This window comes from Actinoplanes sp. TBRC 11911 (assembly GCF_012933445.1).
GTDB lineage: Bacteria > Actinomycetota > Actinomycetes > Mycobacteriales > Micromonosporaceae > Actinoplanes.
Genome location: NZ_JABBNC010000058.1, coordinates 1 through 41,799, shown reverse-complemented (window position 1 = coordinate 41,799; position 41,799 = coordinate 1). Strand labels below are relative to the sequence as shown.

The following is a 41,799-nucleotide window of genomic DNA, read 5'->3' as shown; positions in this document are numbered from 1 at the left end:
TTGGACGACCCGGCAATTGGGCGACACTCATCCATTCCAGATCCTGCCGGGCGACCAGGTAACGACTACTTAGTCCCCCTATCCCCTTCGGGTGACGCCTCGCAGGCGTGTAAATCGGGGCTGGTCTCTGGCTCGTTGTCTGGTTGGGTCGTCCGTTGACACCGGTAACGTCCTCGAGATCTTGAGCTCGTCAATTAGTCTGACGCCGGGGCCCCGATCTGAAGGGTCACGCACAGTCGCCTTGAGCACGCCGGTCAGAATTTCGGTTTCCGACCGAGGCCCCCGGGCAACCCGCCAACGGTGATCTTGTGGTGGGGAGGGGTCATGAACAAGCGGACACCGTCGTGGGTGGATCAGCCGCAGGAGGTTCCGGACACCGAGCATGAACGGCTGGTCGCCCGGGTCCGCGCCATCGACGTGGGGAAGCAGGCGGGCAAGGTGTGCACCCGAGTGCCGCATGCCGAGCAGCCGCACCGACGGGTGTGCAAGGTATGGGACGTGTCGAGGAAGGCGGCACCGCAACACTCAATCCCTTCGTACTGCGTACTCGTCGAGTGGAAGGTAAGCCGCCGCGCCGCGATACGCCGATGGTGCAGCCGGTCACGAGGCCATGATCGAGGTCCACGGCGGTCGGGCTGGTTATCTTCAGCGCCGCCTTCAGCGGCGTCTTCGAGATCCGAGGTGGTTGGCCTCCGGTCGCACTATCCGCCAGATCAGAGGAGGCCCCTGGCACGTGCCGTCATAAGCGCCTCGGTGCGGCTGGCCGCGTTCAGTTTTCCGTAGGTCGAGCGAAGGAGCCGGAACATCATCCGCTCCGAGTAGCCAGCCTGCTCGGCCAGCCGGGCGATGGTCACCCCGCGGGCGAGCTCGCGCAGCCAGTCCAGCTCGCGCGACGACGGCTGGCCGGCCGCTGGCGCGGCAGCAGCGGTGCCCGCGGACAGCGCGCGCACCACCTCGACCGGCAGGATGCTACGACCTTGCGTGGCCGAGTCGAAGGCATTCCGTAAAAGCCTGGGCGGCGCGTTCCGGGGCACCGCTCCGACCGCACCGGCGGACAGCGCCCGCAGATATCCGGCGACGCTCGGTTCGTCCAGCAGCGCCAGCACCTCGGTGCCCGCGCGTGCACGCCGGATCTCGGTGAGCAGCTCCCAGTCCTCCGGGGAGACCATCGTCAGCAGCACCAGCCGGCGTTCCTCGGAACGCAGCCAGGCGAGTAGGTCGTCCGGGGTATCGGCGTCGAAGCCGGCGTCGCCCAGGATGGCCAGCACGCCGCGGCGGTACACCGGCAGCGGATCGAAGACTGCGATCCGGATGAACATCGCTGGTTGATCCTCCGCGTCCGGCCGAATGGTGAACGCCGATCCTGTCCCATCGCGGCAGCCATGGCACATCACCATGACGTGGCATGTCGCCCAGTGTCAGCGGTCCGCCACGTGTATTTGCGTCATGGACCCGCGGCTCAGCGCCAACCTAGCGTCCGAAGTGGGTAGGCCTCGGAGGTGGCTATGGGCGACAACTCGGACGACTACGACGACGGCCCCGGCTATGTGTGCGATGCGGTCGGCGACCCGCCTTTCGATGTCGGCGACATCGTCGCGTTGGATCCCCTTTATCACGACGGGGACGACCCGGAACTCGACCTGGAGGGCGAGGTGGTGGACCTGAAGTCGTCCGGCCGGGGCTGGCAGGTTCTGGTCGCGTGGCAGGACGACGACCGGACCTGGGTGCCGGACACCCGGCTCGTTGACGCCGAGTAGCGGATCGAAGGGACGATTCGATGATCGACAAATCGAAGGATTTTGACTACTCAGGGGGCGTCTCACCGCACAAGCCTGTCTGGCGAATCGCGGGCCTCATCGTCCTGGCCGGACTGATTATCGCGCTGGTGGTGTGGCTTCTAACCTGAAGGTTCAGCCCTGAACCGTGCGCAGCAGCCGGTCCACTATCAAGGGGTCGGCCGACTCGCCGAATTGGCGCAGAAGGATCTCGTTGCGGCGCACCGAGCCAGGAGCCACGGCAGCGGCTCGGGCCCGGCCGAACGCCGCGATCGCCGGTTCGAGTTGGCTGCGGTCACCGCAGAGGGCGAGGCCTGCGAGCACCAGCCCGCGGATGTTGTGCTCGCCGTAGTCGCGGCGCGCCACCTGACCCACGCCGTTATGCAGCCGGGCCGCCTCCGCAAAGGCGGATCGGGCCGCATCGCGGCGGCCACCCTGTCGGAACGCCACGATGCCTCGCAGGAGGTACAGCTCGACAGCGTTCTGGCTGCTGCGGTGCAGCATCCCGGCACGGGCCGCGTCCGCGGCCTCATCCACCCGCCCGCCTCGGAGGTGAACCAGCGCGATCGTCCGGCTGGCGTCGCAAAGCAGAGCGGCGTTGCGTGCCACCAGGCCCGCCCGGTGCGCCTGTTCCGCTGGTTCGAGCGCGGCCTGCGCCTCGTCGGAATCCACCAGCAGCTCCGCACGCCGCAGCGCGCAGACACCCGCCAGCAGCTGAAGGTCCCGGCCGACTGCGAGCCGGCTCGCCCTTGCGTTGGCCTTTAGCGCCTCTTGGTGCCGTCCGAGCTGGCCCTGTGTCCAGCCGCGGGTCAGATGGAGCCGGACAACGATCTCGTCGGCGACCGGATGGCGTTCAGCGATCGCCAACCCGCGCCGATTGTGCCGAAGCGCCGCCGGGAAGTGGCCGAGGCGAGCCATTCCGAGGCCGAGATTCAGGTGGGCCCGAGCCGCTTCCTCGCGCATTCCTAGGACGTGGGCGCCCGCGACGGCCATCCGGAACAATCTGTTGGCTCGCGTTAGTCGGCCGCGGAGGCCTTCCACGGCGCCCAATTCGCGCCACAGGACGACTTTCCATTCAGGCACCGTACGGGCGAGGCGCAACGCGCCCCGCAGCTCCTTGACTGCCTCCATGTACTGCTCGCGCTCGGAGCGCGCGGCCCCGCTCATGCTGAGGTTGTCGATCCGGGAGCGCCGGTCGGGCAGGTGCTCCGCCACGTCCGCACGCAGCGGCAACAGCAACGCGCTCTGGCCCCAGCGCCGCAGATATCGTTGGTCGAGGTCGTTCATCAGCCGGGATGCGACCTCGTACTCGCCGGCCGCGACTCTCATCTCGATCTCGTTCAGATGTCCATCGAGGTCGGCGAGCTGGCGAACCATCTGTTCCGGCGTCCATGCCGCATGGTGATAGTCGGCAGCCTGTTGGCGCAGCGTGCGGAGATTGTCGGGTGCGTCCTTGCGCAACCGTGCGACGACGTGCGCGGCGTCCTGCGATGGCAGGTAGTAGCGTTCGCCGTCGCGACGCACCAGCTGTCGCCGCTCAAGGCCCCCCAGCAGCTCTTCTACTGAAGCACCGTCGGCGACGTCGGGCAGCAGGCGCGCAACCGCGCCGGCGAGCACGGGTCGGCCGTACACGGCCAGCGCCTCAACCACACGTACTTCCAGGTCGAACAGATCATTCAGCATTCGGTCGAAGAGCACGACGGCGACGTCAGCGCCGCGTGACTCCTGCTCCAGCCGATCGAGCAGCTGGTCCGGCTTGGTGAACCATTCAATGAGAAGAATGCCGTAGAACAGCTCAAGTGATCGGGGCCGGCCGCCGGTGACATCGCACAGTCGGCTCATGAAATTGTCGTCCGTAGCGGCCGGACCGAACAGGTTCTTGCTGTCCAACGTGCGCAGCAAGTCGCCGGCCGCCGGCATCGGCAATCCCTCGAGCGGCTCGACCTCGACTGCCCGCGGACGACCCACCTCCCGAAACAGTGCGCGAGGCGGGCACTGCGCAACAAACAGGACGCGGACTCCGTGGCCCTCGCGCACAGCGAGTTCGAAGCAGACCTCCCGAAGGTCCTGATCCTTCAGCTCCTGCTCGTCGTCGAGCAGTTCCTCGGCGCCGTCCACCACCACCAGGACGCCACGTTCACCCAGCGCGCCAAGCACGATCGTCAGCTTGTCCACTGACGGGACCGGCCGTTCGAGCTGGTTTCGTATGGTGCCGGCCTCGGGGTCCTCCAGCACCCGGGCCAGATCGAACAACAAGGTTGCTGTGGTTATCCGCCGGTATCCGGACGCGTCCAGCAGGACCACGGCACGATAGTCGCTCAGCGGCGCGTACCCGACAGACCGGCGCAAACGGTCGAGAAGGGCGGTCTTGCCCATCCCGTCCCGCCCGGTGAGCGCGATCAGACGAGTGTCGGGGCCCTCGAGCAGCTTGGTGAGCCGCCGCAGCTGGTCAGCACGGTCGTGAAACCGCACCGGGGGAATGCCGGGCAGTTCGTTGATCATGCGTACCCCGGCGGCAGTGACTATCGGATCGGCCGTCGGATCCGGAGCGGGTTCACGATCCAAGGCGAGGTCCTGCTTGATGCGCTCCCGGGTGCGGCGCTCGGCGGCAGCCGGATCGGCGATGCGCTCCCGTTCGCGCTCGATCGACGCGGCGAGTTCGCGATCGCGGAGCTCGAAGCGCTCGCGTTCCGTGCCGGTGGCGCCGACGGCGGCAGCGATTTCGCGCTCACGAACCTCCTCGATGACGCTCAGACTCTCTCTGGGCGTGCCGACGTCACGAAGGAACCGCTCGAGCTTCTGCCAGCCAGCCTCGTCTCCCTCGACCATGTCGATCAGCTTGGGCGGAAGGCCGAGGGTAAGCGGTAACGCCACCTCGGGCCGAGGCCGAATCACCGCGTACGGCAGGCGGCGTGACCGGGCACGTTCGACCTCCAACGCGCAATACTCGCTTTCCGAACTCGCTGCGGTCACCACGAACAGCGAGACAGCCGATGCGTCGATGGCACGCTGGATCGGCAGGGAGAACGTGCGATCGCTCGTGTCGATAAGATCGTCGGTCCAGACCCGCCAGCCAGGCGGCAGATCAGGAAGACGGCGGCGGAGCAGGTCCTTCATGTCGCCACCGTCCGCGTGGGCGTACGAGATGAAAATCTGCGGTAACTCGTGACCGCTCATTCGCCCTCCCCACCGCTGCGTCGTAACCGAGTCTGCGCAGTGGTTGATGACAGGGTCAAGGCGCCTCCCTGCCATCGACGAGTGCAGATTTCGGACAGTCCCCGTCCCGTCACGAGCCAACATCTCTGACGTTGTCGAGGCCGTCTACGGCATCGCCGTCGATGCCCGGGTCAGCCTGATATGCCCTCGCCTCGGCCGAGCCGCGGGTGGTGAGGATCTCCACCACGAGATGGGTCACCGCCGGCGGCACCGCGCGCCCGACGGACTACCCGCTCGTACGCCGGTGGCCTCCCATCACGCCGGGAGTGATCGGGCCGGACGCCGACGCGCGCCGCGGTGGCTCGTTCGCCGAACGCGACCACGACGTGCGTTCAGAGATCGCCGTGCGAACCGCTGTCCCAGTCGCCCGGTGTCGCGTCGTCGGTAATAGTGCTGGAACCGCTGTCTTCCTCGTCATCGCGCTTGCGACGGCTGTTCTTGACCCACGAGACCAGCCCGAGCACGACGATCGCGAGGAGCATCGCGCCGAGTGCGATAGCGCCCACCATCTGAGTAGTGGCAACCATGGCGGCAGCTTATGGTCGGTGCTACGGCCGCACACAGTCTTTGATCGGGTGCCCCCTCTCGGGAGGGGTCGTGTGTTGCTGGCCGTAATGGCCCTGCCTGTCGCGTTGACACGGGTCCGGTTTTCGCAGAATCACGACGCATGTGCCACCGCCTGGATCGCGGCATGTGAGTAAGGTGCCCTCGTTCAAACCGGATAGAGATCCCGCTGGCCTCCCTCACCTCGCGAAGTAGATTTCGGCGCAGTAGCAAAATCCATCAACCCAGTAGTCGTGTATGCCCCCGCTCCGATAGTCTCAACGCGGCCCTTCGTGCGGTAATTAGTCGACATCTGGAGCTGGTCGTGGCGGACGGTGACGAGTTGCGGGACCTCTGGGACGGGTTCGAAATCTACGGAGACGTGAACTCCGACGAGATCGGCTCGGTGCTGCGCGAGGGAATCATCGCACTGGACACTAATATCTTACTTCACCTGTATCGTTGTGGCGCTAACGCCAGAAGTCAGATTTTTGACGTCCTCGAAGAAGTAAAAGTGAATCTTTTCATGCCCGCCCAGGTGCAGGCGGAATTCTGGCGGAAACGCGATGGCGTGATTCGTGAGGTTATTACAACAAGTTCGCTGGCAGGACTTCGTGAAGCCCAAAAGAAGGCACTTGCCGAAATCAGATCTTGGCGCCGCCGGGCCATGTCAACCGTTGAAGCAGACGAGCTGACAAGGGATTTAGAGCAGCTTTTCCGGCGGATTTTCACCAGCGTTAGCGCTGACGACGGCAGCCGAGGAATTAATCTAAAGGCGGCCCTGAGTAGCGCACACGACGACGCTATCCTGCAGCGCCTTCTGGCGCTTTTTAAGTCGCGAGTGGGCCAGCCTTACGATCCCGCAGCATTCGAAACCCACAAGAGGCGGGGTTTGGAGCGCTTCGAGAAGCGGATCCCTCCCGGCTACATGGACAGCTGGAAGCACGGTCAGGTCGAGGAGGGGCTTGGCGACTACCTGATATGGGAGCAGGTAATTGACTACGCTTCAGTAGCGGGACGAGACGTGTTATTCGTAACCGATGACGAGAAGGAGGATTGGTGGCGTCTCGATATCAGCGGCGAACCGATCGCGGCTAGAGTGGAACTAATCCAGGAAATGCAAGCTCGTGCTGGTGTGAAGTTGCACATGCTGCGGCGACAAGAATTTCTAGAGATTGCTGGCGCCTTGCTAGACGTAACGGTTGATGAAAGCACAATCGATGACGTCGATCCGCCTAGTCTGACCATCGACGCATCAGACGGAGTTTCTCTAGCCTGGACGCCCGGGCGCCTGAAGGCTTTACTGTCACGTCTTGCCGAGGTCGGGGCGTCCGAGCAGGAGGCTGTTATTCGATTCGCAGCGGGGCCGGGGAATGGCTTCATTCTCCGCAGTAAGGTTTATGAGCTCACCGGCCGTCCAGAGAGCATGCTTCTTGTAGGATTCACGAAGCCTGTTGTGAATGCCACCAATTACCTTCAGGAAATAGGCGAAATTCCTGCAGGGATCGACACTGCGCTAGAGTCGAGGTACCAGCGGCCCGGCAAAGCAGAAGGTTTCGCGGTCCCGGAGTCGGTCGTGGAGTCACTTAAGGACCTCGGCGAAGAGTCGTCCGGCTCGTAGCAAATGAAAATATGATATCTCGTCTAGGAGAATCCGGCACACTCACATTGGCTACTTGTTTCATTGCTCTAGGGCTGCGGGCCCGGCCAGGCTTCGGTCCAGGCGTCCGGGCTGTCGCTCTCACATCGGCTGCCCACTTTGGTGTGGCTCTCATTTGGCCTGCGCAGTCCCGGGCGTCGCTAGGGCAGGGAGAGGTTCAAGGGGGTTTGCGTAGCGCGGCGCTGCTGCTTCCCGCGCACGCGGGGTGATCGAGCAGAACGCCCGGCCGGAGCGCTCCCCGCGCACGTGGGGTGATCGGGGAGGCTGCTGGGCTGGAGGTGACCGGGCCGGGATGGCCAGGCACTCCAGCTGTGGGTGAGCCCGCCCAAGCGTGAGTTGCTGGGGGTTTGATCCGGAGCGCAACCGGCGCGGTTTCGTCGCCTGACCCGGCACCCAGCTTGGCCTGCTTGAGTGGACCGCCCGGCGTAACCCGCGCGCGGTAGCCAGACCACTTCGCGGAAGGTGACCGCCGAGCGCAGCCAGGCACGCAGCAGCGAGTGAGCCATCGCCTAGCCGCAGCATGACTCCATGCAAGATTGGGGGCCGGGGGTGACCAAGCACTGCATAGAAGCGGTCCACCAGCAGTGATTGGTCACCCCCGGCCCCCAATCGTCCGAGCGTGAGAAAGTCCAGCCGATCAGCGTGACGTGGACGTAAAGAGACGCCAGCGACGGTTGGCGTCAGCGCCGACGTCGAAGGCGGAGGCCCAAGGGCGATCAGCCGGCGGACAGGTTCAGCTCGAAGCTGTAGCGCGAGGCTCTATAAACGTGACTGCCGTACTCCAGGGCCCGGCCGCCTGCCTCCCACGCTGTGCGCGTCATGGTCAGCAGCGACGCGCCTCGCTTCTCGTCCAGGATGCGGGCCTCGGAGGACGTGGCCGAGCGGGCGCCGATCACCTGCGTCGCGATCCGGGGGACGTGGCCCGCCCGCCGCAACAACTCGTACAGGCCGTGCTCGGCCAGATCTTCTTTGGACAGCGGCAACACGTCGAGCGGGATTGCGTTGTGCATCAGGGCCAGCGGCTCACCCCCGGCGAACCGTAGGCGCTCGATCCACGTCACCTCGGTGCCGGCCGGGATCTCCAGGGCTGCCGCGATCGCGTCCGACGCGGGCATCTGGCGGATGTCCAAGACCTCCGTGCGGGGTGCGCGGTCGCCGGCCACTAGGTCGTCGTACAGGGAAGAAAGCTCTACCGGCCGCCTCACCTTGGGATGCACGACCTGTGTCCCCACGCCCCGCTTGCGGACCAGCATGCCGCGCTCGACCAGATACTGGATGGCCCGCCGCGTCGTCGGCCGGGAAACCCCCAGGCGCGACGCCAAATCCACCTCGTTCTCGATGCGGGCGCCCACGCCGATCTCGCCGCTCTCGATCAGCTCCTGCAGGCGAGTGGCCACCTGGTAGTAGAGCGGCACCGGGCTGGTCCGGTCGACCTCGACCGGGCGTACCGGGCTGCGCGGCGTGGACGACGTCACGACACCCCCTCGTTCTTCAGTTTGTCATGACAAAGTATTGACGCGAGCGCCACCACAGTATTACATCGAAGCCAGCAAACATAGCGTCGCCGGGTGACTACCAGGGGCGATGATCGATAACTACCGCGCCGTTATCCAGCACGGCATACGGCACGTCGCGGCGTGCCCTCTTTCTGATCATCTGCCGGGAGCAGGACGCTCCGGAGGTGCGCGACGTATGCCCGCATTTGAGGTCCTGACGATGGGACGCATCGGCGTCGACCTGTACCCCGAGCAGGTCGGTGTGTCGCTGCGGGAGGTCAAGACCTTCGCCAAGTTTCTGGGTGGGAGCGCGTCCAATGTGGCGGTCGCGGCGGCGCGGCACGGGCGGCGCAGCGCGGTGATCACCCGAACCGGGGACGATCCGTTCGGCGCGTTCCTGCATGATGCACTGCGCGGGTTCGGAGTCGATGACCGGTTTGTCACGCCGGTGCAAGGGCTGCCGACGCCGGTGACCTTCTGCGAGATCTTTCCGCCCGACGACTTCCCGCTCTATTTCTATCGCTATCCGAAGGCGCCGGACCTGGAGATCAAACCCGACGAACTCGATCTTGCGGCGATCAGAGACGCCGACATTTTCTGGATCACCGGTACGGGGCTTTCTCAGGAGCCGAGCAGGGAAGCGACGCTAAATGCTCTGAAATTTCGCAATAAGTCGGGCATCACCGTTTTTGACCTGGACTATCGACCCATGTTCTGGGAGAGCAGGGAAGAGGCCAGAAGGTGGTACGCCGAGGCCCTCCCGTACGCCACGGTGGCCGTCGGCAATCTCGACGAAGCGGAAACCGCGGTGGGCCGCCGCAAGCCCGCCGACGCCGCGCAAGCCCTGCACGACGCGGGCGTCGACCTGGCCGTCATCAAGCAGGGCCCGGCCGGCGTTCTGGCGTCGCAGCAGAAACAACAGGTCGAGGTCCCGCCGGTCCCCGTCCAGGTCGTCAACGGCTTGGGCGCCGGGGACGCGTTCGGCGGTGCCCTCTGCCACGCCCTGCTGTCCGGATGGGAACTCGAGGCGGCGATGCGCTTCGCCAACGCAGCCGGAGCCATCGTCGCCTCGCGCCTGTCCTGCGCCGATGCCATGCCTACCGAAAGCGAAGTGCACGCCCTGCTGAAAACCGGGAACGGGGAGACCACCGATGCCTGACCTGGACGCCCTGCTCGACGCGCGGACCCGCCGCCCGGCCGCGATCGCCGCCGCCGCCGCGGCCCGCCGCAGGCCGGCCACCCTCTTCGGACCGCACGGCAAACTCATGATCATCGCGGCCGACCATCCGGCGCGCGGCGCCTTGCGGGCCGGCACCGACCCGTTCGCCATGGCCAACCGGGTCGACCTGCTCGACCGGATCCAGAGCGCCCTGGAACGCCCCGGCGTCAACGGCGTGCTCGGCACCCCCGACATCCTCGAAGACCTTCTCTTACTGGGCGCGCTCGACGACAAAGTCGTGATCGGCTCGATGAACCGCGGCGGCCTCGCCGGCACCTCCTTCGAGATGGACGACCGGTTCACCGCCTACGACGCCGCCAGCATCGCCAGTGCCGGCTTCGAGGGCGGCAAGATGCTGCTGCGCATCGACCCCGACGACCCGGGCACGGTCAAAACGCTGGAAGCGTGCGGCGCCGCGATCGGCGCCCTCGCCGCCCATCACCGAATGGCCATGGTCGAGCCGTTCATCTCGCACCGCGTCGACGGGCGGGTGCGCAACGAGCTCACCGCCGACGCGATGATCCGCGCCTGTACGGTCGCGGCCGGTCTGGGGCCGACATCCGCGTACAGCTGGCTGAAGGTTCCGGTCGTCGCCGACATGGAACGGGTCATGTCCGCGACCACGCTCCCGGCGCTGATCCTCGGTGGGGACGCCGAGGCGGCGTACGGGGAATGGAGCAAGGCCTTGAGCCTGCCCACCGTGCAGGGTCTGGTGATCGGCCGTTCGTTGCTCTATCCGTCGGGCGGGACCGTGCGGGACGCGGTGGACCGGGCGGTGGGACTGCTATGAGAGCCCGGGTCAATCCGCTGATGCGCCGGGGGAGCACCGCCGTCAAGCCGTTCGAGATGGTGGTGACCCCGGAGAACGCGGGCTGGCACTACAGCAGCCTGCGCGTGCTGGATCTGGCGATCGGGGCGCGCGCGAGGTTCTACACCGGACCGGACGAGATGCTGGTGCTGCCGCTGTCCGGCAGCTGCGACGTGACCTGCGACGACGAGCGGATGACGCTGACCGGGCGGCGATCGGTGTTCTCCCGGGTCACCGATTTCGCGTACGTGCCGCGCGACTCCACGGTCACCGTGCGGGCGCCCAACGGCGGACGGTTCGCGCTGCCGGCCGCGCGCGCGTCGCGTCAGCTGCCGTTCCGGTACGGGCCGGCCGAGGACGTCGCGGTCGAGTTGCGCGGCGCCGGGCAGGCCAGCCGGCAGGTCAACAACTTCTGCACGCCGGAGGCGTTCGAGGCGGACCGGCTGATCGCGTGCGAGGTGCTGACGCCGGCCGGCAACTGGTCGTCGTACCCGCCGCACAAGCACGACGAGGTCGGCGACGGCGAGTCGAGCCTGGAGGAGATCTACTACTTCGAGGTGGCGCCCTCGCCGGCCGGGACCGCCGGGCACGCTTTCCAGCGCGTGTACGGGCATCCGGACCGGCCCATCGACGTGTGTGCCGAGGTGCGTTCCGGGGACGTCGTGCTCATCCCGTACGGCTGGCACGGGCCGTCGATGGCCGCGCCCGGCTACGACCTCTACTACCTCAACGTGATGGCCGGCCCCGGCGACCGGGAATGGCTGGTGCGCGACGACCCGGCGCACGGCTGGGTACGGACGAGTTGGGTGGACACACCGATCGACGAACGGCTGCCGCTGAGCACCGTCAAGGAAAGGACGCGTTCGTGAGACTCACCGTCGCTCAAGCTGTCGTGCGGTTCCTGGCCAACCAGTGGACCGAGCGCGACGGCGAGGAGCAGCGTTCGATCGCCGGTTGCTTCGGCATCTTCGGGCACGGCAACGTGGCCGGGGTCGGGCAAGCATTGCTGCAGGCCCAGCGTACCGGCGAGGCAGACCTTCCGTATCACCTCGCCCGCAACGAGCAGGCCATGGTGCATGCGGCGGTCGGCTACGCGCGGATGAAGAACCGGCTGTCCGCGATGGCGTGCACGGCGAGCATCGGGCCCGGGTCGACCAACATGCTCACCGGCGCGGCGCTGGCGACCGTGAACCGGATCCCGGTGCTGCTGCTGCCGTCGGACGTCTTCGCGACCCGGGTCGCCGCGCCGGTGCTGCAGGAGCTGGAAAGCCCGCAAGGCTACGACGTGAGCGTCAACGATGCGTTCCGGCCGCTGTCGCGGTTTTTTGACCGGGTCTGGCGGCCCGAGCAGCTGCCGGCCGCGTTGCTGGGGGCGATGCGGGTGCTGACCGATCCGGCGGACACCGGCGCGGTCACGATCTGCCTGCCGCAGGACGTGCAGGCCGAGGCGTACGACTTCCCGGATGAGCTGTTCCGGAAACGGGTCTGGCACGTCACGCGGCCGGTCGCCGAGCCCGATTTCGTCCAACGTGCCGCCGATATCATGAAAAATGCGCGCAGACCGCTGCTGATCGCGGGCGGCGGAGTCATCTACTCGGAAGCGTCGGCCGAACTGGACGGGTTCGCGCGCGCCACCGGCATTCCGGTCGCCGACACGCAGGCCGGCAAGGGCGCGCTGAGCTGGGATCACCCGAACTCGGTGGGCGGCGTCGGCTCCACCGGGACGCCGGTCGCGAACCGGCTGGCCCGCGAGGCGGATGTCGTGATCGGCGTCGGCACCCGATACAGCGATTTCACCACCGCTTCCCGTACGGCGTTCCAGAACCCGGACGTGCGATTCGTCAACATCAATGTGGCGAGATTCGACGCCGCCAAGGAGTCCGCGTATCCGATCGTGGCCGACGCCCGCAGCGGACTCGCCCTGTTGCAGGTCGCGCTCGGCGGGAGCCGCTGGCCGACGGACTACACCACGGATGTCGCGGCGTGGCAGGCGCGCGTGGACGAGGCGTACGGGATGGGTCATGGCCCGCTGCCCGCCCAGGCCGAGGTGATCGGGGTGGTGAACGAGGCCGCCGGTGAGCGGGACGTCGTCGTGCAGGCGGCCGGCAGCATGCCCGGGGACCTGCAGCTGCTGTGGCGCTCGCGCGATCCGAAGCAGTACCACGTCGAGTACGGCTACTCCTGCATGGGCTTCGAGATCGCCGGGGCGCTGGGGATCAAGATGGCCGACCCGGGCCGCGAGGTGTTCGCGCTGGTCGGCGACGGGTCGTACCTGATGATGTCGCAGGAGATCGTCACCTCGGTGGCCGAGGGCGTGAAGCTGATCGTCGTGCTGGTGCAGAACCAGGGATTCGCGTCGATCGGGGCGCTGTCCGAGTCGCTCGGCTCGCAGCGTTTCGGCACCAGCTACCGGTTCCGGTCGGACGATCAGGACTACGACGGGGCGTACCTGCCGGTGGATCTCGCGGCGAACGCGGAGAGCCTGGGCGCCTCGGTGATCCGCTGCCGGACCATCGCCGACCTGCGGGACGGGCTGAAAAGGGCCCGGGAGGCCGAGCGGACCACGGTCGTGCACATCGAGACCGATCCGCTCTCCCCGGTGCCGTCGTCCGAGTCATGGTGGGACGTGCCTGTATCCGAAATATCCGAATTGTCGACAACGCGGGCGGCTCGCGAGGCGTACGAGCAAGCCAAGCGTGACCAGCGGCTCTACCTCTAAAGGACAGCGAATGGCAACCATCGAACACTGGATCGGCGGACAGTACAGATCCGGCAGCTCCAACCGGCGCGGCCCGGTCTACAACCCGGCGACCGGCGAGCAGCAGCACGAGGTGGTGCTGGGCTCCATCGCCGACGTGGACGACGCCGTCGCCGCGGCCAAGACCGCCTTCGAGGAGTGGAGCCAGGCCTCCCTGAGCCGGCGTACGAAGGTCATGTTCGCCTTCCGGGAGCTGGTCAACGCGCGGACCAAGGAGCTTGCGGAGATCATCTCGGACGAGCACGGCAAGGTCATCTCGGACGCCGCCGGCGAGGTGCAGCGCGGCCTCGAGGTCGTCGAGTTCGCCTGCGGCATCCCGCAGCTGCTCAAGGGCGACTACTCCGACCAGGCCTCGACCGGCGTCGACGTGTTCAGCTTCCGCGAGCCGCTCGGCGTGTGCGCCGGCATCACCCCGTTCAACTTCCCGGCCATGGTGCCGATGTGGATGCATCCGGTGGCGATCGCCTGCGGCAACACCTTCGTGCTCAAGCCCAGCGAGCGGGACCCGTCCGCGTCGAACTACGTCGCCGGGCTGTGGCGTGAGGCCGGCCTGCCGGACGGAGTTTTCAACGTGGTGCACGGCGACAAGGAAGCGGTGGACGCTCTGCTGGCCCACCCCGACGTCGCGGCGGTCTCGTTCGTGGGCTCGACCCCTATCGCACGATATATCCATGACATGGCGTCTAAAACCGGCAAACGCGTGCAGGCGCTCGGCGGGGCGAAGAACCACGCGATCGTACTGCCCGACGCCGACCTCGACTTCGCCGCCGGGCATCTGACCGCTGCCGCGTTCGGGTCGGCCGGCGAGCGGTGCATGGCGATCTCCGCGGCCGTCGCGGTCGGTTCGGCCGGCGACGCGCTGATGGATCTGGTGTCCCGCAAGGCGTCCGACGTGGTGGTCGGGCCCGGGCGCGACCCGCGCAGTGAGATGGGCCCGGTGGTCACGGCCGCCGCCAAGCAGCGGATCGAGTCGCTGATCGGCACCGGCGAACAGCAGGGCGCGAAGGTACTGGTGGACGGGCGCGGGCTGCGCGTCCCGGGCCACGAGAACGGTTTCTGGGTCGGACCCACGGTGATCGACCAGGTGCAACCCGCCATGGACGTCTACACCGAGGAGATCTTCGGACCGGTTCTCTCCGTGGTGCGGGCCGACGACGTCGACTCCGCGATCAACCTCATCAACAGCAACCCGTACGGCAACGGCACGGCCATCTTCACCAGCAGCGGGGAGGCGGCCCGCACGTTCCAGCGCGGGGTGCACGTCGGCATGATCGGCATCAATGTCCCGATCCCGGTGCCGATGGCCTACTACTCGTTCGGCGGCTGGAAGGACTCACTCTTCGGCGACCGGCACATCCACGGTCCCGAGGGCGTCTCGTTCTACACCCGAGCCAAGGTCGTCACTTCGCGATGGCCGCATGTCACGTCGCCGGCGGATGCGTCACTGCATTTCCCGACGGCATCCTGATGCCCTTTTCTCCCCCTTGGAGGCTCATATGTGGAAAAGGATCACTGCGGTTGGCCTGGCGCTAGGGCTGGCCGTGACCGCGGGTGCGTGCAGTAGCTCCGGCGGCAAGAAGGCCGAGGAAGACAGCGCCGCGGTGACCGCGGGCAAGGCGAACACCCCCGCGATCACCATCGCCATGGTCACCCACGCGGCGCCCGGCGACACGTTCTGGGACATCATCCGCAAGGGTGCCGAGTCCGCGGCGGCGAAGGACAACGTCACGCTCAAGTACTCGTCCGACCCGACCTCGGCCAACCAGGCGAACCTGATCCAGAGCGCCATCGACAGCAAGGTGGACGGCATCGCGGTCACGCTGCCCGACCCACCGGCGCTGATCCCGGTGGTGAAGAAGGCGATCGCGGCCGGCATCCCGGTGATCGCGTTCAACGCCGGTATCACCTCGTTCGAGCAGTCCGGGGCGCTGGCGTACTTCGGCTCCGACGAGAGCGTCGCCGGTGAGGCGGCCGGCGCGCGGGCCAAGCAGGACGGCGCCAAGCACGTGCTCTGCGTCGTTCAGGAACAGGGTCAGGTGCAGCTCGAGGCCCGGTGCGACGGCGTCCAGAAGGGCTTCGGCGGCCAGTACGACAAGATCTACGTCAACGGCCGTGACGAGCCGTCGGTGCAGACCACCATCGCCGCCAAGCTGCAGCAGGACAAGAGCATCGACATGGTCATCACGCTCGGCGCGCCGTTCGCGCTGCGCGCCATCCAGTCGGTGAAGGACTCGGGCAGCAGCGCGAAGGTCGCCACCTTCGACTTCAACCCGCAGATCCCGGCGCAGATCAAGTCCGGTGCGCTGCAGTGGGCGATCGACCAGCAGCCGTTCCTGCAGGGCTACAGCGCCATCGACGGGATCTGGCTGTACAAGACCAACGGCAACATCCTCGGCGGTGGCAAGCCGACCCTGACCGGTCCGTACCTGGTGGACAAGGCCAACGTCGACTTCGTCGGCAAGTTCGCCGCGGCAGGCACACGATGACCACCCTTCAGACCCGGCCGGCCCCGGCGCCGGCACCCGACGAGCGGTACGCCCGCCGGTCTCTGCTGTCCCGGCTGCTCACCCGGCCGGAAGTGGGCGCACTGGTCGGCGCGATCGTCATCTACCTGGTGTTCTTCGCGGTCGCGCCGCCGTTCCGCCCGTTCGAGTCGCTGTCCTCGGTGCTGTACGTCAGCTCCACCTTCGGCATCCCGGCGGTGGCCGTGGCGCTGCTGATGATCGGCGGCGAGTTCGACCTGTCGGCCGGTGTCGCGGTCACGTCGTCGGCGCTGGTGGCGTCGATGTTCAGCTACCAGTTCACCACCAACATGTGGATCGGCGTGCTGGTCTCGCTCGCGGTGGCGCTGGCCGTCGGCTTCATCAACGGCTTGCTGGTGGTGAAGACGGGCATACCCAGCTTCCTGGTCACGCTCGGCACGTTCTTCATGCTGCGCGGGCTGAACCTGGCGCTGACCCGGTCGATCACCGGCAACGTCGCGACCAACGACGTGTCGAACATCGACGGCTTCAACTCGGCGCGGAAGGTGTTCGCGTCGTCGTTCTCGGTCGGCGGCGTCTCGATCCGGATCACGCTGCTCTGGTGGATCCTGTTCGTGATCATCGGCACCTACGTGCTGCTGCGCACCCGCATCGGTAACTGGATCTTCGCGGTCGGCGGCTCGGCGCCCAGCTCCCGCGCGGTCGGCGTGCCGGTCGCCCGGGTCAAGATCGGGCTGTTCATGGCGGTCGGCTTCATGGCCTGGTTCACCGGCATGCACATCCTGTTCGCGTTCAACACCGTGCAGTCCGGCGTCGGCATCGGCAACGAGTTCATCTACATCGTCGCGGCCGTGGTCGGCGGGTGCCTGCTCACCGGCGGGTACGGGTCGGTCATCGGAGCGGCGATCGGCGCCTTCATCTTCGGCATGGCCAACCAGGGCATCGTGTACGCCGGCTGGAACCCGGACTGGTTCTACTTCTTCCTGGGCGCGCTGCTGCTGGGCGCGATCCTGCTCAACAGTTTCGTCCGCAGACGAGCGGAGGCAATGCGGTGACGACTCCTTTGGTCCGCCTGACCGACGCGGGCAAGAACTACGGCAACATCATCGCGCTGACCGGCGTGAACCTGGAGGTGGGCGCCGGCGAGGTGACCTGCGTGCTCGGCGACAACGGCGCCGGCAAGTCCACGCTCATCAAGATCATCGCGGGTCTGCACCAGCACAGCCACGGCACGTACGAGGTGGAGGGCGGCGAGGTGCAGTTCAGCTCGCCGCGCGACGCCCTCGACCACGGCATCGCCACGGTCTACCAGGACCTGGCAGTGGTTCCGCTGATGCCGGTGTGGCGCAACTTCTTCCTCGGCAACGAGGTCAAGAAGGGGCTGTTCATGAACATCGACTTCATGCGGCGCACCACCAAGAAGGAACTGCTCGACATGGGCATCGACCTGCGCGACGTCGACCAGCCGATCGGGACGCTCTCCGGCGGCGAGCGGCAGTGCGTGGCGATCTCGCGGGCCGTCTACTTCGGTGCGAAGGTGCTGATCCTCGACGAGCCCACCGCCGCCCTCGGTGTCAAGCAGTCCGGTGTCGTGCTGCGGTACATCATCCAGGCCCGTGAACGTGGGCTCGGCGTCATCTTCATCACCCACAACCCGCATCACGCGTACCCGGTCGGCGACCGGTTCCTGCTGCTCAAGCGCGGGCAGAGCCTCGGCTACTACCGCAAGAGCGAGATCACCCGCGACGAGCTGACGGCCTTGATGGCCGGCGGCGCGGAGCTGGAGGAGCTCAGCCACGAGCTGCAGAACGCGGGCGCCGATTCCGCGGCGGCCGCGAAGATGCTCGGCGAGGAGGTTCACGAATTGGGCATCGACCGCATCTCTTCAGGGTCTTCAGGGGAAAAGTCGTGACAAGACCGAATTTGCGGCTGGGCTCCTGTCCCGACTCGTGGGGCGTCTGGTTCGCCGACGACCCGCGGCAGACACCGTGGCAGCGCTTCCTCGACGAGCTGTCCGGGGTCGGCTACGAGTGGCTGGAGCTCGGTCCGTACGGCTATCTGCCTACCGACCCGGCCCGGCTCGCCGACGAGCTGGCGAGTCGCAACCTGCGGGTGTCCGGCGGGACGATGCACGGATACAGCGGGCTGCACCGGGCCGGGGAGTTCGCCGAGATCCTGTCCAAGACCCGTCCGGTCGCCGAGCTCACCGCCGCGCTCGGCGCCCACGACCTGGTGTTCGTGCCGGTCCCGGGCTATCGCGACGACGTGACCGGCGCCTACCTGGAGCCGGGCACGCTCGACGACGACGGGTGGAAGACGCTGATCCGCAGCACCAGCGACCTCGGGCGCGCTCTGGCCGAGGAGTACGGGCTGCGGCTTCAGTTCCACCACCACGCGGACAGCTACGTGGAGACCCGGCCGCAGATCGACCGGCTCCTCGCCGAGACGGATCCCCGGTTCGTCTCGCTCTGCCTGGACACCGGCCATCTCGCGTACGGGGGTGGGGAGGCGGCCCACCTGATCGAGGACCACCCGGACCGCATCGGCTATCTGCACATCAAACAGATGGATCCGGCGATCATCACCCGGGCGCGGGGCGAGGACCTCGCGTTCGGGCAGGCGGTGGCGCTCGGCGTGAGCTGTGAGCCGCCGGCCGGGGTGCCGGAGATCCCGTCGGTGGTGCGGGCGCTCGACAAGCGGGGCACCGACACGTTCGTCATCGTCGAGCAGGACATGTACCCGGTGGACTTCGACATCCCCGCGGGGGTGGCCGCGCGCACCCGGTCCTACCTGCGCGACTGCGGAATCGGAGTACGGGCATGATCCGGGTCGGGGTGATCGGAACCGGCATGATCGGCCAGGACCACATCCGGCGGATGACCTCGGTGCTGTCCGGCGTCGAGGTCACCGCGGTCACCGACGTGGACGCGGCGGTGGCCGGCGAGATCGGCGCTCGCATCGGGGCGTCGGTCTTCCCCGACGGCGCTTCACTGATCGCCTCGCCCGAGGTGGACGCGGTGGTGGTGTGCTCCTGGGGGCCGACGCACGAGGAGTACGTGCTGGCGTCGATCGCGGCGGGCAAGCCGGTCTTCTGCGAGAAGCCGCTGGCCACCACCCGGGAGGCGTGCCAGCGCATCGTCGAGGCCGAGGTGGCGTACGGGAATCGGCTTGTGCAGGTGGGTTATATGCGCCGCTACGACTTCGCCTACCGCGCGCTCAAGATGGCCCTCGACCGCGGCGACATCGGCACGCCGCTGATGATGCACTGCGCGCACCGCAACGCGAGCGTGCCGTCGTTCTTCACGAAGGAGATGGCGATCACCGACTCGGCGGTGCACGAGCTCGACATGGTGCGCTGGATGTTCGGCGCCGAGATCGCGGCCGTGCGGGTGCTGGAGCCGCGCCGCAACCGGCACGGCGGTGAGCTGCAGGATCCGCTGTTCGTGCTGCTCGAGATGGACAACGAGGTCCTGGTCGACGTCGAGGTCTCGGTCAACATCCGGTACGGGTACGACATCCGCGGCGAGATCGTGGGGGAGGACGGCACGGCATCGCTCGGCTCACCCCACCCCCTTTCCGTACGCCGGGACGGACAGAACTCGACGCCGGTGCCGGCCGACTGGCGCGAACGATTCCTGCAGGCGTACGACGTGGAATTCCAGGAGTGGATCCACGCGATCGCCGGCGGTGGCCGTCCGCTCGGGCCCAGCGCGTGGGACGGCTACGCGGCGGCCGTGGCCTCGGACGCCGGCGTCGACGCGTTACGCAGCGGAGAGCGGGTGACGGTGTCGCTCGCCGAGAAGCCCAAGCTCTACCTGGAGTCGTCGTGAAGATCGCCCTCGATCCGTACATGCTGCGCAACGTGCCGTTGCTGGACCTGCCGCGGGTGGTGGCGGACCTCGGATACCACTACATCGAGATGTCGCCACGGGACGATTTCCTGCCGTTCTTCCTGCACCCCCGGGTGTCGTCGGCGGAGGTGGCGGCGTTCAAGAAGGCCCTCTCGGCGGCCCAGGTGGAGATCGCGTCGGTGCTGCCGCTCTACCGCTGGTCCGGTCCTTCCGAGGACGAGCGGCAGGCCGCGGTGCGATATTGGAAACGGGCCATTCAGATCGCCGTCGACCTCGATGTGCGGGTGATGAACTCGGAGTTCAACGGCCGCCCGTCGCACCCGTCGTCGTCCGAGGCGGCGTTTTGGCGGTCTATGGACGAACTTTTACCGATATTTGAGCGTGAAGACGTACGGCTCGTCCTGGAACCGCATCCGGACGACTTCGTGGAGGACGGCATCGCCGGGGTGAACCTGGTCCGCGGCATCAACTCGGATCTGGTGTCCTTCCTGTACTGCGCGCCGCACACGTTCCACCAGGGCGGCGATCTGGCCGCGGTGATGCGGTACGCGGGGCCGCTGCTCACCCAGGTGCACATCGCCGACTCGTTCGACCATCGTGGATCGTCCGGCCTGCGGTACATCGTGAATCCGCCGGGCTCCACCGCACGCGTCCACCAGCACCTGGACATCGGCCAGGGCGAGGTCGACTGGGACCTGTTCTTCCGCACGCTGACCGAGGTGGGCTTCGACGGCATCGCGACGGTGTGCGTGTTCGCCTGGGAGGAACGGGCCGAGGACAGCGGCCGCTACAACCTCTCGCAGGTCAATCAATATCTGCAGAAGTACGCCGGAAAACGTTAGCTTTTGCGTTATCGGCCGCCGGGGTGAATGCATTCAGGACTGATCTGCGCGTTACGTAGTTCAATTCCCGTACGAAATTCTCTGTGGCTTGTGTCCTATGCTCAGCCGACCTTGTCGTGGGTAGCCTTCCGGAATCCACGATGGAGTGCTCGGAAGGCTACGCTAAGCATGAGACGTGTGGGGATTGTCGGCGCGGCCGCGAGTCTGCCGGAACGCGTGGTGACCACCGAGGAACTGCAGGACCAGGTGGTCTCGGCCAGCGGCTTGCCGCTTCGGCGGGGTGTGTTCGAGCGGGCGACGGGGATCCGGCGGCGCCGTGTCGCCCGGCCCGACGAGCAGGCGTCGACTCTCGCGGTCCGGGCGGCCCGATCCCTGCTTCGCGACGTTCCGGACGGGCCGGACGTCGATGTGCTGATCTTCGCCTCGGCGTCACGCGACCGTGCCGAGCCGGCCACCGCGCACATCGTCCAGGCCGAACTGGGCACCTCGGCGCACGTTTTCGACATCAACAACGCCTGCAACAGCCTCCTCAACGGCATCGACGTGGCACGAGCGTTGATCCTCGCCGATCGGGCGCGGCGGGTGCTGGTGGTGTCCGGGGAGACACCGACGCGAGCCATGCGCTGGCAGCCGGACAGCGTCGAGCAGGCCAAGGATTCCTTCGCCGGCTACACGTTCGGCGACGGCGGGGCGGCACTGCTGATCGAGGAGGTCACCAGCGGGGGCATCGGCCGGATCCAAACCGACACCTTCTCCGAATATTGGGAGGTGGGCGGCATCGCCGGCGCCGGCTCCCAGCACCCGCGCGGTGACGAGCACACCTACTTCTACGGTGACGGCGCCGAGCTGCGCGACATCTTCGAGAAGGTCGCCCGGACCATCGTTACCGCCTTCGACTGGGGTCACTACGCCAAGGTGCTCGTGCACCAGGTGACCTTGCCCTATCTCAATCAGTTCGTCGAGGCGGCCGGCGTACCCCCGGAGAAGCTGGTGCTGACGCTCCCGGAACTCGGCAACATGGCCAGCGCGACGCTCGGCGTGCAACTCGCCCGCGTCTTCGACGACCTGCCGTCCGGGGCGAAGGTCCTGTTTGTGGGATTGGGCGGCGGCATCAGCGTCATGACCATGGAATGGGAGAAGGCGTGACGAACCGCGCCCGCCGCCGTGACCGCCGGGTCTATCTCCGCAGCCATCCCATCCTGTTCATGATGCTGGCGATCGCTCGCCGCCGCACGGTCCTGCGCATCGGCCGCACGGTGATCGTCAACGGGACCGACGAGTACCGGGAGGCGTTGACCCGCCTGCCGATCGACCGGACGGCCAAGGGCACCACCGGCGGCAGCGCCGATCTGCTGTCGCAGGGGCGGCAGCTGTTCAACGAGGACCACGCGGGTCATCGGGAAAGCCGGCGCGCCGCGGCGCAGCTTTTCGGATCCGATGGGGTCGCCCGGGTTCGTCCCCTCTGGCTGGAGGTGTTGCGCCGCAGGTCGGCGCCGCTCGCCGACGGAAAGGCCATCGATGTGGTGGGCGCGACGCGTGAGGTCGCCAGTGTCACCGCGGCCGCGTTGCTCGGCCTGCCGGGCGGCGGCGAGTCGTTGGCCGTCGCCGCCGCCGACGCCGCCTCGCGGACGATCCGCGACGAGATCCTCAGCTTCGGCCGCCGAGGTCCGCGCCGGTCCACGCGAGCGGCGGTGGCGCGGCTGTTCGGCCTGGTGAACGCCTCCACCCTCGATCAGGGCATGGCCGGTGTCACGGCCATCGCCGCGACGACCACGATGATGGCGGCACTGCCGCGCGCGGTCGCGTGGTGCGCGGACGAGGGCCTCTGGGGGCATGCCGCCGACCCGGGCACCCGCGACGCCTTGGTGGACGAGCTGCTGCGGGTGATCGCCCCGACCCCGATGCTGCCCCGGGCGGCCGCCGCCGACGGCACGATCGGGCGGTGCCCGGTCCACCAGGGCGACCGGCTCTTCCTGGTGAACCGGCACGCCGCCGAGTCGTACCGGATCGGGCCCGACCCCGGGAATCCGCGGCCGTCGCGGGTCTCGCATCTGATCTTCGGCGCCGGGCCGCACACCTGTCCCGGAGCATTGCTGGCGCGCACGCAGCTCGCCGACGCGCTGGCCATGCTGGCGCCGTACCGCCCGGTGGTGGTGCGGGCGCGGGCCGACCGGCGGGCCGCCTTTCCCGGTTGGGCGGCGCTGCGGCTGCGGGCCGGGACGGCGTGAACCGGCCGTACGACCTGCTCCGGCGCCACGCGCAGGAATTCGGTGACGCGAAGCCGGCGCTGATCTTCTCCGGCGGCCGGACCGAGACCTATCCGGGGCTGGTCGCAAGAATCGACGAGCACGCCGCGCGGCTGTCCGCGGCCGGCATCGGCCGCGGCACCCGCACCATCGTGATGGTGCCCGTCCGGCCGGAACTGGTCGCCGTCCTGTTCGCCCTGTTCAAGCTGGGCGCGGTGCCGGTCGTCGTGGACCCCGGCATGGGGCTGGGCCGGATGCTCTACAGCTACCGCACCACGGGTGCCGAGGCCTTCGTCGGTGTTCCGGCGGCCCACCTCATCCGGCTGCTGTACCGCCGTACCTTCCGCGGCCTGCGTTCAGTGGTCACGGTCAGGACTCGCCGGTCCGGTGCCTCGGCGGCCCCGGCCGCCGAGGCGGTGGTCGAGGCCGGGGACCCGTTGCTGATCGCCTTCACGACCGGAAGCACCGGACCGGCCAAGGGCGTCGAGTTCACCTACGAGTTGCTGGACGCGACGCTGGCGCACGCGAGCGACGGCCGTTTCGGCCACGACGCCTCGGATATCTGCCTCGCCACGTCGCTGTCGTTCGGCCTCACGCACCTGCTGGCCGGCGCGACCTGTGTCTTTCCCGACATCGACTACGGCCGCATCGCCCGGACCGACCCGGCTCTCCTGGCCGAGGCGGTCGAACGGTTCGGGGCCACGGTGATGTTCGGTTCACCAGCCCTTCTCGACCCGCTCGCCCGCCACGCGAGCGCGGGTGACCGGCGTCTTCGCTCGCTGCGACGCGTCATCACCGGCGGAGCCCCGGCCTCGCCCGAGAGCATGGCGATGCTGGAAGCCAAGCTCGCTCCGTCCGGCACCCGCATCACCGTCGCGTACGGCGCCACGGAAGTCGTGCCGATCACCACCATCGAGATCGCCGAGCTCCGCGAGAGGACCTGGGACGACACCCGAACCGGCGCGGGAACGTGCGTGGGCAGGCCGGTGAACGGCGTCTCGCTGCGTGTCATCCGCGCTGTCGACGTGCCACTGCCCGACTGGTCGCGGGCCGAGCCCCTGCCGGACGGCGAGATTGGCGAGATCGTGGTCAGCGGCCCCGCGGTGAGCCGCCACTACACGACGCCGGCCTCGGCCGACCGGGACCACAAGATCGCCGACGGCTCCCGGGTCTGGCACCGCACCGGGGACGTCGGCCGGATCGACGAAGCCGGCCGGGTGTGGCTGTGCGGCCGCAAGCGAGACATTGTGCGCACCGACGCCGGGCCGTTGTACACGGTGCAATGCGAGGGCGTGTTCGACGCGCACCCCGACGTACGCCGCAGCGCGTTGGTCGGGGTAGGCCGCCGCCCGGTCGTCTGTATCGAGCTGCGCCGTGGCGCCGGTGACCGTCCTCGCATCGTGCGGGAGCTCACCGAGCTCGCCGAGCGGCATCCGGTGACCAAGGGAATCGACCGATTCCTCTTTCATCCGTCGTTTCCGGTCGATCCTCGCCACAACGCCAAGATCGATCACGAGCGGCTGGCCGTCTGGGCCGCGCGGAAAGGGGACCGCCGATGACGACGCGCCGTCATCGCGCGATCTCGCCGGTCGAGTGGGGCTACCTGGCCGTCAGCGAGCTCCGTCCGCCCCAGGTCATCCAGCTCGTCGTGACCGGCGCGGGCCGGTTGCACCGCGACGAGTGGGAACGGGCGGCAACCCTCGCGTCGGCCGCCACACCGGGCACCCGGCTCGTGCGGCGCGGCCGCTACTGGTCGGACACCGGCCGTCCCTCGCCGGTGCGGCTGGTCACCGGCCTCGACAGTGCGCTGCGGCGCTCGCTGGACCCGCACCACGGGCCCGCCAGCGAGATCTACCTGGCGGACGGCGACCCGGCCACCGTCGTCTTCCGCATCGATCATTCCGTCATGGATGCCCGCGGCACGTTCCTCTGGGTGGACAACGTCTTCCGGGCGCTCCGCGGCGAGCGGCCGGAGCCGGCCGCCTCGGTGCTTACCGAGAGCACTCTGCTCGACGAGCTCGGTCCACGCCGGGTACGGACGCACCCGGCGATGTCCTGGTCGTCACCCCTGACCGATGCCGGTGCGGCGGCGCCCACCGGGCGGTTCGGCTGGATCCGCCGGACGCTTCCGGGCCGCTTCCCGGGGTTCGTCGCCCGGCTCTCGGTCGCCGTGGCCCGGGTGATCGGCAACCCCGCTCGCATCATGGTTCCCGTGGACCTTCGACGGCACGCACCCCACGTCTCGTCGACCGCCAACCTCAGCCTGCCGCTGTTTCTCGACGTCGAGGCCGGCGAGTCCTGGCGACGCGCACACCGGCGGCTGCTGCTCAAGATGGCGCGGCGCGAGGAGCTCGCCCTCGGCATGGCGGAACGAGTCGCCGGACGGCTGCCGCTGCCACTCGCGCGTGCCGGCCTGCGCGCCGTCGACCGGTACAGCCTCCGGCAGGGCCGCTACATATGCTCCGCGCTCATCTCGCACCCCGGCCGTGTCAACCTCAGCGGCTTCTCGTCGCCGTCGTTCGGCGCGACCTCGGTCCACTGGCTACCCACACACGCGCCCTTCGTTCCGCTTTCGTTCGTGGTCACGGAGACGGCAGAGGTCACGGAGGTCGTCATGTCGCATTCGGAGTCCCAGCGTGCCCACGCGGAAACGCTGTTCGCCGATTTCCTGGCGGCGCTGCCGCGATGACCGTGTTCACCGTGGCGGATCTGCTGGCGCGGCCCGGCGACGCGGAGGCGGTCGTGTCCGACTCCGTCACGTGGACCTTCCGTGACCTGGCCGCCGTCGCCGACCGGTGCGCCGCTCTGCTGTCCGAGCGCGGCGTCGGACCGGGGGACCGGGTCGCGCTGCTGCTGCCGAACTCGCCACACTGCCTCGCGTGGTTCTTCGGCGCCCTGCGGGCCGGCGCGGTCGCCGTCATCATTCACACCTCGCTGACCCGGGGGCAGATCGACCACATTCTCGACGACGCCGAGGTCAAGGGGCTGGTGGCCGGCGTCGGCACGCGCAAACGACTCGGCTTCGACGGCGCCGGCCCGTATCCCGTTCTGGACGTCCTCGACGTCGATCATGCAGCGCCACCGGCGCCGCTGCCACCGGTCATCGGCGGGCAGCTGGCCGCTCTCATCTACACCTCCGGCTCCACGGGCAAGGCCAAGGGGGTGATGGTCACCCATGCGAATCTGCTAGCCGGAGCCCGCATCGTCGCGTCCTATCTCGGGCTCGGCGCCGGCGATCGAACCTTGGCCGCGCTGCCGTGGAGCTTCGACGCCGGTCTGAACCAGGTGCTGGCGACGTTCTGGGCCGGCGGGACGGTCGTCATCCCCCGCTCGGCGGCCGGCCCGGACGTCTCCCGGGCGTTGCGCCGCCACCGGGTGACCGGCCTGGCCGGCGTGCCGACGCTGTGGCGTCTGCTGACCCCGTTCCTCACGACGAGCCTTCCGGACCTGCGCTACATCACCAACACCGGCGGTGTGTTCCCGGCCGCCGACCTGGACCGGATCCGAGCGGCTCAGTCCCACCTCGCCGTATATCTCATGTACGGGCTGACCGAGGCCTTCCGGTCCACCTACCTCTCGCCGGAGCAGATCGATCGGCGTCCCGGCTCCATCGGCCGGCCCATCCCGGACACCGAGATCCTGGTGCTCGACGACGACGGCCGCCCCTGTGGTCCGGGTGAGGTCGGCGAGCTCGTCCATCGCGGGCCGACCGTGACGGCGGGTTACTGGCGCCGTCCCGGCGATACCGCCCGGGTCTTCCGGCCCTACCCGTTCGCCCCGCCGGGGGCGGTGACCGAGTTCGTCGTGCACTCCGGCGACTACGTCCGTCGTGACGAGGACGGCTACCTCTACTACGTCGGCCGGCGTGACGAGCAGTTCAAGTCCCGCGGGTTCCGCACCAGCCCCACCGAGGTAGAGGACGTGATTATGGCGTTCCCCCTGGTCTTCGAGACGGTGGTGTTCGCCCGGACCGGCGGCGGCACCGAACCGGAGATCGTCGCCGTGGTGGTTCCCGCCGACCCGGTCGGCTTCGACGTCGGCGCCCTCGAGGATCACTGCCGGCGGGCGCTGGCGGCACACCAGCAACCGACGCGGTTCCACATCGCCCAGACTCTGCCCCGTACCTCGTCCGGCAAGATCGACCGCGCGGCCGTGCGCGCCCGCGCCGAGCGGGATTAGCACCATGTGGGCGGACACCGACGACCTCGCGAAGCCGTTGGAGGAATTCGCGGCACTGCACGGCCGGACCCTGCGGTCGTCGAGCACGAAGCCGATCGACCTCTCGTACCCCAATCCGCGAGCCGGCCGCGACGACCGAGCTTTCACGCAGCTGCGGGAGCTGGTCCGCGACCTCGACCAGGACGACCTCCAGTACACGCCCTTCGGCGGCGGCACTCTCGTCCGCCGCCGCGTCGCCGAGGCGATGAACCGGCGCTACGCACTCCGCTTACGGCATCGCGACGTCGTGCTCACGCCCGGCGCCACCGCCGCGCTGAGCGTCACGTTCGCGGCGCTGTTCCGGCCCGGCGACGAGATCCTGGTCGTCACGCCCTGCTGGATGGACTATCCGTTGTACCTGCGCCGGTCCGGGCTCACCATGGTCGAGGTCCCGAGCGGCCCGGGCAAGCGACTCGATCTCGACGGGCTGCGGGCGGCCTGCGGGCCGCGCACCGCGGGCGTCGTCATCAGCCAGCCGGCCTGCCCGACGGGTGTCCTGCACAGCGCCGCCGAGATCCGTGGTCTCGCCGACGTACTCCACGAATGCGAGCGCCGGTTCGGCCGGGCGCTCACCCTGGTGAGCGACGAGGCGCACCGCGACGTGATCTGGGACGGCCGGCCGGTAAGCCTGCCGATGCAGGTCCATCCCGGCACGGTCAGCGTGTATTCGTACGGCAAAGCCTGGTCCCTGCAGGGCCAGCGGGTCGGCTACCTCGCCCTCGGGCCGGGCTTGGACGATCGGGCGACGGACATCGAGCGGGCGATGCGCTCGACCGGATTCGCCGCGCCGACCGCACTCATGCAGCATCTGGTCATGCGGATCGCCGATTGGGAACCGCAGCACGAATCTCTCGGCGACGATCAGCGGTGGATCAGGGCCCGGCTCAGCGACGCCGGCTACGACGTCGTCCCCGCTCAGGGCACGGCCTTCGTCTACGTCCGCTGCCCCGAGGGCGTCGACGACACCGAGTTCGTCCGCCGCCTGGCCGGGCTGGGGGTGCTGGCGATGCCGTCGTCGCTGTTTCACGAGCCGGGCTACTTCCGGCTTGCCCTGAACACCACGAGGCCGCAACTCGTGGTGGCGGCCCAGCGTCTCGACCAAGCACTGAACCGGTGAAGGAGGAACCATGCCCCAGGATGTCGGCGCGGTCGTCGAGAAGTTCGTGCGCTCCGCCGGTCAGGTCTCCGACGACGACCCGCATTTCGATCGCCGCGTGGACCTGATCGAGATGGGTTATCTCGACTCGGTCGGCGTCGTCGAACTGCTCGCCTACGTCGCCGCCGAATTCGGTCTGGGCATCGATGAAGAGACGTGGGCGATGATGGACCCGCTCAGCATCGATCAGGTGGCCGCGACCATCAGGGCGGGCCGCGATGCGACTTAGTCTCTTCTATTTCGCGGACGACACGACCGCCACCGAGCCCGGATATCGGTTGCTGCTCGAAGGCGCCCGGCTGGCCGACCGGGCCGGGCTGGAGGCGGTGTGGACTCCGGAGCGGCACTTCCACGGATTCGGTGGCGGATATCCCAATCCGTCGGTCACCGGGGCGGCGGTGGCGGCCGTGACCGAACGGATCGGGATCCGGGCGGGCAGCGTCGCGGCGCCACTGCACCATCTCGTCCGGCTCGCCGAGGAGTGGGCCGTCGTCGACAACCTATCCCGGGGGCGGGCCGGCATATCATTGGCGCCCGGCGGTTCCCCCGCCGACTTCGTGCTCAATCCGCAGGCGTACGGGGAAAGAAAGCGAATCGCACTCGACACGGTGGAGCAGTTGCGCCGATTGTGGCGTGGCGAACCCTACCGGACCGACGTGATGGAGCCCGCCGGCTCGTACCAGGTTCTGCCCCGCCCGGCCGGCGAGATCCCGCTCTGGCTCACCACCACCGGCGACCCCAGCGTGTTCCGGGCTGCGGGTGTCTCCGCGACCGGGGTGCTCACCCACCTCATGCGGCAGCGATTGCCGCAGCTGAAGGAGCAGGTGAAGATCTATCGCGAGCAACTCGCGGCGGGCGGCTCGACCTGGCACGGGCACGTCACGCTCATGGTTCACACGTACGTCGACGAAACCGCGGAACTCGCCGTCGCCCGGGCCCGGCCATCGCTGACGAGATATCTGATGTCCGCCATGGACTTCCTGCGGCCGGAGGGCGCCGGAAGTCCGACCCGCGAGGCGGCCACCCGGCTGGCGGTGCGCTCGGCCGCCGACCGTTACCTCGGCCCGGACGGTCTCGTGGGTTCGGTGGACAGCCTGCTGCCGGCGCTCGACCGTTTCCACGACGCCGGGGTCGACGAGCTCGCCTGCCTGATCGACTTCGGTCTGGAGCCGGACGCCGTGCTGGAGTGCGTGACCCGGCTCGGTCAGCTGAACACCCGGTGGGAGCGGCGCGATTTCAAAACCCTTGGTCGATGAGTTTCGCGGCCTCGCCCGGCCCGTCCTCGGTGCGCAGCCGGGCGCCGAGCCGAGCCGATCGCCGCCGCGCCTCATCGGAGAGCAGCGGCGCGATCGCGGCGGTCAACCGCGCGGCGCTCAAATCGGCGAACGGGAACGTATTTCCCACGCCGAGACGGGCGACCGTGGCGCCCCAGAAGGGCATGTCCCAGGTGACCGCGCAAACGACCGTCGGGGTGCCGGCTCGCAGTGACGCGGCGGTGGTGCCCGCGCCGCCATGGTGCACAGCCACACGGCAGTGCCGGAGAACCTCGTCATGGTTGACGTCGTCGACGAAGTACATCTGGTCGTCGGCGGTGGACTCCATAGTGTTCCACCCGGCCGACACCAGAGCGCGAACGCCGAGAGCGGCGCAGGTGTCGCGGATCATTCGTACGGTGCCCGGCACGTCCAGCACGGGGGCGCTGCCGAGACCGAAGAAGACGGGTACTTCGCCGGCGTCGAGCCACGTCGCCAGGCCCCCGTCCAGTTTCTGGTCGGCGAGCATGTCGCGCTGTTCCTGGGCGAGCCTGAGGTAACCCACCAACGGAAGCCGGCTGCTCCAGCCGGACAACTCGGGCAGGACGAAACGGCTGTAGGCCTGAATCTCCAGTGCGCCCATGCGGGCCAGCCTTTTCCCGGCCGGTTGGGAAACCGGGGCCAGGCCGATTTTTCGCCGAAGCAGATTGGACTGGGAGCCGAGGGAACGCCACCGCGCCTGCTCGAATATCACGTGCGTCAGCCAATTCAGCGAGCGCGGCAGCCGGTGTTGCGGAGCGTACGGCGAAGGAAGAACGGTGGTCCGCCGGAAAGGAAAATAGCTCAGGCCGATGAAGGGGACACGCAGCCATTCGGCGAGACTCACCGCTTCGTCCTCGAGAAGCATCGAACACATGATCATGTCGGCACCGGTCGCGATATCGATCATGTCGGCGTGGAGCGTGTCAGCGATCTCGCGGCTCCGGCCGGCCATGCGTGCCAGGAACTGCCAGTCCTTGCCCGCGGCCAGAAGACGCCGTCCTTCCGTCGAATAGAGAAATTCCCGGGCGTTCACGCGGAGCGGCCGGGCGTCGACACCGACGTTGCGCCCGAGAGCCACTAAGTCCTCCGCGACACCGACGGCAACCTGATGTCCGCGCCGCTGCAACGCGTAGGCTAGGGCGAAGGCTGGCTCGGCGTCACCCCGGGTGCCGAGCGCGAACAGGCAAACCCGCATTGCTGACCCTCCATCGGGAACGCTTCCTCCACCTCGAACGTCCGGCGCGTGGGCGTGTTCACTCATGTGACGGTCGTTGCCGTACTGGTGATCGTTCGCCCCTTGCTCAGCCGGCGGTCGCTTGTGGGCGGCATTCCGGCATTCATCGACCGATAGCTTTCCGGTCATGGACGACAGCCCGCTGCTTGCCGTCGCCCACCGGGCCGGCAACAACATCGCTGACCTCCGCGCCGCGCTGGCGGCCGGGGTCGACCTCGTGGAAGCCGACATCCACCTCTACCGCGGTGCGCTGGAGGTCCGGCACCGCAAAGCCATCGGACCGCACCTCTATTGGGAATTGTGGCTCGAACTCCACCGCCGCCGCGACCTGATCGTGCCGGAACTGCACGAAGTGCTCGCGGTGGCCGCCGGCGACCCGCGCCTGATGCTCGACCTCAAGGGCCCGTCGCTGACCGTGGCGCCGCGGGTCGCCGAGGAGCTCCGGGCCCACGCCCCCGGCGTGCCGCTGGCGGTCTGCACCAGGCGGTGGACCATGCTGGACTCCTTCACCGACGACGCCCACATCGGCCGGGTCCTGTCGGCCGGCGACGGGTTCCAGCTCGCCCGGCTGCGCGCCCGGCTACGGCGCGAACGCGTGTACGGCGTGTCGATCCGGCTGGGCCTGCTCACCGCTCCGATCGTGGCCGAGCTGCGCCGCGCCACCGACCTGATCCTGGCCTGGCCGGTAGACACCGAGGCGGCTCTGGCGCGCGCCCGCAAGGTCGGTGTCACCGGCGTGATCAGCAAGAACCTGCCGATGCTGAGCCGGATCGTGGAGCGGCGCGATCGGCGCCCGGCGTTGGAGTTCCCAGACGGCGCGGCGCTGGCGGGTTGACCGACGCCCGAGGTCACTCCTCTCGCGGCGAATTCTTGCCGGTCAGCGCCATCGCCCTCTTGGTCAGGCGAGGCGTCACGCCGACGGTGGTCCAGGCTTGTTCGACAGATTCGGCGGCGCGGCCTCCCGCGCCGTTGTCGTTGCCGGCCACCGCGACAGTGACGCCGGCAAAGGTGGCGAAGCTGCACGTCGGCGGCAGTACGCCGGAGGTCAGTGCCCGGTACCAAATCATGCCGGCCTGCTCCCAGGCCGCACCGCCGAGGCTGGTAGACAGTAGATAGAAGGCGTGATTGGGGATTCCGGAGTTGATATGAACCCCGCCATTGTCCTCGCTTGTGCGCACATAGTCGGCCATCCGCGAGACCTGTGGATCCCGGCCTAACAAATCGTTGTCGAAAGCCGTTCCCGGTGCCTTCAGGGAGCGCAACGGCATAGCCGACTTCCTCGGGTTGACCAGGCCCGCGCCGATGAGCCAGTCGGCCGCGTCGGCGGTCTGGGCGAGCGCGTACTGCTTCACGAGACTTCCGATGACGTCGGCGCAGGATTCCACGAGCGAGCCGGCCTGCCCCTCGAACCTCAGCCCGGTCCGGCCGAGGAGCAGGTGGGAAAGCTCGTGAGCGATGATCTCCACGTGCGCCGAGAATCGCCCGAAGGCGACGTCGTCGCCGTCGCCGACGAAAAGGCGTTGACCGTCCCAGAACACGTTGTTGTACCTTTCGCCGAAGTGAACGACCGCCTCGGCAGTTCCGCCGGCGTCCTCGGTCAGGTCCCGCTGCCACACTTCGCGGTAGAAGTGCGCCGTCTGGGTCATCGCGGCGAAGGTTTCCTCCACCGTCACGTCCGGACTGGGCGGCCCTTTCTCCGTGCGTACGAGATGCGAAAGGGACGGCGGTAGCTTGCTGCTGCCCCGCGCGTCGTAGATCCTGATGGCGGCACTGACCGGAGACGTGCGGGTTTCGACCCTGGCCTCGGCGACGCGGACGTCACGCGCTGGCAGCTGGCCCGTGCCGATCTGCATGTCGACGATCTGGGACAGCAGGGAAGCCGGAACGTCCTGAAGCGGTGGAGTGGCCGGCGCCTGCGCGGCAGTTTCGAGGGTGAGGCGGTCGACGACCGCATCCAATTGCCGGGTCGGGATCATCGCGGCCTCGCCGACCGAGCGCAGCGCCTCGTCCAGCCAGCGAACGTTCACGCCCAGCAGACGATGGGCGTCCTGCTCGTCCAGGGCCTCCTCCCGGGCGATATACGCCACCGCCTCCAGCGCCGCATAGCCTCTGCTCACTGCCTGGAACAGATTGGTGCGACGGGTGCGTGCCAGGACCTCACTGTTCGCGTCCCAGGCCTTCCGGCTCGTCGCGACCGAAGGCCAGACACCCGTCGCGCGGAAGAAAGCAACGATGGCGGAGTTGCTCTCGAGCTCTGCGAACACCAGTCGGGCGGCGGTCCGCCGCGACGTCCGGGTGCGCAACATCGCCCCGACACCGGTGGCGGCAGCACCTCCGATGACACCGATCAGAGCGATCGCTATCGCGCTGACATCCATGTCACCCCCAGGGCGCGATGGACCGGGTTCTCCTGAGGCAGCGAGAACTACGACGTAAGGCGGGAATCGAGCCTGGCCGCGCGCGGGGCTAGATCGCAACCTCCATGTCCAGAAGGCGACTGCCATCGTCTTGCCGGCAAGGAACGCCTCAGACTCCCGCCTTGGTGGCTGCCGCGATCAGGTTCTCGGCGGCCAGGCGTAGGCCCTCGATCTGGTCCAGCTCCGTGTCCTCATGTTCGATGTTGACGGCCATATCGGGGTCGACGCGGTGCAGGGCCTGCAGGAACGGGACCCAGAACTCGTCGCCGTGGCCCCGGCCGACGGCCACGAACTGCCACGACGGATTCTCCGGCCACTGGTTCAGCGTGTTGTTGCCGCCCAGGTTCAGCGGGTTACGGTCGGCGGGCGTGCGGGTGAAGCGGTCGTCGAGCACACCGAACAGGCGGACGTTGTCGGCGTTGATGCGGGTGTCCTTGGCGGCGGCGTGGAAGACCAGGTCGCCCAGATAGTCGACCACCGCGACCGGGTCCATGCCCTGCCAGAACAGGTGGCTCGGGTCCAGCTCGGCGCCGACGTGGGTGGCGTTCGTCTGCTCGACCAGGCGGCGCAGGGTGGCGGGGTTGAAGACGAGGTTGTGCGGGTGCATCTCGATGCAGACCTTGACGTCGGCCGCCGCCGCGCGGGACTGGATGTCGCGCCAGAACGGGATGGCCACCTCGTTCCACTGATGGTCCAGAATGTCCAGATACTGACTGTCCCACGGGTTGACCACCCAGTTGGCGACGCGGGCGTCGCGCTCGCCGCCGGGCAGGCCCGACATCGTGACGACCCGCTTGACCCCGAGGGCGGCGGCCAGCTCGATCGTGCGGCGCAGGTCCTCGGCGTGTTTGGGGCCGACCAGCGGGTCGGGGTTGAGTGGGTTGCCGTTGACGTTCAGGCCGGTCAGCGTGATGCCGGCCTGGGTGTAGCGGCCGAGATAATCCTCTCGCGCGCCGGCGCTGGCGAGGATGTCGTCGATCGGGATGTGCGGGGCGGCGATGAATCCGCCGGTGTTGATCTCGGCACTGGTGAGGCCGAGCTCGCCGAGGATCTTCAGGGTCTCGTCGAGGGAACGGTCGTGCAGGCAGGCGGTGTAGGCGCCGAGCTTCATGAAATGACTCCTCAGAGTTGGACAGGCTTGTCGGTGGCGGCCACGACCGCCTGGAGGACGCGCAGGTTGTGCAGGCCGTGGGCCATGTCGGGGCAGGGCGGCAGCTTCTCGATGCCGGCGATCTGGTCGAGCAGGGCGCGCGCCTGGTAGACGAAGAAGTCGTTCTGGCCGTGGCCCACGGTCGGGAAGTCCATCGGCAGGCCGTGCGCCAGATAGGGGTGCCACGGGCCGAGGAACACCGTGCGGGCACCGTTGACCTCGGTGGCCGGCCCGGCGTCGATGATGTGGAACTCGGCCGGTCGCGTCAGGTCGAACGAGGCCGTGCCGTTCTCGCAGAACAGGTCGAACCGGAGCGTGTTGGCGTGGCCGAACGCGACCCGGGAGAGCGAGAAAGTGCCCACGGCCCCATTCCCGTACGACGTGGTGAAGGTGCAGACGTCCTCGTTTTCCACCGGGACGCGCTCGTCGCTGACCCGCACCCCGCCGGCGTGCCCGACCGCGACGCCTAGTGGCTTGGGGCGGTCGGTCACCAGGGTGGCCATGGTCGTGCCCTGCACGCCGGTCGTCGGGCCGCAGAAGAACTCGGCGAGGTCGGCCATGTGGCTGCCGATGTCGGCCAGCACGCCCGTGCCGGGCCCGCCCAGATAGCGCCAGCTCATCGGGCGCTGCGGGTCGAAGCCGTAGTCGCACCAGTAGTTGCCGACGAAGTGGCGCACCGGGCCGAGCCGCTGCTCGACCTGCTGTTTGATGGCGTTGATCGCGGGGGAGCGGCGGAACGTGAAGCCGACCGCGTCGACCTGTGCGGGCGCGGCGGCCGCCGCCTCCACCATCGCCTGGGCGTCGTGCACGCTGGGGGCCAGCGGTTTCTCGCAGAGGACGTGCTTGCCGCCGGCGAGCGCGGCCTCGACGATCTCGCGGTGCAGGCTGTTGGCCACCGCGACGACGACCACGTCGACGTCGGCGGAGTCGATGACGGCGTGCCAGTCGGTCTCGGCGCGCTCGTAGCCGTAGCGGCGGGCGGCGTCGTCGGCGAAGGGCTGATGCAGGTCGGCGATGGCGACCAGCCGGGGTGCCGGCTGGTCGAGGTCGAAGACGGTGGCGGCGTTGCGGAACGCGTTGGCGTGTGCCCGGCCGACCATGCCGGCACCGATGACCGCGACACCGGGAGAGGGATGACTAGTCATGGGGAACCTCGCTTTTAAAGCGCTTTAATTCCCTGTACTATCGATGTCGATCACGATGTGTGTCAAGGGCCGAGCAGGGAGTGATTAAGTGGATCAGCGGCCTCGCTTGGAGGATGTCGCCGCCCGCGTCGGCGTCTCCACCGCGTCCGTCTCGCTGGTGCTGCGCGGCGCGCCGGGCCCGAGCGCGGAGACCCGGCGCAAGGTGCTGGCCGCGGCCGGCGAGCTGGGCTATCGCGCCGACCGGGCGGCCAGCCTGCTCGCGCGACGGCGGCGACATCAGCTGGGCGTGCTGCTCGACGTGCGTAACCCGTTCCACGCCGAGCTGGTGGAGGAGATCCACACCGAGGCCGACCGCGCCGGCTACGAGGTGGTGCTGTCCACCCTGACCCGCGACCGTGACGAGCGGCGCGCGGTCGAGACGCTGCTCGACTTCCGCTGCGAGGCGCTGATCCTGCTCGGCCCCGACTCCCCGGCGTCGTTCCTGGGCAAATTGGCCGCGCAGATCCCGTGCGTCTCGATCGGCCGCATGGTGCGCGACGCCGCGGTCGACGTGGTCCGCTCGGCCGACGACGTCGGCGTGGGCGCGGCCCTCGGCCACCTGATCAGTCTCGGACACGCCCGCATCGCGTTCGTCGACGGCGGGCCGGGCGCGGTGGCCGCCGCCCGGCGCCGGGGCTATCGCCGGGCGATGCGGCGGGCCGGCTTCACCGCCCAGGTCGTGCCCGGCGATCACACCGAGGAGGGCGGCGTGCGAGCCGGCCGGACGCTGGCCGCGGAACCGGACCGTCCGACCGCCGTGATGTGCTCCAACGACCGGCTCGCCGTCGGCGTGATGGATGCCTTCCTGCGCGCGGGCGTCCAGGTCCCCGGTGACGTGTCCGTGGTCGGCTACGACGACAGCAGCCTGGCCCGGCTCGCCCACATCGACCTGACCTCGGTCAACCAGGACGCGCCGGCCCAGGCGCGCAACGCGGTGCAGGCGGCGGTCTCTCGCCTGGACGAGGGCCGCACCCTGCGGAGTGAGATCGTGCTCGTCCCGAGGCTCACCGTCCGCGGGAGCACGGGGCCGCGAGAGTAGGAGGACACGCCGCCTAACTGAACGCGAAGGTGCGGGAGCGGCACCGGGCCTCAGTGCCGTCGGGCCGGGCGCCGGCGGAACAGCGCCGGCACGTTGAGCAGGAGGCCGGCCGCGGCCACGCCGGCCACCAGGTTCACGCCGGGATGGAACTGGGTGAACGTGCTGCCCGCCGTGGCGATCAAGCCGGTGACCACGGCCAGCACCAGCGCGGCGCCGACCTGGCCGCTGGACTGCACCAGGCCCGACGCCAAGCCTTGTTCGTGGCTCGCGATGCCCTCGGTGGCCTGCGCGATGACCGCGCTGTAGCCGAATCCGAACCCGAAGCCGAGCAGGATCATGGACGGCAGCAGGTGCGACGCGTACGCCGGTCGGTCGCCGCCGGTCAGCACCCAGACGTAGCCGGCGGTATAGGACGCGAGCGCCAGGACGATCATCGGCGTGGTGCCGAACGCGGTGATCAGCCGGCCGGTGAGCGGGGCACTCAGCGCCACGATCAAGCCGACCGGCAGCAGGGCGAACGCCACCCGCAGCGGCGTCCAGCGCAGATCGTCCTGCAGGTAGAGGGTCATCATGAATTGGAAGCTGAAGTACGAGCCGAGCATCGCGACGAGGCTCAGATTGGCGCGCACGAGCGTGCCGCTGCGCAGGATGCCCAGGCGGACCAGCGGTTGCCGCACCCCGGACTCGACGGCGGCGAACCCGGCGAGCAGGGCGGCGGCGATCACGAACAGGCTGACGGTCAGCGGGTCGAGCCAGCCGCGGTCGGGTGCGGCCACCACGGCGTACACGGCAAGCAGGGTGCCGGCGACCAGCGTGACGGCACCGCCCAGATCATGCCCGCCGTGATGCGCGCGGCCGTCCTTGGCGATCAGCAGGCTGCCGGCGATCAGCGCGGTCAGCGCGATCGGCACCGGAACCAGGAAGTTCCAGCGCCAGCCGAGGCTGGTCAGCAGGCCGCCGATGATCAGGCCGGACGAGTAACCGCTGGCTCCGAAGACCGAGAAGATCGACAGTGCCCGGTTGCGCGCCCGGCCCTCCGGGAACGTGGTGGTCAGGATGGACAGCGCGGCCGGTGCGGTGAACGCGGCCGCGAGCCCCTTGACGAACCGGGTCGCGATCAGCAGGCCGCCGTCGTCGACCAGCCCGCCGAGCAGTGACGCGACCGTGAAGACGCCGAGCGCGACCAGGAAGACCTTGCGCCGGCCGAGCAGATCCGCGGTGCGGCCGCCGAGCAGCAGCAGACCGCCGTAGCCCAGGACGTATCCGTTGACGATCCATTGCAGCGACGTGGTCGACATGTGCAGCGCGGTACCGATCGACGGCAACGCCACGCCGACCATCGAAATGTCGAGGCCGTCCAGGAAAAGGACGACGCAGAGCACCGCGAGAATTCCCCGGAGCCGTGCATTCCAGCGCAGTTCCAGCCCGGCGGATTTTATTTCAGTTTGGGTCACGCGAGAAAAGGTAAGACGCGAAAATCCGATGTCCAAGCGATTGAGGCGCACGAGACAGCCAATACCGCATAGACGCATATGCGCAGTAATAAGCACGCTCGAATAGGCCCGCCACCGAACGTGTGGGGGCCGGCCGCACGTCGTGGCGTACGGGGTCAATGCGGTGATGATGTGGTCTGCACCGGAGGCGCGGCCGGGTCGCTGAACGACGTGACCGGAGACGGCGACGACGAACGGTTCGGAAGGAAAATCGCCGCCAGGATTCCGCCACCCACCATCAGGGCCGCGCACAATAACATCGCATCGCGATACACCGGATGCAGTTGCGCCGCGTCGGTGAGATTACCGGCGCCCAGCCCGGCCGCCAGCGGTAGGACCGCGACCGCAAGCAGACTAGCGGCCCGCGCCACGGCGTTGTTCACCCCGGAGGCAATTCCCGCGTACGCGTCCGGGAGTGAGCTGAGCGAGATGGCGGTCAACGGCGCGACCAAAACCGCCAGGCCCAATCCGAAAATAGTCACGGCCGGAAGAATGGTGGTCGCGTAATGGGCGTCCGGGCCGATTCTCGCCATCATCACCAATGCGACCGCGCAGATCAGCGGACCGGCGGTGGCCGGGATGCGCGGGCCGATCCGCCGGCCGATCGCGCCCGAGCGTGCCGACAGCGCCAGCATGATGATCGTGACGGGTAGCAGAGCGAGGCCGGCGGTCAGCGGGCTGAACCCGGCCACCACCTGGAGGTTGAGCACCACCAGGAAGAAGACGCCGCCGTTCGCCGCGTACACCAGAAAGGTGACCAGATTGGCGCCGGTGAACGCGCGGATACGGAAGAGACCGAGCGGCAGCATCGGATGCGCCGAGCGGCGCTCGTTGACAAGGAAAGCCGCCATGCCGAGCACACCGACCGCAAGGGCGGCGACCACCAGCGGGTCGCCCGGCCCGCTCGCCGTCCATGCCGTGAAGCCGTAGGTGAGCCCGGCCAGCCCGATCGCGCCGGTCACCACGCCCATCGCATCGATGTGCCGCGCGGCCTGCGGGTTGCGTGACTCCGGGACGTGCCGGGCGGTCACCCACAGCACCGCGGCGGCGAGCGGCACGTTGAGCAGGAAGATGTACCGCCAGCTCGCGGTCTCGACGATCCAGCCGCCGAGGAACGGTCCGAGCGCGCCGCCGATGCCGCCGAGGCCGGACCACGCGCCGATCGCGCGGGACCGGTCCTCGAGCGTGAACGAGGCCTCCAGAATGGCCAGCGCCCCGGGCGTGAGCAGCGCGCCGCCGATGCCCTCGAGGACCCGGGCGCCGACCAGGAACTCGACGTTCGGGGCGAGGCCACAGAGCAGCGAGGCCACCGCGAACCAGGCCGTGCCGACCAGGTAGATCCGTTTACGGCCGAAACGGTCGCCGAGCGAGCCGCCCAGCAGAATCAGGGCGGCGAGGCTCAGGGCGTACCCGTTGATCGTCCATTCCAGACCGTTCGATCCGGCGCCGAGGTCTCGGCCGATCATCGGCAGCGCGATGGTGACCACGGTGGAGTCGATATAGGCCAGGCTGGATCCCAGCACCGTGGCGAACAACAGCCAGCGCCCGGCTGCGGAACGGTAGCGGACCCCGGTCACGCCTCCTCCTTCCGTGCTCATTCGTGCGGGTGTTGGAGGCGGACTCAGGATGCGAGGTGGAGAAGGATCCGATCCGCGGCGCGTTCGGCATCGGTGGGGATTCCATAAAGGACGCCGGAGGCGCGGTGGGTCTGCCAGGGAAAGCCGACGACATGCACCCCCGGCCAGGCCGTCGAGCCGTGCTGGTGCTGCGGAAAGCCGGACGGCTCGAGCAGGTCGTCGGGCAGCCAGAGCGTGTCCGGCCGCATGCCGGTGCACCACACGACCGTCGAGACGCCGGCTTGCGCCGCGTCGATCTCGACCGGTGCGTCGGGCGGCACGTCGAGGGGACGCTCGGCGGGGTCGGCGTCCGGCGGCAGCAGCGGATCTGGCGAGTTCTGGAGGTATTCGTCGACGTGTGACCGGAATCGAGCCGCGAACGCGTCCGCGACGTCCATGTTCTTCGCGAGGTCGTCGGCGAAAAGGAAGCGCCCGCCGTCGGTGCCGCTCAGCCGCCCGAGCAGAACGATGCCGTCGCGGGCCAGCTGTTGCAGGGCGGACGTGCGGCCGCCGTGCGTTCCGCTCACCGCGGCCTGCGGGGCCCGCCTGATCTCGTCGGGCACCTGCTCGGAGGGCTGGTCGAGATCGCCGAGATCGCGCAGCCAGCGGTAGAAGTCGCGCCCCCGGTAGCGGCGCGGCATCCGCCCGACGGCGCTCGTGGACAGGTAGACCTCGCGCCCCGCGCCGCGCAGCTCGTCGGCGATCTGGGTGCCGCTCTGTCCGCTGCCCACCACGAGTACGGCGCCGTCGGCCAGCTGATCCGGCCGGCGGTAGTCGATCGCGTGAAGTGCGGTGACACCCGGCGGCACCGGGTGGTCCGGGATCCATGGGCGCCGGAACGCGCCGCTCGCCACCACGACCGCGCGGGCGTGCCAATCACCCTCGGACGTGGACAGGTGGTAGCCGGCGCCGTCCTGGCGGAGCCGGAAGACCTCGACGCCGGCCCGCACCGGGGCCTTGATCGACCGCGCGTACGAGTCGAGCAACCCCACCACGGCGTCGCGCGACAGGTACGAGTCCGGTTCGAGCCCCGAGACGTCCAAGCCCGGAAGCCTGATCGACCACGCGGGATTGACCAGCGCGAAGTCGTCCCACCGCTCGAACCGCCAGGTGGCGCCGACGACGTCGCGTTCCAGCACGACGTGCCGGATGCCCTGCAACGACAGATGCCAGCTCGTCGCCAGCCCCGCCGGTCCGGCGCCGACAACAACGACGTCCGTTCGATTATCGCCTTGCTCAGATTGCCCATTGGTCACTGGACGATCCTTCCTGACAGAGCGTCAGTCAGTTGTCTGACGACGTGTCAGTGTGGCCCCCGAAGGCGTGTCTCCGCGCTGTGATGTGCCGCACGAGCAGGCAAAATATTTCTGGCACGCCTTTGTCATTTGTGTCTGACACGCTGTGGTGAGATTGTCTGACGTGGTGTCAGCAACGGGCGTCGAAGGAGGCTGACACCCTGTCAGGACACCGCCCGTAGAATCGCGGGGTGCCCGCCAACGCTCCTCGCTCGCTCACGCCCGTCGCCCGGCGCGCCGCCACCGAGGCTGCGGTGCTGGCCGCCGCCGAACGTCTGCTGGCCGGCGGCGCCTCGTTCACCGAGCTGGGCATCGGGCAGATCGCGGCCGAGGCCGGCATCGCGCGGCCGACGTTCTACCTCTATTTCGCGGACAAGACACAGCTGATGCTGCGTCTTGTCGAGACGTTGGGTGGTGCGTTGGATCGCAGCGCCACCACGATCGAGCTGGACGAGCTGATCCGGGCGTACCGGGCCGGGCTCGCCTTCTTCCGCGAACGCCGGCACGTGATCGCCGCCGTGCTCGAGGTCGCCGGCTACGACCCGGCCGTCCGGGAGGCGTGGAATGCGATCATGCAACGGTTCGTGCAACGTGAGGTGGACTTGTTGCGGGCCGAGCAGGACGCCGGCCGCACCCCGGCCGACCTGGACGTGGAAACCGCCGCCGAGATCATCAACTGGGGTGGTGCCCAGGTGATCGTGCGGCAGGTGACCATGCGCGGCCCGGAACGCGACGACATCGTGGCGCGGGAGCTGGCCGAGCATCGGTACTACGGCGCCTACCGCCGGCCGGGGAGCTGACCCGG

General features: G+C 68.5%; 37 protein-coding genes. 25 read left to right on the top strand and 12 right to left on the bottom strand.

Annotated features, from left to right (window positions below; translation table 11 throughout):
- Positions 1 to 713: 713 nt before the first annotated feature.
- Positions 714 to 1,319 carry a response regulator transcription factor gene (locus tag HH310_RS42115; RefSeq protein ID WP_169181384.1) on the bottom strand — a complete coding sequence of 202 codons (606 nt, stop codon included), beginning with the start codon at positions 1,317 to 1,319 and terminating at the stop codon, positions 714 to 716.
- A gap of 186 nt (positions 1,320 to 1,505) precedes the next feature.
- Between HH310_RS42115 and HH310_RS42110 the strand changes: the two genes are divergently transcribed.
- On the top strand, positions 1,506 to 1,757 hold the full coding sequence (locus HH310_RS42110) for a hypothetical protein (protein ID WP_169181383.1): 252 nt from the start codon (positions 1,506 to 1,508) through the stop codon (positions 1,755 to 1,757).
- A 20-nt stretch (positions 1,758 to 1,777) separates the two neighbouring features.
- Complete coding sequence (locus tag HH310_RS45140) at positions 1,778 to 1,906, top strand: hypothetical protein (protein ID WP_282438679.1); 129 nt, start codon at positions 1,778 to 1,780, stop codon at positions 1,904 to 1,906.
- A 4-nt stretch (positions 1,907 to 1,910) separates the two neighbouring features.
- On the opposite strand, the gene HH310_RS42105 is transcribed toward HH310_RS45140, so the two are convergent.
- From HH310_RS42105 to HH310_RS42100, 3 genes are all read right to left on the bottom strand, one after another.
- Entirely contained in the window at positions 1,911 to 4,952 is a 3,042-nt protein-coding gene (locus HH310_RS42105) for a TIR domain-containing protein (RefSeq protein WP_169181382.1), read from the bottom strand.
- Between the two features lie 109 nt (positions 4,953 to 5,061).
- Positions 5,062 to 5,190 carry a hypothetical protein gene (locus tag HH310_RS45135; protein ID WP_282438678.1) on the bottom strand — a complete coding sequence of 43 codons (129 nt, stop codon included), beginning with the start codon at positions 5,188 to 5,190 and terminating at the stop codon, positions 5,062 to 5,064.
- Positions 5,191 to 5,323: 133 nt separating this feature from the next.
- Positions 5,324 to 5,518, bottom strand: a complete 195-nt coding sequence (locus HH310_RS42100) for a hypothetical protein (RefSeq protein ID WP_169181381.1) — start codon at positions 5,516 to 5,518, stop codon at positions 5,324 to 5,326.
- A 341-nt stretch (positions 5,519 to 5,859) separates the two neighbouring features.
- Here HH310_RS42100 and HH310_RS42095 point away from each other — a divergent pair, with 341 nt between their 5' ends.
- Positions 5,860 to 7,155 (top strand): PIN domain-containing protein, encoded by a 1,296-nt coding sequence (locus HH310_RS42095; RefSeq protein ID WP_169181380.1) that lies wholly within the window; start codon positions 5,860 to 5,862, stop codon positions 7,153 to 7,155.
- Positions 7,156 to 7,910: 755 nt separating this feature from the next.
- Here HH310_RS42095 and HH310_RS42090 read toward each other — a convergent pair.
- Positions 7,911 to 8,669 (bottom strand): GntR family transcriptional regulator, encoded by a 759-nt coding sequence (locus tag HH310_RS42090; protein WP_169181379.1) that lies wholly within the window; start codon positions 8,667 to 8,669, stop codon positions 7,911 to 7,913.
- Positions 8,670 to 8,886: 217 nt separating this feature from the next.
- Between HH310_RS42090 and iolC the strand changes: the two genes are divergently transcribed.
- The 19 genes from iolC to HH310_RS41995 all read left to right on the top strand — a co-directional run bounded on the left by iolC (position 8,887) and on the right by HH310_RS41995 (position 29,527).
- On the top strand, positions 8,887 to 9,849 hold the full coding sequence (gene iolC / locus HH310_RS42085; protein WP_169181378.1) for a 5-dehydro-2-deoxygluconokinase: 963 nt from the start codon (positions 8,887 to 8,889) through the stop codon (positions 9,847 to 9,849).
- Positions 9,842 to 10,699 carry an aldolase gene (locus HH310_RS42080; protein ID WP_169181377.1) on the top strand — a complete coding sequence of 286 codons (858 nt, stop codon included), beginning with the start codon at positions 9,842 to 9,844 and terminating at the stop codon, positions 10,697 to 10,699. The genes iolC and HH310_RS42080 overlap by 8 nt, the downstream gene beginning before the upstream one ends.
- Positions 10,696 to 11,586, top strand: coding sequence for a 5-deoxy-glucuronate isomerase (gene iolB / locus HH310_RS42075; protein ID WP_169181376.1), 891 nt, complete (start codon positions 10,696 to 10,698; stop codon positions 11,584 to 11,586). The genes HH310_RS42080 and iolB overlap by 4 nt, the downstream gene beginning before the upstream one ends.
- Positions 11,583 to 13,436 carry a 3D-(3,5/4)-trihydroxycyclohexane-1,2-dione acylhydrolase (decyclizing) gene (iolD, locus tag HH310_RS42070; RefSeq protein ID WP_312034672.1) on the top strand — a complete coding sequence of 618 codons (1,854 nt, stop codon included), beginning with the start codon at positions 11,583 to 11,585 and terminating at the stop codon, positions 13,434 to 13,436. The genes iolB and iolD overlap by 4 nt, the downstream gene beginning before the upstream one ends.
- Positions 13,437 to 13,446: 10 nt before the next feature.
- Positions 13,447 to 14,943, top strand: a complete 1,497-nt coding sequence (locus HH310_RS42065) for a CoA-acylating methylmalonate-semialdehyde dehydrogenase (protein ID WP_169181374.1) — start codon at positions 13,447 to 13,449, stop codon at positions 14,941 to 14,943.
- Between the two features lie 28 nt (positions 14,944 to 14,971).
- The gene (locus tag HH310_RS42060) at positions 14,972 to 15,961 is read left to right on the top strand and encodes a sugar ABC transporter substrate-binding protein (RefSeq protein ID WP_169181373.1); all 990 of its coding nucleotides are present in this window, start codon (positions 14,972 to 14,974) and stop codon (positions 15,959 to 15,961) included.
- Positions 15,958 to 17,013 (top strand): ABC transporter permease, encoded by a 1,056-nt coding sequence (locus HH310_RS42055; RefSeq protein WP_169181372.1) that lies wholly within the window; start codon positions 15,958 to 15,960, stop codon positions 17,011 to 17,013. Before HH310_RS42060 ends, HH310_RS42055 begins: the two co-directional genes overlap by 4 nt.
- Positions 17,010 to 17,870, top strand: a complete 861-nt coding sequence (locus HH310_RS42050) for an ATP-binding cassette domain-containing protein (RefSeq protein WP_169181371.1) — start codon at positions 17,010 to 17,012, stop codon at positions 17,868 to 17,870. The genes HH310_RS42055 and HH310_RS42050 overlap by 4 nt, the downstream gene beginning before the upstream one ends.
- Positions 17,867 to 18,781: a TIM barrel protein gene (locus HH310_RS42045; RefSeq protein WP_169181370.1), complete on the top strand. Its 915-nt coding sequence runs from the start codon at positions 17,867 to 17,869 to the stop codon at positions 18,779 to 18,781. Before HH310_RS42050 ends, HH310_RS42045 begins: the two co-directional genes overlap by 4 nt.
- On the top strand, positions 18,778 to 19,788 hold the full coding sequence (locus HH310_RS42040) for a Gfo/Idh/MocA family protein (protein ID WP_169181369.1): 1,011 nt from the start codon (positions 18,778 to 18,780) through the stop codon (positions 19,786 to 19,788). The genes HH310_RS42045 and HH310_RS42040 overlap by 4 nt, the downstream gene beginning before the upstream one ends.
- A complete protein-coding gene (locus tag HH310_RS42035; RefSeq protein ID WP_169181368.1) occupies positions 19,785 to 20,651 on the top strand; it encodes a sugar phosphate isomerase/epimerase in 867 nt (288 codons plus the stop codon). Before HH310_RS42040 ends, HH310_RS42035 begins: the two co-directional genes overlap by 4 nt.
- A 168-nt stretch (positions 20,652 to 20,819) precedes the next feature.
- Complete coding sequence (locus tag HH310_RS42030) at positions 20,820 to 21,797, top strand: 3-oxoacyl-ACP synthase III family protein (protein ID WP_169181367.1); 978 nt, start codon at positions 20,820 to 20,822, stop codon at positions 21,795 to 21,797.
- Positions 21,794 to 22,879: a cytochrome P450 gene (locus HH310_RS42025; protein WP_312034670.1), complete on the top strand. Its 1,086-nt coding sequence runs from the start codon at positions 21,794 to 21,796 to the stop codon at positions 22,877 to 22,879. Before HH310_RS42030 ends, HH310_RS42025 begins: the two co-directional genes overlap by 4 nt.
- A complete protein-coding gene (locus tag HH310_RS42020) occupies positions 22,876 to 24,456 on the top strand; it encodes a fatty acid CoA ligase family protein (protein WP_169181365.1) in 1,581 nt (526 codons plus the stop codon). The genes HH310_RS42025 and HH310_RS42020 overlap by 4 nt, the downstream gene beginning before the upstream one ends.
- Complete coding sequence (locus tag HH310_RS42015) at positions 24,453 to 25,586, top strand: hypothetical protein (RefSeq protein WP_169181364.1); 1,134 nt, start codon at positions 24,453 to 24,455, stop codon at positions 25,584 to 25,586. The genes HH310_RS42020 and HH310_RS42015 overlap by 4 nt, the downstream gene beginning before the upstream one ends.
- Entirely contained in the window at positions 25,583 to 27,076 is a 1,494-nt protein-coding gene (locus HH310_RS42010) for an AMP-binding protein (protein WP_169181363.1), read from the top strand. The genes HH310_RS42015 and HH310_RS42010 overlap by 4 nt, the downstream gene beginning before the upstream one ends.
- 4 nt (positions 27,077 to 27,080) lie before the next feature.
- Positions 27,081 to 28,232 carry an aminotransferase class I/II-fold pyridoxal phosphate-dependent enzyme gene (locus HH310_RS42005; RefSeq protein ID WP_169181362.1) on the top strand — a complete coding sequence of 384 codons (1,152 nt, stop codon included), beginning with the start codon at positions 27,081 to 27,083 and terminating at the stop codon, positions 28,230 to 28,232.
- Between the two features lie 10 nt (positions 28,233 to 28,242).
- Entirely contained in the window at positions 28,243 to 28,500 is a 258-nt protein-coding gene (locus HH310_RS42000; RefSeq protein ID WP_169181361.1) for a hypothetical protein, read from the top strand.
- Positions 28,490 to 29,527: a MupA/Atu3671 family FMN-dependent luciferase-like monooxygenase gene (locus HH310_RS41995; protein WP_169181360.1), complete on the top strand. Its 1,038-nt coding sequence runs from the start codon at positions 28,490 to 28,492 to the stop codon at positions 29,525 to 29,527. The genes HH310_RS42000 and HH310_RS41995 overlap by 11 nt, the downstream gene beginning before the upstream one ends.
- Here HH310_RS41995 and HH310_RS41990 read toward each other — a convergent pair.
- A complete protein-coding gene (locus HH310_RS41990; RefSeq protein ID WP_169181359.1) occupies positions 29,508 to 30,929 on the bottom strand; it encodes a glycosyltransferase in 1,422 nt (473 codons plus the stop codon). The genes HH310_RS41995 and HH310_RS41990 overlap by 20 nt on opposite strands.
- Between HH310_RS41990 and HH310_RS41985 the strand changes: the two genes are divergently transcribed.
- Entirely contained in the window at positions 30,928 to 31,635 is a 708-nt protein-coding gene (locus HH310_RS41985) for a glycerophosphodiester phosphodiesterase (protein ID WP_248294949.1), read from the top strand. The genes HH310_RS41990 and HH310_RS41985 overlap by 2 nt on opposite strands.
- 13 nt (positions 31,636 to 31,648) lie before the next feature.
- On the opposite strand, the gene HH310_RS41980 is transcribed toward HH310_RS41985, so the two are convergent.
- From HH310_RS41980 to HH310_RS41970, 3 genes are all read right to left on the bottom strand, one after another.
- The gene (locus HH310_RS41980) at positions 31,649 to 33,178 is read right to left on the bottom strand and encodes a M4 family metallopeptidase (protein WP_169181358.1); all 1,530 of its coding nucleotides are present in this window, start codon (positions 33,176 to 33,178) and stop codon (positions 31,649 to 31,651) included.
- Between the two features lie 148 nt (positions 33,179 to 33,326).
- Entirely contained in the window at positions 33,327 to 34,328 is a 1,002-nt protein-coding gene (locus HH310_RS41975; protein WP_169181357.1) for a sugar phosphate isomerase/epimerase, read from the bottom strand.
- An 11-nt stretch (positions 34,329 to 34,339) separates the two neighbouring features.
- Entirely contained in the window at positions 34,340 to 35,512 is a 1,173-nt protein-coding gene (locus tag HH310_RS41970; RefSeq protein WP_169181356.1) for a Gfo/Idh/MocA family protein, read from the bottom strand.
- An 88-nt stretch (positions 35,513 to 35,600) separates the two neighbouring features.
- On the opposite strand from HH310_RS41970, the gene HH310_RS41965 reads away from it, so the two are divergent.
- Positions 35,601 to 36,590, top strand: a complete 990-nt coding sequence (locus HH310_RS41965) for a LacI family DNA-binding transcriptional regulator (RefSeq protein ID WP_169181355.1) — start codon at positions 35,601 to 35,603, stop codon at positions 36,588 to 36,590.
- 50 nt (positions 36,591 to 36,640) lie between these two features.
- On the opposite strand, the gene HH310_RS41960 is transcribed toward HH310_RS41965, so the two are convergent.
- From HH310_RS41960 to HH310_RS41950, 3 genes are all read right to left on the bottom strand, one after another.
- Positions 36,641 to 38,044: an MFS transporter gene (locus tag HH310_RS41960; RefSeq protein ID WP_312034667.1), complete on the bottom strand. Its 1,404-nt coding sequence runs from the start codon at positions 38,042 to 38,044 to the stop codon at positions 36,641 to 36,643.
- Positions 38,045 to 38,199: 155 nt separating this feature from the next.
- Positions 38,200 to 39,660, bottom strand: coding sequence for a DHA2 family efflux MFS transporter permease subunit (locus tag HH310_RS41955; RefSeq protein WP_312034666.1), 1,461 nt, complete (start codon positions 39,658 to 39,660; stop codon positions 38,200 to 38,202).
- 44 nt (positions 39,661 to 39,704) lie between these two features.
- Positions 39,705 to 40,955 (bottom strand): NAD(P)/FAD-dependent oxidoreductase, encoded by a 1,251-nt coding sequence (locus HH310_RS41950; protein WP_169181352.1) that lies wholly within the window; start codon positions 40,953 to 40,955, stop codon positions 39,705 to 39,707.
- A 230-nt stretch (positions 40,956 to 41,185) separates the two neighbouring features.
- On the opposite strand from HH310_RS41950, the gene HH310_RS41945 reads away from it, so the two are divergent.
- Entirely contained in the window at positions 41,186 to 41,794 is a 609-nt protein-coding gene (locus HH310_RS41945) for a TetR/AcrR family transcriptional regulator (protein WP_169181351.1), read from the top strand.
- The last annotated feature ends 5 nt before the right edge of the window (positions 41,795 to 41,799 follow it).

What these genes read in the sequence shown, in the direction of transcription:
- HH310_RS42115 (WP_169181384.1), bottom strand. Translation starts at nt 1,319, where the DNA reads ATGTTCATCCGGATCGCAGTCTTCGATCCGCTGCCGGTGTACCGCCGC.
- HH310_RS42110 (WP_169181383.1), top strand. Translation starts at nt 1,506, where the DNA reads ATGGGCGACAACTCGGACGACTACGACGACGGCCCCGGCTATGTGTGC.
- HH310_RS45140 (WP_282438679.1), top strand. Translation starts at nt 1,778, where the DNA reads ATGATCGACAAATCGAAGGATTTTGACTACTCAGGGGGCGTCTCACCG.
- HH310_RS42105 (WP_169181382.1), bottom strand. Translation starts at nt 4,952, where the DNA reads ATGAGCGGTCACGAGTTACCGCAGATTTTCATCTCGTACGCCCACGCG.
- HH310_RS42100 (WP_169181381.1), bottom strand. Translation starts at nt 5,518, where the DNA reads ATGGTTGCCACTACTCAGATGGTGGGCGCTATCGCACTCGGCGCGATG.
- iolC (WP_169181378.1), top strand. Translation starts at nt 8,887, where the DNA reads ATGCCCGCATTTGAGGTCCTGACGATGGGACGCATCGGCGTCGACCTG.
- HH310_RS42080 (WP_169181377.1), top strand. Translation starts at nt 9,842, where the DNA reads ATGCCTGACCTGGACGCCCTGCTCGACGCGCGGACCCGCCGCCCGGCC.
- iolB (WP_169181376.1), top strand. Translation starts at nt 10,696, where the DNA reads ATGAGAGCCCGGGTCAATCCGCTGATGCGCCGGGGGAGCACCGCCGTC.
- HH310_RS42065 (WP_169181374.1), top strand. Translation starts at nt 13,447, where the DNA reads ATGGCAACCATCGAACACTGGATCGGCGGACAGTACAGATCCGGCAGC.
- HH310_RS42060 (WP_169181373.1), top strand. Translation starts at nt 14,972, where the DNA reads ATGTGGAAAAGGATCACTGCGGTTGGCCTGGCGCTAGGGCTGGCCGTG.
- HH310_RS42055 (WP_169181372.1), top strand. Translation starts at nt 15,958, where the DNA reads ATGACCACCCTTCAGACCCGGCCGGCCCCGGCGCCGGCACCCGACGAG.
- HH310_RS42040 (WP_169181369.1), top strand. Translation starts at nt 18,778, where the DNA reads ATGATCCGGGTCGGGGTGATCGGAACCGGCATGATCGGCCAGGACCAC.
- HH310_RS42030 (WP_169181367.1), top strand. Translation starts at nt 20,820, where the DNA reads ATGAGACGTGTGGGGATTGTCGGCGCGGCCGCGAGTCTGCCGGAACGC.
- HH310_RS42015 (WP_169181364.1), top strand. Translation starts at nt 24,453, where the DNA reads ATGACGACGCGCCGTCATCGCGCGATCTCGCCGGTCGAGTGGGGCTAC.
- HH310_RS42010 (WP_169181363.1), top strand. Translation starts at nt 25,583, where the DNA reads ATGACCGTGTTCACCGTGGCGGATCTGCTGGCGCGGCCCGGCGACGCG.
- HH310_RS42005 (WP_169181362.1), top strand. Translation starts at nt 27,081, where the DNA reads ATGTGGGCGGACACCGACGACCTCGCGAAGCCGTTGGAGGAATTCGCG.
- HH310_RS42000 (WP_169181361.1), top strand. Translation starts at nt 28,243, where the DNA reads ATGCCCCAGGATGTCGGCGCGGTCGTCGAGAAGTTCGTGCGCTCCGCC.
- HH310_RS41995 (WP_169181360.1), top strand. Translation starts at nt 28,490, where the DNA reads ATGCGACTTAGTCTCTTCTATTTCGCGGACGACACGACCGCCACCGAG.
- HH310_RS41985 (WP_248294949.1), top strand. Translation starts at nt 30,928, where the DNA reads ATGGACGACAGCCCGCTGCTTGCCGTCGCCCACCGGGCCGGCAACAAC.
- HH310_RS41990 (WP_169181359.1), bottom strand. Translation starts at nt 30,929, where the DNA reads ATGACCGGAAAGCTATCGGTCGATGAATGCCGGAATGCCGCCCACAAG.
- HH310_RS41980 (WP_169181358.1), bottom strand. Translation starts at nt 33,178, where the DNA reads ATGGATGTCAGCGCGATAGCGATCGCTCTGATCGGTGTCATCGGAGGT.
- HH310_RS41975 (WP_169181357.1), bottom strand. Translation starts at nt 34,328, where the DNA reads ATGAAGCTCGGCGCCTACACCGCCTGCCTGCACGACCGTTCCCTCGAC.
- HH310_RS41970 (WP_169181356.1), bottom strand. Translation starts at nt 35,512, where the DNA reads ATGACTAGTCATCCCTCTCCCGGTGTCGCGGTCATCGGTGCCGGCATG.